Annotated in this window: 51 protein-coding genes (1 of these 51 cut by a window edge); 32 read left to right on the top strand and 19 right to left on the bottom strand. The window is 74.5% G+C overall.

What is annotated here, in order from left to right:
- Positions 1-110 carry the end of a hypothetical protein gene (locus tag ACZ60W_RS24960; protein ID WP_469757592.1) on the top strand. The gene continues 1057 nt to the left of window position 1, outside the view, so the window shows 110 of its 1167 coding nt (coding positions 1058-1167); its start codon lies off the left edge, out of view; the stop codon is at positions 108-110.
- A 17-nt stretch (positions 111-127) separates the two neighbouring features.
- Here the strand turns inward: ACZ60W_RS24960 and ACZ60W_RS24955 are convergent, their stop codons facing one another.
- The 3 genes from ACZ60W_RS24955 to ACZ60W_RS24945 are packed head-to-tail and all read right to left on the bottom strand — an operon-like array spanning position 128 to position 3059.
- A complete protein-coding gene (locus ACZ60W_RS24955; protein ID WP_469757591.1) occupies positions 128-949 on the bottom strand; it encodes an ABC transporter ATP-binding protein in 822 nt (273 codons plus the stop codon).
- Complete coding sequence (locus tag ACZ60W_RS24950; RefSeq protein ID WP_469757590.1) at positions 946-2058, bottom strand: FecCD family ABC transporter permease; 1113 nt, start codon at positions 2056-2058, stop codon at positions 946-948. Before ACZ60W_RS24950 ends, ACZ60W_RS24955 begins: the two co-directional genes overlap by 4 nt.
- Positions 2055-3059 carry a FecCD family ABC transporter permease gene (locus tag ACZ60W_RS24945; RefSeq protein WP_469757589.1) on the bottom strand — a complete coding sequence of 335 codons (1005 nt, stop codon included), beginning with the start codon at positions 3057-3059 and terminating at the stop codon, positions 2055-2057. The genes ACZ60W_RS24950 and ACZ60W_RS24945 overlap by 4 nt, the downstream gene beginning before the upstream one ends.
- Positions 3060-3160: 101 nt before the next feature.
- On the opposite strand from ACZ60W_RS24945, the gene ACZ60W_RS24940 reads away from it, so the two are divergent.
- Entirely contained in the window at positions 3161-3781 is a 621-nt protein-coding gene (locus ACZ60W_RS24940; protein WP_469757588.1) for an HAD family hydrolase, read from the top strand.
- On the opposite strand, the gene ACZ60W_RS24935 is transcribed toward ACZ60W_RS24940, so the two are convergent.
- A complete protein-coding gene (locus tag ACZ60W_RS24935) occupies positions 3769-4047 on the bottom strand; it encodes a hypothetical protein (protein WP_469757587.1) in 279 nt (92 codons plus the stop codon). The genes ACZ60W_RS24940 and ACZ60W_RS24935 overlap by 13 nt on opposite strands.
- A gap of 141 nt (positions 4048-4188) precedes the next feature.
- Here ACZ60W_RS24935 and ACZ60W_RS24930 point away from each other — a divergent pair, with 141 nt between their 5' ends.
- Complete coding sequence (locus ACZ60W_RS24930; RefSeq protein WP_033211384.1) at positions 4189-4572, top strand: cold-shock protein; 384 nt, start codon at positions 4189-4191, stop codon at positions 4570-4572.
- 11 nt (positions 4573-4583) lie between these two features.
- Here ACZ60W_RS24930 and ACZ60W_RS24925 read toward each other — a convergent pair whose 3' ends face one another.
- From ACZ60W_RS24925 to ACZ60W_RS24910, 4 genes are all read right to left on the bottom strand, one after another.
- Positions 4584-5438, bottom strand: coding sequence for a 1,4-dihydroxy-6-naphthoate synthase (locus ACZ60W_RS24925; protein ID WP_469757586.1), 855 nt, complete (start codon positions 5436-5438; stop codon positions 4584-4586).
- Positions 5435-6196, bottom strand: a complete 762-nt coding sequence (locus ACZ60W_RS24920) for a futalosine hydrolase (RefSeq protein ID WP_469757585.1) — start codon at positions 6194-6196, stop codon at positions 5435-5437. Before ACZ60W_RS24920 ends, ACZ60W_RS24925 begins: the two co-directional genes overlap by 4 nt.
- A 7-nt stretch (positions 6197-6203) precedes the next feature.
- Entirely contained in the window at positions 6204-6683 is a 480-nt protein-coding gene (locus tag ACZ60W_RS24915) for a DUF2771 domain-containing protein (protein WP_469757584.1), read from the bottom strand.
- A 75-nt stretch (positions 6684-6758) separates the two neighbouring features.
- Positions 6759-8138, bottom strand: coding sequence for an MFS transporter (locus ACZ60W_RS24910; RefSeq protein ID WP_469757583.1), 1380 nt, complete (start codon positions 8136-8138; stop codon positions 6759-6761).
- Positions 8139-8623: 485 nt separating this feature from the next.
- Here ACZ60W_RS24910 and ACZ60W_RS24905 point away from each other — a divergent pair, with 485 nt between their 5' ends.
- Positions 8624-9553: a DUF3027 domain-containing protein gene (locus tag ACZ60W_RS24905; protein WP_366304205.1), complete on the top strand. Its 930-nt coding sequence runs from the start codon at positions 8624-8626 to the stop codon at positions 9551-9553.
- A gap of 165 nt (positions 9554-9718) precedes the next feature.
- Positions 9719-12862, top strand: coding sequence for a sacsin N-terminal ATP-binding-like domain-containing protein (locus ACZ60W_RS24900; RefSeq protein WP_469757582.1), 3144 nt, complete (start codon positions 9719-9721; stop codon positions 12860-12862).
- 38 nt (positions 12863-12900) lie between these two features.
- On the opposite strand, the gene ACZ60W_RS24895 is transcribed toward ACZ60W_RS24900, so the two are convergent.
- Entirely contained in the window at positions 12901-15309 is a 2409-nt protein-coding gene (locus tag ACZ60W_RS24895) for an HAD-IC family P-type ATPase (protein ID WP_469757581.1), read from the bottom strand.
- A gap of 107 nt (positions 15310-15416) precedes the next feature.
- Positions 15417-15701 carry a DUF2530 domain-containing protein gene (locus ACZ60W_RS24890; protein ID WP_469757580.1) on the bottom strand — a complete coding sequence of 95 codons (285 nt, stop codon included), beginning with the start codon at positions 15699-15701 and terminating at the stop codon, positions 15417-15419.
- A 155-nt stretch (positions 15702-15856) separates the two neighbouring features.
- Between ACZ60W_RS24890 and ACZ60W_RS24885 the strand changes: the two genes are divergently transcribed.
- Positions 15857-17302 carry an NCS2 family permease gene (locus tag ACZ60W_RS24885; RefSeq protein WP_469757579.1) on the top strand — a complete coding sequence of 482 codons (1446 nt, stop codon included), beginning with the start codon at positions 15857-15859 and terminating at the stop codon, positions 17300-17302.
- Here ACZ60W_RS24885 and ACZ60W_RS24880 read toward each other — a convergent pair.
- The gene (locus ACZ60W_RS24880) at positions 17272-17496 is read right to left on the bottom strand and encodes a hypothetical protein (protein ID WP_366304215.1); all 225 of its coding nucleotides are present in this window, start codon (positions 17494-17496) and stop codon (positions 17272-17274) included. The genes ACZ60W_RS24885 and ACZ60W_RS24880 overlap by 31 nt on opposite strands.
- A 200-nt stretch (positions 17497-17696) precedes the next feature.
- On the opposite strand from ACZ60W_RS24880, the gene ACZ60W_RS24875 reads away from it, so the two are divergent.
- Positions 17697-18158: a MarR family winged helix-turn-helix transcriptional regulator gene (locus ACZ60W_RS24875; RefSeq protein WP_469757578.1), complete on the top strand. Its 462-nt coding sequence runs from the start codon at positions 17697-17699 to the stop codon at positions 18156-18158.
- 56 nt (positions 18159-18214) lie between these two features.
- Entirely contained in the window at positions 18215-19552 is a 1338-nt protein-coding gene (locus ACZ60W_RS24870) for an MFS transporter (protein WP_469757577.1), read from the top strand.
- A gap of 64 nt (positions 19553-19616) precedes the next feature.
- Here ACZ60W_RS24870 and ACZ60W_RS24865 read toward each other — a convergent pair whose 3' ends face one another.
- Positions 19617-20117: a GNAT family N-acetyltransferase gene (locus ACZ60W_RS24865; protein WP_469757576.1), complete on the bottom strand. Its 501-nt coding sequence runs from the start codon at positions 20115-20117 to the stop codon at positions 19617-19619.
- Positions 20118-20150: 33 nt separating this feature from the next.
- On the opposite strand from ACZ60W_RS24865, the gene thpR reads away from it, so the two are divergent.
- On the top strand, positions 20151-20735 hold the full coding sequence (gene thpR, locus ACZ60W_RS24860; protein WP_469757575.1) for an RNA 2',3'-cyclic phosphodiesterase: 585 nt from the start codon (positions 20151-20153) through the stop codon (positions 20733-20735).
- Between the two features lie 176 nt (positions 20736-20911).
- Positions 20912-21901 (top strand): aldo/keto reductase, encoded by a 990-nt coding sequence (locus ACZ60W_RS24855; RefSeq protein ID WP_469757604.1) that lies wholly within the window; start codon positions 20912-20914, stop codon positions 21899-21901.
- A gap of 42 nt (positions 21902-21943) precedes the next feature.
- On the opposite strand, the gene ACZ60W_RS24850 is transcribed toward ACZ60W_RS24855, so the two are convergent.
- Both ACZ60W_RS24850 and ACZ60W_RS24845 read right to left on the bottom strand, forming a co-directional pair.
- On the bottom strand, positions 21944-22633 hold the full coding sequence (locus ACZ60W_RS24850; protein ID WP_469757574.1) for a GDSL-type esterase/lipase family protein: 690 nt from the start codon (positions 22631-22633) through the stop codon (positions 21944-21946).
- A 79-nt stretch (positions 22634-22712) separates the two neighbouring features.
- The gene (locus ACZ60W_RS24845; RefSeq protein ID WP_469757573.1) at positions 22713-23564 is read right to left on the bottom strand and encodes an alpha/beta fold hydrolase; all 852 of its coding nucleotides are present in this window, start codon (positions 23562-23564) and stop codon (positions 22713-22715) included.
- Positions 23565-23672: 108 nt separating this feature from the next.
- Between ACZ60W_RS24845 and ACZ60W_RS24840 the strand changes: the two genes are divergently transcribed.
- Positions 23673-24662 carry a WD40 repeat domain-containing protein gene (locus ACZ60W_RS24840; protein ID WP_469757572.1) on the top strand — a complete coding sequence of 330 codons (990 nt, stop codon included), beginning with the start codon at positions 23673-23675 and terminating at the stop codon, positions 24660-24662.
- Between the two features lie 79 nt (positions 24663-24741).
- Here the strand turns inward: ACZ60W_RS24840 and serC are convergent, their stop codons facing one another.
- Complete coding sequence (gene serC / locus ACZ60W_RS24835; protein ID WP_469757571.1) at positions 24742-25860, bottom strand: phosphoserine transaminase; 1119 nt, start codon at positions 25858-25860, stop codon at positions 24742-24744.
- A 51-nt stretch (positions 25861-25911) separates the two neighbouring features.
- On the opposite strand from serC, the gene ACZ60W_RS24830 reads away from it, so the two are divergent.
- Complete coding sequence (locus ACZ60W_RS24830) at positions 25912-28833, top strand: FAD-binding and (Fe-S)-binding domain-containing protein (RefSeq protein WP_469757570.1); 2922 nt, start codon at positions 25912-25914, stop codon at positions 28831-28833.
- 996 nt (positions 28834-29829) lie between these two features.
- On the opposite strand, the gene ACZ60W_RS24825 is transcribed toward ACZ60W_RS24830, so the two are convergent.
- Entirely contained in the window at positions 29830-30687 is an 858-nt protein-coding gene (locus tag ACZ60W_RS24825; protein WP_469757569.1) for a LysR family transcriptional regulator, read from the bottom strand.
- 266 nt (positions 30688-30953) lie between these two features.
- On the opposite strand from ACZ60W_RS24825, the gene ACZ60W_RS24820 reads away from it, so the two are divergent.
- The 6 genes from ACZ60W_RS24820 (at position 30954) to ACZ60W_RS24795 (ending at position 37262) form a co-directional block, all read left to right on the top strand.
- Entirely contained in the window at positions 30954-31898 is a 945-nt protein-coding gene (locus tag ACZ60W_RS24820; RefSeq protein WP_469757603.1) for an EamA family transporter, read from the top strand.
- Positions 31895-32164: a VOC family protein gene (locus tag ACZ60W_RS24815; RefSeq protein WP_469757568.1), complete on the top strand. Its 270-nt coding sequence runs from the start codon at positions 31895-31897 to the stop codon at positions 32162-32164. Before ACZ60W_RS24820 ends, ACZ60W_RS24815 begins: the two co-directional genes overlap by 4 nt.
- A 136-nt stretch (positions 32165-32300) precedes the next feature.
- The gene (locus tag ACZ60W_RS24810; protein WP_469757567.1) at positions 32301-32483 is read left to right on the top strand and encodes a DUF1272 domain-containing protein; all 183 of its coding nucleotides are present in this window, start codon (positions 32301-32303) and stop codon (positions 32481-32483) included.
- Positions 32484-32586: 103 nt separating this feature from the next.
- Positions 32587-34353 carry an aminotransferase class I/II-fold pyridoxal phosphate-dependent enzyme gene (locus ACZ60W_RS24805; protein WP_469757566.1) on the top strand — a complete coding sequence of 589 codons (1767 nt, stop codon included), beginning with the start codon at positions 32587-32589 and terminating at the stop codon, positions 34351-34353.
- A 28-nt stretch (positions 34354-34381) separates the two neighbouring features.
- Complete coding sequence (locus tag ACZ60W_RS24800) at positions 34382-36013, top strand: class I adenylate-forming enzyme family protein (RefSeq protein ID WP_469757565.1); 1632 nt, start codon at positions 34382-34384, stop codon at positions 36011-36013.
- A 208-nt stretch (positions 36014-36221) separates the two neighbouring features.
- Complete coding sequence (locus tag ACZ60W_RS24795; RefSeq protein WP_469757564.1) at positions 36222-37262, top strand: DMT family transporter; 1041 nt, start codon at positions 36222-36224, stop codon at positions 37260-37262.
- Positions 37263-37365: 103 nt separating this feature from the next.
- Here the strand turns inward: ACZ60W_RS24795 and ACZ60W_RS24790 are convergent, their stop codons facing one another.
- Positions 37366-37968 carry a ScbR family autoregulator-binding transcription factor gene (locus tag ACZ60W_RS24790; RefSeq protein ID WP_469757563.1) on the bottom strand — a complete coding sequence of 201 codons (603 nt, stop codon included), beginning with the start codon at positions 37966-37968 and terminating at the stop codon, positions 37366-37368.
- A gap of 121 nt (positions 37969-38089) precedes the next feature.
- Between ACZ60W_RS24790 and ACZ60W_RS24785 the strand changes: the two genes are divergently transcribed.
- From ACZ60W_RS24785 to ACZ60W_RS24775, 3 genes are read left to right on the top strand one after another with little or no spacing between them, the layout of a single operon-like run.
- A complete protein-coding gene (locus ACZ60W_RS24785) occupies positions 38090-39265 on the top strand; it encodes an AfsA-related hotdog domain-containing protein (protein ID WP_469757562.1) in 1176 nt (391 codons plus the stop codon).
- A 59-nt stretch (positions 39266-39324) separates the two neighbouring features.
- Positions 39325-39681, top strand: a complete 357-nt coding sequence (locus ACZ60W_RS24780) for a LysR family transcriptional regulator (protein WP_469757561.1) — start codon at positions 39325-39327, stop codon at positions 39679-39681.
- On the top strand, positions 39678-40556 hold the full coding sequence (locus ACZ60W_RS24775; protein ID WP_469757560.1) for an HAD family hydrolase: 879 nt from the start codon (positions 39678-39680) through the stop codon (positions 40554-40556). Before ACZ60W_RS24780 ends, ACZ60W_RS24775 begins: the two co-directional genes overlap by 4 nt.
- Positions 40557-41158: 602 nt before the next feature.
- On the opposite strand, the gene ACZ60W_RS24770 is transcribed toward ACZ60W_RS24775, so the two are convergent.
- Positions 41159-41821 (bottom strand): TetR family transcriptional regulator, encoded by a 663-nt coding sequence (locus ACZ60W_RS24770; protein WP_469757559.1) that lies wholly within the window; start codon positions 41819-41821, stop codon positions 41159-41161.
- Between the two features lie 149 nt (positions 41822-41970).
- On the opposite strand from ACZ60W_RS24770, the gene ACZ60W_RS24765 reads away from it, so the two are divergent.
- From ACZ60W_RS24765 to ACZ60W_RS24720, 10 genes are all read left to right on the top strand, one after another.
- Positions 41971-43131, top strand: a complete 1161-nt coding sequence (locus ACZ60W_RS24765) for an acyl-CoA dehydrogenase family protein (protein WP_469757558.1) — start codon at positions 41971-41973, stop codon at positions 43129-43131.
- 178 nt (positions 43132-43309) lie between these two features.
- Positions 43310-44098, top strand: coding sequence for a TIGR03084 family metal-binding protein (locus ACZ60W_RS24760; protein ID WP_469757557.1), 789 nt, complete (start codon positions 43310-43312; stop codon positions 44096-44098).
- Positions 44098-45882 (top strand): acyclic terpene utilization AtuA family protein, encoded by a 1785-nt coding sequence (locus tag ACZ60W_RS24755; RefSeq protein WP_469757556.1) that lies wholly within the window; start codon positions 44098-44100, stop codon positions 45880-45882. The genes ACZ60W_RS24760 and ACZ60W_RS24755 overlap by 1 nt, the downstream gene beginning before the upstream one ends.
- Positions 45879-47477, top strand: coding sequence for an acyl-CoA carboxylase subunit beta (locus ACZ60W_RS24750; RefSeq protein WP_469757555.1), 1599 nt, complete (start codon positions 45879-45881; stop codon positions 47475-47477). Before ACZ60W_RS24755 ends, ACZ60W_RS24750 begins: the two co-directional genes overlap by 4 nt.
- An 8-nt stretch (positions 47478-47485) precedes the next feature.
- The gene (locus ACZ60W_RS24745; RefSeq protein WP_469757554.1) at positions 47486-49369 is read left to right on the top strand and encodes an acetyl/propionyl/methylcrotonyl-CoA carboxylase subunit alpha; all 1884 of its coding nucleotides are present in this window, start codon (positions 47486-47488) and stop codon (positions 49367-49369) included.
- A complete protein-coding gene (locus ACZ60W_RS24740) occupies positions 49366-50499 on the top strand; it encodes an acyl-CoA dehydrogenase family protein (RefSeq protein ID WP_469757553.1) in 1134 nt (377 codons plus the stop codon). The genes ACZ60W_RS24745 and ACZ60W_RS24740 overlap by 4 nt, the downstream gene beginning before the upstream one ends.
- Positions 50500-50644: 145 nt before the next feature.
- Positions 50645-51256, top strand: a complete 612-nt coding sequence (locus ACZ60W_RS24735) for an excalibur calcium-binding domain-containing protein (protein ID WP_469757552.1) — start codon at positions 50645-50647, stop codon at positions 51254-51256.
- Between the two features lie 125 nt (positions 51257-51381).
- Entirely contained in the window at positions 51382-52968 is a 1587-nt protein-coding gene (locus tag ACZ60W_RS24730; protein ID WP_469757551.1) for an AMP-binding protein, read from the top strand.
- On the top strand, positions 52965-53693 hold the full coding sequence (locus tag ACZ60W_RS24725; RefSeq protein ID WP_469757550.1) for an enoyl-CoA hydratase family protein: 729 nt from the start codon (positions 52965-52967) through the stop codon (positions 53691-53693). The genes ACZ60W_RS24730 and ACZ60W_RS24725 overlap by 4 nt, the downstream gene beginning before the upstream one ends.
- The gene (locus tag ACZ60W_RS24720) at positions 53681-54280 is read left to right on the top strand and encodes a TetR/AcrR family transcriptional regulator (RefSeq protein WP_469757549.1); all 600 of its coding nucleotides are present in this window, start codon (positions 53681-53683) and stop codon (positions 54278-54280) included. Before ACZ60W_RS24725 ends, ACZ60W_RS24720 begins: the two co-directional genes overlap by 13 nt.
- Before the next feature lie 21 nt (positions 54281-54301).
- Here the strand turns inward: ACZ60W_RS24720 and ACZ60W_RS24715 are convergent, their stop codons facing one another.
- Positions 54302-55336 (bottom strand): M4 family metallopeptidase, encoded by a 1035-nt coding sequence (locus ACZ60W_RS24715; protein ID WP_469757548.1) that lies wholly within the window; start codon positions 55334-55336, stop codon positions 54302-54304.
- Between the two features lie 382 nt (positions 55337-55718).
- Here ACZ60W_RS24715 and ACZ60W_RS24710 point away from each other — a divergent pair, with 382 nt between their 5' ends.
- Complete coding sequence (locus tag ACZ60W_RS24710; RefSeq protein WP_469757547.1) at positions 55719-56798, top strand: isopenicillin N synthase family dioxygenase; 1080 nt, start codon at positions 55719-55721, stop codon at positions 56796-56798.
- Positions 56799-56896: the final 98 nt, after the last annotated feature.

The raw sequence follows: 56896 nt of genomic DNA, 5'->3' as shown, positions 1-56896 counted from the left end.
CCGGCGGCGAGGCGCTGGGCGCGGCGGTCTCCGAGACCTGGCCGTGGACCCTCCGGGGCGCCGCGATCGCGTCCGCCCTGTTCCTGCTCTGGCGCGCCCGCAGGCACTGAGCCGCCGGGCGCCGCCCCTACGGGAGCGTCTTCGCCGCCGTCCCGGCCTCGGCGTGCCAGGGCGCGCCCGGGACGACCAGCGGCGAGCCGGTGACCGGGTCGGGGACCACGACGGACTCCAGGCCGAAGACGTCCCGGACGAGGCCGGCGGTCACGATCTCGCCCGGCGGCCCCTCGGCGACGACGCGCCCGCCCTTCATGGCGACGAGGTGGTCGGCGTAGCGGGCGGCCTGGTTGAGGTCGTGGAGGACGAGGACGACGGTCCGGCCGCGCAGCCGGTTGAGGCGGCGCACCAGGTCGAGCACCTCCACCTGGTGGGAGATGTCCAGGTAGGTGGTGGGCTCGTCGAGCAGCAGGAGGTCCGTCTCCTGGGCCAGCGCCATCGCGATCCAGACCCGCTGGCGCTGGCCGCCGGAGAGCTCGTCCACGCTGCGGTCGGCGAGCGCCGTCACGTCGGTGCGGGCCATGGCGTCCACGACGGCCCGCTCGTCCTCGTCGGACCACTGCCGCCACCACGCCTGGTGCGGCTGGCGGCCCCGGGAGACCAGGTCGGCGACGGTGATCGCCTCGGGGGCGACGGGCGTCTGCGGCAGCAGCCCGATGGCGCGGGCGATCCGCTTGGTGGGGAGCTTCGCCAGCTCCTCGCCGTCGAGGAGGACCGCGCCGCCGGCCGGCTTGAGGAGCCGGCCGAGCGCGCGCAGGGTGGTCGACTTGCCGCAGGCGTTGGGGCCGACGATGACGGTCACCCGGCCGTCGGGGACCGCGAGGTCGAGTCCGTCGACGACCGTGCGGTCCTCGTAGGCGAGCGTCAGCCCGCGTGCGGTCAGCCTGCTGCTCACGCCTTGCCTCCAGTGGTTCCCGAGTGTGCGGCGGTACGGCTCCGGACGATGAGCCAGATGAGGTAGGGGGCGCCGACCGCGGCCGTGAGGACGCCCACGGGCAGTTCGACGGGGGAGAGGAGCCGCCGGCCGGCGAGGTCGGCGAGGACCACGACCAGCGCGCCGGCGAGCGCGGAGCCGAGCAGCGGGATCTGCGCGGTCCGCGTCATGCGGCGGGCGATCTGCGGGGCGAGCAGGGCGACGAAGTCGACCGGCCCGGCGACGCCCGTCGCGACCGAGGCGAGGACGACGCCGACGGCGACGAGCCCGAGCCGGACCCGGCCGAGCCGTACGCCGAGCGCGGTCGCCGTGTCGTCGTCCAGGGAGACGGTCCGCTGCGCGCGGGCCGCCCACAGCACGGCGGGCACCATCAGCAGCAGCGTCCAGCGGATCGGCGCGGACTCGTCCCAGCCGCGCCCGTTCAGCGAGCCCGTCATCCAGATCTGGGCCTGCTGGGCGACGAGGTAGTCGCCCTTCGTCATGAAGAGCGTCGTCAGCGACCGAAGGGCGATCGCGAAGCCGATGCCGATGAGCACGAACCGCGTCGCGTGCAGGCCGCCGCGCCAGGCGAACGCGTACACGAGCGCGGCGGCCAGGACGCCGCCGGCGATCGAGAGGTACGGCAGGACCGTGTACGAGGTGAGGCCGAAGGTCATCGCGGCGACGGTGACCGCTCCCGCGCCCTGGCTGATGCCGATGATGTCGGGGCTGGCCAGCGGGTTGCGGGCGACGGTCTGGACGAGGGCGCCCGCGATCCCGAAGGCGGCGCCGACCGCGAGGGCGGCGACGAGCCGGGGCTCGCGCAGCTCCGCCACGACGAACGCCGACGGCGAGGGCTGCCCGAGGAGGACGTGGAGGACCTCCGAGGGGGAGACGAACCGTTCGCCGACGCAGAGGTACGCCACCGAGGCCGCGGCCAGCAGCACCAGGAGGACCGCGGCGACGGCGGCCGAGCGCCGGTGGACCAGGAAGGAGCCCCGTCCGGCGCGTACGAGTCCGTACCCGGCGGGCCGGACGCCGGACCGGACTGCCGCGGGGACGCCCGTACGGACGCCGGCGGGGGCGGTCACGCCGGCACCGCCTTGCGGCGGACGAGCGTCACCAGGAACGGCACCCCGATGAGGGCCGTCATCACCCCGGCCGGGACCTCGCCCGGCGGGAACACGACCCGGCCGGCGACATCGGCCACCAGCAGCATCACCGGCCCGATGAGCGCGGCCATCGGCAGCACCCAGCGGTGGTCGGAGCCGACCACGGCCCGCGCGATGTGCGGGACGGCGAGGCCGACGAAGGCGACGGGGCCGGCGGCGGCCACGGCGGCGCCGGTGAGCACGGTCGCGCCGAGCCCGCCGACGATCCGCACGGTGGCGACGCGCTGCCCGAGGCCCCTGGCGACGTCCTCGCCGAGCGCGAGGGCGTCGAGGCCGCGCGCGACGGAGAGCACGAGGACCGCGCCGAGCAGGAGGAACGGCCAGATCTGCCCGACCAGCTGGGCGTCGCGCCCGTCGAGCGAGCCGATCTGCCAGAACCGGAACTCGTCGAGCGCCGACGCCTTGGTGGTGAGGACGCCGGTGGTGACGGAGAGCAGCAGCGCGTTGATCGCGGCGCCGCCGAGGGCCAGCTTCACCGGGGTCGCCCCGCCGCGCCCGCCGGACGCGATCGCGTAGACGGCGACGGAGGCGACCGCGGCGCCGGCGAAGGCGAACCACACGTACCCGCCGAGGCCGTGCACCCCGAGGAAGGCGATGGCGAGCACGACGGCCACCGACGAGCCCTGGCTGATGCCGAGGATGCCGGGGTCGGCGATCGGGTTGCGGGTGATGCCCTGGAGGGCGGTCCCGGCGAGCGCCAGCGCGGCGCCGACCATCAGCCCGATGAGCGTGCGGGGCACCCGGAGCTGCCGCACGACCTCGGCGTCGGCGCTCGTCCCGCCGTGCAGGAGCGCGTCGAACACGGTGGACGGGGCGATGGCCCGGGCGCCCACGGCGAGGCTGAGGAGGACGGCGACGAGCAGGGCGACGACGGCCGCCGAGGTCGCGAGGACCCGTCTGGAGGGGAATGCGGCTGACATGCGGGACCCATCGGCGGAGTACAGGTTCGGTAAGGCTCGCCTCAGTGTAAGCAGCACGCATATGCGAACACCCGGGGCCGGACGTCCCCGAGAATGGCTCCATGACGACCACGCCACCGCAGCTCACCGTCGGCTTCGACCTCGACCTCACCCTGCTCGACACCCGTCCGGGCATCCGGGCGGCCTACGTGGCCTTCGCCGCCGAGGTCGGCGTGCCGATCGACGCCGACCTCGTCGTGAGCCGCCTCGGCCCGCCGCTGGAGCACGAGATGGCGAACTGGTTCCCCGCGGACCGGGTCACCGAGATGACCGCCCGCTACCGCGCCCTGTACCCGTCGTACGCGATCGAGCCCACCGTCCCGATGCCGGGCGCGCGGGACGCCGTCGCCGCCGTCCGCGAGGCGGGCGGCCGCACGATCGTCGTCACCGCGAAGAACGGGCCGCACGCCGAGCTGCACCTCGAGCACCTCGGCATCGAGCCCGACGCGGTCGTCGGCGGCCTCTGGGCCGAGGGCAAGGCGGAGGCGCTGCGCGCCCACGGCGCCGGGGTGTACGTCGGCGACCACGTCGGTGACGTCCGCGGCGCCGCGACCGCGGGCGCCGTCTCGGTGGCCGTCGCGACCGGCCCCTGCACCCCCGAGGAGCTCCGCGAGGCCGGCGCCGACGTGGTCCTGGCGGACCTGACGGACTTCCGCGCGTGGTGGGAGGGCTACCGGGGCTGAGCCGCCGCCGCGGAACCCTCCCGGGCCTGCCGCCGCTGGGCCGCGATCGACCGCAGAACCCCGGCGGCGGCGACGAGGAATCCGACGCCCATCAGCATCGACACCGTGTACGCGACCGTGGGGAACGGGTCCGTCCCGAGGAACAGCGGGGCCACCGTGACCAGCGTGGCCATCGCGCCGATCGCGAACAGCACGACACCGGCCCTGACGAGGCCGTCACCGGGAGCGCTGTCGTTCACCGGCTCGGCGGGGGTTTCACTACGCATCCCGCCAGGGTAGTTCCCAGGCCGGAGGAACACTCCGGCGACGTCCGGTCGGCGGTCCCCGGAGCACTAGCCTTGGTGCCGGCGGGTCGGGCGACCCGCCGTTCGCCATCCCCAGCCACGAGTACGAGGACGAGGACAGACGTGCCTACCGGCAAGGTCAAATGGTTCAACAGCGAGAAGGGCTTCGGCTTTCTCTCCCGCGACGACGGCGGCGACGTCTTCGTCCACTCGTCGGTGCTCCCTGCCGGAGTCGACGCACTGAAGCCGGGTCAGCGGGTGGAGTTCGGAGTGGTCGCCGGTCAGCGCGGCGACCAGGCGCTGTCCGTCGCGATCCTCGACCCGACCCCGTCCGTCGCCGCCGCACAGCGTCGTAAGCCCGACGAACTGGCGTCCATCGTCCAGGACCTCACGACGCTCCTGGAGAACATCACCCCGGCCCTGGAGCGCGGCCGCTACCCCGAGAAGACGCAGGGCAAGAAGATCGCCGGCCTGCTCCGGGCGGTTGCCGACCAGCTCGACGTGTAGGCCCGCGGGGCCTACGGGAACGACAGCGCGTCCGGCGCGAGGGGCGGCACGAGCCCCTCGGCCGCGGCGCGGGTCAGCAGCCCGCGGACCGCCGCGTAGCCGTGCTCGCCCAGGTCCGCGGTGAACTCGTTGACGTAGAGACCGATGTGCTGGTCGGCGACCTTGGGGTCCATCTCCTGGGCGTGCTCCAGGACGTACGGACGCGAGGCCGCCGGGTCGTCCCAGGCCATCCGCACCGAGGCGCGGGCCGCGTCGGCCAGCCGCCCCAGCGTCTCCGCCCCGAGGGACCGGCGGGCGACGATCGCGCCGAGCGGGATCGGCAGCCCGGTCGTCGACTCCCAGTGCTCGCCCATGTCGGCCAGGCAGTGCAGCCCGTACGCGCCGTAGGTGAAGCGGGCCTCGTGGATGACGAGCCCCGCGTCGACCTTCCCGTCCCGCACGGCGGGCATGATCTCGTGGAACGGCATCACGACGACCTCCCCGACCCCGCCGGGCACGGCCTCCGCCGCCCACAGCCGGAAGAGCAGGTACGCCGTCGAGCGCTCGCTCGGCACCGCGACCGTCCTCCCCGCGAGGTCCGCGCCCGTCCCGGCCTCCCGGGTGAGCACCAGAGGCCCGCACCCCCGGCCGAGGGCGCCGCCGCAGGGCAGCAGCGCGTACTCGTCGAGGATCCACGGCAGCACGGCGTACGACACCTTCAGCACGTCGTGGTCGTCGGTGCCGGCCTCCGCCCAGCCGTTGGTGACGTCGATGTCGGCGAACGTCACGTCGAGCCGCGGCGCGCCGGGCACCCGGTCGTGCGCCCAGGCGTCGAAGACGAAGGTGTCGTTCGGGCAGGGCGAGTAGGCGATCTTCAGCTTGGTCACGACGGCTCCACGAAGACGGTGCTGCTGAGCAGCTCGAAGGCGCGCCGGAGCGCGTCCAGGGCCGGTCCGATGCGCCAGGCGGCGCGGTCGCGCGGCCCGACGGCGTTCGACACGGCCCGGATCTCGATCACCGGCACGCCGTACGCCGCGGCGGCCTCGGCGACGCCGAACCCCTCCATCGCCTCGGCGGCGGCCCCGGGATGCCGGTCCGCGAGCTCGGCGGCCCGCGCGGCGGTCCCGGTGACGGTGGAGACGGTCAGGACCGGCCCCACGGCGTGCGGCAGGCCCCCGGCGGCCAGGGCGGCGGCGACGGCGTCGGCGAGCGCCTCGGGCACCGGGTGCGCGGAGCGGCCGAAGCCGAGCTCCTCGACGGTCAGATAGCCGTCGGGCGTCTGCGCCCCGAGATCGGCGGCGACGACGGACCGGGAGACGACGACGCTCCCGAGCGGCGCCACCCCGGGGAACCCGCCGGCGATCCCGGCGGAGACGACGAGGTCGTACGGGGCGCGGCCGGCGGCGCCGTCGAGCGCGGCGCGGGCCAGCGCGGTGCCCGTCGCGGCGGCGACGGCGGCGGGGCCCACCCCGCCGACGAGCACGTCGACCCGCACGCGACCGGAGTCACCGGTGTGACGGCGCAGGGCGGCGCCTCCCGGCAGCGGGAGGGGCCCGGCGTCGTCGAGGCCGCCCGGGCCGAGGCCCGCGGTGACGGAGTCCGCCTCCGCCGCCACGGCCGTGACGATCAGGATCCGGTGGACCACCGGCGGATCAGGATTCCTTCTTCAGCTGGAAGTGCCAGATGCCGGTCAGCGTCTTGCCGGTGTTCTCGACGATGGTCACCTGGGTCTGGTCGGTGGCCTCGCCGGTCTGGGTCGAGAAGAAGGCGCTGGCCGGAATCGTCCGGTACGTCTTCTTGTACGGCTCCGGCTCGGCCTGCTGGCCGCCGAGGAAGATCGTCCAGCCGCGGTCCGCGATCTCCGGGTCCACGCCGAAGCGGATCTTGTCGTCCATCGCGACGGAGATGGACTTCTCCGCCTTCTTGTTGAGGCACTGCTGGATCTGCGACTCCTTGATGGGGTCGCCGTTGTTGTAGCAGGCGGCCTCGGAATGGACCGAGTCGGTCCCGACCGTCACGGTCGCGAGCGGAGTCGGCTTGTCGCAGGCGGAGAGTACGAGGAGCCCGGCGGAGACGGCCCCGAGGGCGACGGCGGCCCGGCGGCGCGAGCCGGAGAAGAACGCAACGGTCATGAGCCGAAGGCTATCGGGCCGTCGCGTCCGCGCCACGCGGGGGTACGGCGTGCCGCCTCCCGGTACCGCCGGGCGCTACGCCACCCGTGCCTTGGTCCGGTCCTTCGGACCGGGCCGGTGACGGGCCGCGCCCAGCAGGCCGCGGACCGCGAGCGCCGCCCCCAGGGCGAGGATCCCGGCCGCCACGGACATGCCGAGGGTGGCGTTCAGGGGCAGGGCGATGCCGATCGCGCCGCCCACCACCCACGCCATCTGCAGCGCCGTCTCGGAGCGCGCGAACGCCGAGGTCCGCACCACCTCGGGCACGTCCCGCTGGATCAGCGCGTCCAGCGACAGCTTCGACAGCGCCTGGGTGAGGCCCGCGACCGCGACCAGGACGGCGACCATCACGCCGCCGAAGAACACCGCCGTGCAGATCGCCGCCGCCAGCACGATGCTGATCATCGTGGCGATGATCACCTCCGGGCCGTGGCCGCGGTCCCGCAGCAGTGAGCCGGCCGCCGTCCCGCAGGCGTTCCCCACGCCCGCCGCGACGGCCACGATCCCGAGCGACACGGCGGCGCTCTGCCCCGAGAGCGGATGCTCGCGCAGCAGGAACGCCAGGAAGAAGATCAGGAAACCCGACAGCATCCGCTGCGCCGCGTTCGCCTCCAGACCGTGCAGGACCGAGGGCCCGACCGTCCGCAGACTCGGCTTCCGCTCGCCGTGCGTCAGCAGGTGCGCCCGCCGCTCACCCTTCGCCGAGTCCACCTTCGGCGGCATCCGCAGCGCCCAGAACGTGCCCAGCAGGAACAGCGCGCACGCCCCGTAGAGCGGCCAGCCCGGCCCGATCATCTGGAGCCCCGCCCCGATGGGCGCGGCGATGCCGGTGGCGAGCAGCCCCGCCAGGGTCACCCGGGAGTTCGCCTTCACCAGGGAGAAGTTCGGTGGCAGCAGCCGCGGCACCACCGCGCTGCGGACCACGCCGTACGCCTTCGAGGCCACCAGGACCCCCAGCGCCGCCGGATACAGCTGGATGCCGCCGGTGGCCACGAGGCCCGACATCATGACCGCGAGGACGGCGCGGGTCAGCATCGCCCCCGCCATCGCCGCGCGCCGGCCGTGCGGCACCCGGTCCAGGAGCGGCCCGATCACCGGCGCCAGGAGGGTGAAGGGCGCCATCGTGACGGCCAGGTACAGCGCGACCCGGCCGCGGGCCTCGTCCGTGGGGACGGAGAAGAACACGGTGGAGGCCAGGGCGACGGTGATCATGACGTCCCCGGCGCCGTTCACGGCGTGCAGCTCGATCAGTTTCCCGAGCCCCGACTCACCCGCGCCGTGCGCGTGCGTCGCCTTCCTGATGCCCTTCGCCGTGCCCGTGAAGGGCAGGTGCAGGGCACGACCGATCGCCCGGCCCGCTCGGCGGAGCGGTCCGGCATGATCTTCGGATCGTGCGGGAGACCGTGCGGCTGCCACTCCGTCATAGTGCCCCACCGGCGCGCCGGACGAACCGTGCCACGACGGTGGACGGGCCGCGGACCGCCACGACCCGGACGTCCCGCCCGCACCCCGCGCCCCCCGAACGGGCCCTGGTCCAGGGCCCCGAGGCGCCCCCGGTCCGCTCCGCGAGCGGGCCGTCGCCGTCCCCGAACACCCGCGGACACGGCCGCGCGCGCCGCTCCGGCGTGTCCGCGATCCGGGCCACTTGGGACGGGCAGGTGGGCGGAGGCCCGCGAACGGGGTAGCGTGCGTAGCGCGTCACCGGCGGAAGCTCTCGGCCGCGCGCCTCTTCGGCATCCCGCAGAATGGATGGCGATAGGTGTGCCCGAGACACGCGAGATACGAGTCGGGTGCGCGGACGTCGATGCGGCCCCCTGGTCCGCTCCGCCCGCCGCCCGTGGCTTCGCTCCCGCCCCTCGGCCGGCGCACCCGTGAGACGGCGTAGGAGAGAAGCGAGACCTGTGAGTGCTGCGACGACGCGAAGCGGTACCCCGCGTACCCCGCGAGCCACGCGTACCCCCGACCGCCTGTGCGCCGAGGCCGTGGACCTCGCCCGGGAGGCCGCCGAGGAGGCGGCCGCGCCCGGCATCGTAGGCGCCCACGTCGAGGTCGTCGCGGAGGGCGACCGGGTCGTCACGCACTACTTCGAGTCCAAGGAGCCCGGATACCGGGGCTGGCGCTGGGCGGTGACGGTCACCCGTGCCTCCCGCGCCAAGAACGTCACGCTTGACGAAACCGTCCTGCTGCCCGGCGCCGACGCCCTCCTCGCCCCCGAGTGGGTGCCGTGGAGCGAGCGGCTCCGCCCCGGCGACATGGGCCCCGGCGACCTCCTCCCCACCGAGCAGGACGACCTGCGCCTGGAGCCCGGCTACTCCGGCGAGGACGCGCCGCCGCCGAACTCCGCGGTCTCCGAGGAGATGGCGGACCACCTCGACGCCGAGGACGCCGAGATCGTGACCCGCACCCCCTCGCGGGGCGCGATCGCCGCGGTCGCCGACGAACTCGGCATGCGCCGCGCCCGGGTCCTGTCCCGGTACGGCCTCCACGTGGCCGCGGACCGCTGGGACGAGGCCTTCGGCGCCAAGACGCCCATGGCCCAGGCCGCCCCCGCCTCCTGCGAGTCCTGCGCCTTCCTGGTGCCGATCGCCGGCTCCCTGAAGCAGGCGTTCGGCGTCTGCGCCAACGAGTTCTCCCCGGCGGACGGCCGCGTCGTCTCCCTCGCCTACGGCTGCGGGGGCCACTCCGAGGCCGCCGTCATGCCCAAGCCGCCGCGCCCCGCGCCGCCCGTCCTCGACTCCATGGCCGCGGACGCCTTCCCACTCCGCCCCGCCAAGGACTCCGGCTCCACCACCGAGCCCGACGCCGGCTCCGAGGACCTCGGCCACTCGTAGGGGGCGCCCCGCGCCGACGCCGCCCGCGCGGCTCCCCGGGACGCGCTTCCGCGCGCCCCGGGGACCGCACGTGCCCCGGCGTCCGGTGCGGGCCGGGGCACGGTACCTTCGGGCCCCGGACCCCAGCGGTCCGGCAGCGTCACCGCCCGATCACCGCCCCGCAGAGTGGAGTCAGACGTGAGCGTCAGCGTCCGGACGACGACCGACGGAACCGACCCCTTCGGCACCGCACGGCTGCGGCGGGGCGTGCTCGACGCCTGGGGCGCCTCGCCCGCCCGGTTCCGGGAGGACGCCAACGCCGAGGAGGACCTCGCGCTCGGCGGCTACCGCGACCGGCTCGTCGTCGAACTCGCGCAGAACGCCGCCGACGCCGCCCACCGCGCCGGCGTCACCGGCCGCCTCCGCCTCACCCTGCACCCCGCCGACCACGAGGGCCCCGCCGTCCTCGCCGCCGCCAACACCGGCGCCCCGCTCGACGCCGCCGGAACCGAGTCGCTGTCGACGCTCCGGGCGTCCGCCAAGCGCGAGCAGGGCCACGGCGCCGTCGGCCGCTTCGGCGTCGGCTTCGCCGCCGTCCTCGCCGTCAGCGACGAGCCCGCCGTCCTCGGCCGCCACGGCGGCGTCCGCTGGTCCCTCGCCGAGGCCCGCGAACTCGCCGCCGAAGCGGCGCGCTACAGCCCGGGCCTCGGCGACGAACTGCGCCGCCGCGACGGCCACGTCCCCCTGCTGCGGCTCCCGCTCCCCGCCGAGGGCACCGCACCCGACGGCTACGACACCGTCGTCGTCCTCCCGCTGCGCGACGCCGCCGCCCGCGACCTCGCCGAGCGGCTCCTCACCTCCGTCGACGACGCCCTCCTCCTCACCCTGCCGGGCCTCGCGGAGATCGTCGTGGAGACACCGGAGGGCGTACGGACCCTGCGCCGCTCCGAGGACGACGGCTACGTCCGCGTCGACGACACCGCCACCGGCACCCACCGCTGGCGGACCGTCTCCCACGGCGGCCCGATCGACCCCGAACTCCTCAGGGACCGCCCGGTCGAGGAGCGCCTGCGACCCCACTGGACCGTCACCTGGGCCGTCCCCGTGGACCCCGAGGGCGCCCCCCGCCACCCGCGGACGTCACCGGTCGTGCACGCCCCCACGCCCACCGACGAGCCCCTCGGCATCCCCGCGCTCCTCATCGCCTCCCTCCCGCTCGACACCGCGCGTCGCCACCCGGCGCCCGGCCCCCTCACCGACTTCCTGGTGCAGCGCGCGGCCGACGCGTACGCCGAACTGCTCGCCGACTGGCAGCCGGTGACGACCGCCACCCTCGACCTCGTGCCCGGCCCGCTCGGCAAGGGCCCCCTCGACGGCGCGCTGCGCGAGGCGATCCTCGACCGGCTGCCCCGCGTCGCCTTCCTGGCGCCCGCCGCCCCCTCCGAGGAACTGCCCGCCCTGCGTCCCATCGAGGCCGAGGTCGCCGAGGGCGCCGGCGCGGAGACCGTCGACGTCCTCGCCGAGGTGTTCCCCACCCTCCTCCCGGCCGGCCTGGAGCGGCGCCCTGAGCTGCGCACCCTCGGCGTCGGCCGCGTCCCGCTGACCGAGGCCATCGACCGGCTCGCCGGGGTGGACCGGGCCCCGACCTGGTGGTGGCGGCTCTACGACTCCCTCGCCGGCGTCGACCCCGACCGGCTGACCGGTCTGCCCGTGCCCCTCGCGGAGAGCGCCGAGGGCGTCCGGATCCGCACGACGATCGGCCCCCGCCAGGTCCTCCTCCCGCAGGACCGCACCCCCGCCGAGCTGACCCGCCTCGGCCTGAAGGTCGCCCACCCCGAGGCCGCCCACCCGCTCCTGGAGAAGCTGGGCGCCCTGCCCGCCACGCCCCGCGCGGTCCTGACGACCCCGCAGGTGCGGGCGGCGGTCGCCGCCTCCCTGGACGCGGGCGAGATCTGGGACGAGGACGCCGACACCCTGGACGCGGACGAACTCGCCGACACGGTCCTCGGCCTCGTCCGCGACGCGGAGCTCGACCCGGGCGAGGAGCCGTGGCTCGGCGCGCTCGCCCTCCCCGACGAGGACGGCGAACTCTCCCCGGCGGGCGAACTCGTCCTCCCCGGCTCCCCCTTCGCCGCGATCATGCGGGAGGACGAACTCGCCTTCGTCGACGCGGAACTCGCCGCCCGCTGGGGCGAACAGCCGCTCGCCGCCTGCGGGGTCCTGGCGACCTTCGCCCTGGTCCGCGCCACCGACCTCGTCCTCGACCCCGACGAGGTCGAGCCCCGCGACGGCGACTACCCCGAGCCCGACGACGCCGGCCTCCTCGACGCCGTCGACGTGTGGTGCGAGGACGTCCTCGACCGGCTGCCCGACACGCCCGTGCCGCCGGTGGCGACGGAGATCGTCGCCGTCCGGGACCTGGACCTCGTCGACGACGACGCCTGGCCCCGGGCGCTCTCCCTGCTCGCCCGCCCGCCGCTGCGCGACGCCCTCACCCAGCCCGTCCGCGTCCTCCTGCCCGACGGCACGACGGAGACCGTCCGCTCCTACACCGCCTGGTGGCTGCGCGACCACCCGGTCCTGGACGGCCGGCGCCCGGCGGGGCTCCGCGCCGAGGGCTCCGACCCCCTCCTCGCCGGCCTGTACGACTCCGCCGACGCGACCGGCTTCGACGACGAGCAGGTCCTCCGGGCCCTGGGCGTCCGCACCTCCGTCGCGGCCCTCCTGGACGAGCCGGGCGGCGCCGCGGAGCTCCTCACCCGGCTCTCCGACCCCTCCCGCGAGGTCAGCGCGGTCCAGCTGCACGCCCTCTACACGGCCCTCGCCGACCTCGACCCCGAGCAGGTGACCCTCCCCGACGAGCTGCGCGCGGTCGTGGACGGCGCCCTCGTCGTGGTCGACGCGGCGGACGCCCTGGTCGCGGACGCCCCCGACCTCCTGCCGCTGGCCGACGGCGTCCCGCTCCTGCCCGTCTCCCCGTCGCGCGCGGCCGACCTGGCCGAGCTGTTCCAGGTCCGGCGCCTCAGCGAGGCCGTCGAGGCCGAGGTCAGCACGGTCGGCGAGGAGCACGAGGTGCCGTCCTCGGTCCACGCCCTCCTGGGGCCCTCGACCCCCGCCTCCTACATCGAGCACGACGAGCTGCGCGCGGCGGGCGTGGAACTGGACTGGCGGCACACCCCCGACGGCGTCCTCCACGCCGCCACCCTCGAAGGGGTGGCCGCGGGTCTCGCCTGGGCGGCCGGCCAGTGGCCCCGCCGCTTCGAGGTCGCCGCCCTCCTGGAGGACCCCTCCCGCACGCCGGAACTCGCCCGCGACCGCTGGTTCGACTGACCGACCCGGCGCCTGCCCCGGCCCGGTCCCGGCCGGGTTCAGGCCGGGAAGCGGCGGTCGACCCAGCGCCAGGCGATCTCCAGCAGGAGCGCGCCGGCGGCGGCGATGGCGACCGCCGTCCAGGGCATGGTGACGCCGACGAGCTTGAGCGCGAAGAAGTGCTGGAGCCAGGGGACGACGAGGACGAGGAGGAAGGCGCCCGCCATCGAGGCGACCAGCGCGAGGCGCCACCAGGTGTAGGGGCGGGCGATGATCGCCAGGACCCACATGGAGACCAGGAAGAGCGTCAGGGTGGCGGCGCTGGTCTCCGCCTGGAGGGCGTTCGGGCCGCTGTAGTGGTGGCGGGCGAGCAGGTACGTGGTGAAGGTGGCGGCCGCCGCGATGACGCCGCCGGGGATGGCGTACCGCATGACGCGGCGGACGAAGTTCGGCCGGGCCCGTTCCTTGTTGGGGGCGAGGGCGAGGAAGAAGGCCGGGACGCCGATCGTGAGCGTGGAGAGCAGCGTGAGGTGGCGGGGGAGGAACGGGTACTCGACCTGCGAGCAGACCACCAGGACCGCCAGGAGGACGGAGTAGACCGTCTTGGTGAGGAAGAGGGTGGCCACGCGGGTGATGTTGCCGATGACGCGGCGGCCCTCGGCGACGACGGAGGGGAGCGTCGCGAAGGAGTTGTTCAGCAGGACGATCTGGGCGACGGCGCGGGTCGCCTCCGAGCCGGAGCCCATGGAGACGCCGATGTCGGCGTCCTTGAGGGCGAGAACGTCGTTGACGCCGTCGCCGGTCATGGCGACCGTGTGGCCGCGTGACTGCAGGGCGGCGACCATGTCGCGCTTCTGCTGGGGGGTGACCCGGCCGAAGACGGCGTTCTCGTCGAGGACCTTCGCCATCTCCTCCCGGTCGGTGGGGAGGGTGCGGGCGTCCACGGTGTTCGCCGCGCCGGGCATGTCGAGCTTGCCGGCGACGGCGCCGACCGAGACGGCGTTGTCCCCGGAGATGACCTTGGTGGCGACGTTCTGCTCGGCGAAGTAGGCGAGGGTGTCGCCGGCGTCGGGCCGCAGCCGCTGTTCGAGGACGACGAGCGCGGTCGGGCGGGTGCCCTCGGCGACCTGGGGGGAGTCGAGCTCGTGGGCCGTCCGGGCGAGGAGGAGGACCCGCAGGCCCTGCTGGTTGAGGTGGTCGATCTCGGCGAGCGCGGGGTCGCCGGCCCGGAGCAGGACGTCGGGGGCGCCGAGGAGCCAGGTGGAGTCCCCGCCGTCGCCCTCGCTGAACGCGGCGCCGCTGTACTTGCGGGCGGAGGAGAAGGGCAGGCTCTCGGTGCACCGCCACTCCACGGTCTCCGGGTAGGCGTCGATGATCGCCTGGAGCGAGGCGTTGGGGCGCGGGTCGGACTCGCCGAGGGCGCCGAGCACCTTGCGCACGTAGGTCTCGTCCGCGCCGTCCAGCGGCCTGAGCTCGGTGACGTCCATGCCGCCCTCGGTGAGCGTGCCCGTCTTGTCGAGGCAGACGACGTCGACGCGGGCGAGGCCCTCGATGGCGGGCAGCTCCTGCACGAGGCACTGTTTGCGGCCGAGCCGGATCACCCCGACCGCGAAGGCGACGGAGGTCAGCAGGACGAGCCCCTCGGGGATCATCGGGACGATGCCGCCGACCGTGCGGGCGACGGCGTCCTTGACGTTGTTCTCCTTGACGACCAGCTGGCTGATGACGAGCCCGATCGCGGTCGGGATCATCATCCACGTCACGTACTTCAGGATCGTGGAGATGCCGTTGCGCAGCTCCGAGTGGACCAGCGTGAAGCGGGACGCCTCCTCGGCGAGCTGGGCGGCGTACGCCTCGCGGCCGACCTTGGTGGCGGTGAAGGCGCCGCCGCCGGCGACGACGAACGAGCCGGACATCATGCGGTCGCCGGGCTTCTTCAGGACCGGGTCGGCCTCGCCGGTCAGCAGGGACTCGTCGATCTCCAGGCCGTCCGCCTCGGCGACCACGCCGTCGACGACGACCTTGTCGCCGGGGCCGAGCTCGACGAGGTCGCCGAGGACGATCTCGGAGGTGGAGAGCTCGGCGGAGACGCCGTCGCGCCGGACGGTCGGTTTCGCCTCGCCGATGACGGCGAGCCCGTCGAGGGTCTTCTTGGCGCGGAGCTCCTGGATGATGCCGATGCCGGTGTTGGCGACGATCACGAAGCCGAAGAGGCTGTCCTGGATCGGCGCCACGACCAGCATGATCACCCAGAGCACGCCGATGATCGCGTTGAACCGGGTGAAGACGTTGCCGCGGACGATGTCGGCGGTGGAGCGCGAGCTGCGCAGGGGGACGTCGTTGACCTCGCCGCGCGCGACGCGTTCGGCCACCTCGGCGGAGGTGAGTCCGGCGGGGTGGTGCACGACGGGCGGTGGGGCCGCCCGGGGCTCGCCGCCGTCGGTGTCGATCTTCGCCCGCTGAGTCATGTCTTCGACGGTACGACCGCTTCCGGCCGTCCACCTGCCGAGGAAGGCGAAGATCAGACCGGGGGAGGAGGGGAATCAGACCCTGGGCCCACTCGGCACGGCACCCCCTAGGGGACCTGAGGCGTACCCGGGTCCTGGGCGGCCAGGGCCGCCGCGTGGCGCTTGATCGCCGCGTCGCGCTTCCGGACGTACCAGATGCCGATCAGGCCGAGGCCGGCACCGGCCAGGCAGGTCCAGATCCAGGAGGTGATGCCCCGCTCGTCGAACCAGCCGTAGAAGGGGACCTGGACGAGGAAGAGGACGAACCAGAGGATCGTTCCGCCGGTGATGGTGGCGACGACGGGCCCTTCGAGGGGCTCGGGTGCCTCGTGCTTCGGTGTCCACTTCGCCATGGCCTCAGTCTAGGTGGCCCGTATTCGTGCTCATGCCTGGTCTACGCGCGGAGATGGACGCTCCCTCGTTCATGTGTTCATACTGAAACGGTTTGCCTCTGGCGGGTTTCCCTCGTATGAACCGCCAAAAAGGACTTCTTCCGAAGAGGAACCCCATGAGCACCACGGCCACCGCCACGGCCACGTCCCCCGAGAGCCCCGGAACCCCTTCCTCGGGCCTCGACCGTTACTTCAAGATCTCCGAGCGCGGCTCGACGGTCGGCCGCGAGATCCGGGGCGGCTTCGCCACCTTCTTCGCGATGGCCTACATCATCGTGCTGAACCCGATCATCCTCGGCAGCGCCAAGGACATGTACGGGCACCAGCTCGACAGCGGCCAGCTCGTCACCGCCACCGTCCTCACGGCGGCGTTCACGACGCTCCTCATGGGCGTCATCGGCAACGTGCCGATCGCCCTCGCCGCCGGCCTCGGCGTCAACACCGTCGTCGCGCTCCAGCTCGCGCCGAAGATGTCCTGGCCGGACGCGATGGGCATGGTCGTCCTCGCCGGCATCGTCGTGATGCTCCTCGTCGCGACCGGCCTGCGCGAGCGCGTCATGAACGCCGTCCCGGTCGGCCTGCGCAAGGGCATCGCGATCGGCATCGGCCTCTTCATCATGCTGATCGGCCTCGTCGACTCGGGCTTCGTCTCCCGCATCCCCGACGCCGCCCACACCACCGTCCCGCTCCAGCTGGGCGGCGACGGTCACCTCACCGGCTGGCCGGTCCTGGTCTTCATCCTGGGCACGCTCCTCACGCTCGCCCTGATCATCCGCAAGGTGCCGGGCGCGATCCTCATCTCGATCGTCGTCATGACGATCGTCGCGATGGTGATCAACGCTGTCGCGACCGTCCCGTCCTGGGGCCTCACCACCCCGGAGTGGCCGGGCAACCCGGTCGCCTCGCCGGACTTCGGCCTGGTCGGCCAGGTCAGCCTCTTCGGCGGGTTCGGGAAGGTCGGGATGCTCACCGGCGTCCTGTTCGTCTTCACCGTGCTGCTGTCCTGCTTCTTCGACGCGATGGGCACGATCCTGGGCGTCGGCGACGAGGCCAAGCTGATCGACGCGGACGGCAACTTCCCCGGCATCAACAAGGTCCTGCTCGTCGACGGCCTGGCCGTCGCCTCCGGCGGCGCGACCTCTTCCTCGGCCACCACCTGCTTCGTCGAGTCCACGGCGGGCGTCGGCGAGGGCGCGCGCACGGGCCTCGCCTCGGTCGTGACCGGCGCCCTCTTCTCGGTCGCGCTGTTCCTCACGCCGCTGGCGACGATGGTCCCCTCCCAGGCGGCCACCCCCGCGCTGCTCGCGGTCGGCTTCCTGATCCTGGCCGGTTCGGTCAAGGACATCGACTGGAGCGACTTCACCATCGCGGTGCCGGCGTTCCTGGCCATGGTGATGATGCCGTTCACGTACTCGATCACGAACGGCATCGGCATCGGCTTCATCGCGTTCAGCGTGCTGCGGCTGGCGGCCGGACGGGGCCGTGAGGTCCCGGTGGCCATGTACGTCGTGTCGGCTGTCTTCGTCTTCTACTACGCGATGCCGGCGCTCGGCCTCACGTGATCCCCGGGCGCCTCGGGCGCCCCGTAGAACTTCTCCGTCTCGTCGACGGCGGTCTTGAACCGCTCGTCGAAATCCTCGCGAATGAGCGTCCGGGCCACGTAGTCCTGGACGCTCATTCCTCTTTTCGCGGCGTGACTCCTGAGCCGGTCGAGCAGCTCACCGTCGATGCGCAGGCTGAGCACTGTCGATCCCATGCCGTTCAGGGTCGGGGCAGCCGGGGCCTCTTTGCGTCACTTTCCGGATCCGACTCACTCATTTGGGTGATACATGGATACGGAAGCGTGACCTGCGGGCGTCCCGTTGTCGCCCGTTTTGGGCTGTACGGGTGTGATCCCTGCGACGTCGGGGTGTTCCCGTTGGTATTTAGACAGAGTAATGAGTTAGGCTAACAAACATGCCTGACCTGTCCCACGGCACAGCCGACGACGCCGCGGCCGTGAACGCGCTCCGCTCCTCCGTCATGCGACTGGGCCGACGCCTCAAGCACCAGCGCGTCGACGAGTCGCTCAGCCCGACCGAGATGTCGGTCCTGGGCACTCTGAAGCTCTGCGGCTCGGCCACCCCCGGTGAGCTGGCCCGCAAGGAGCACGTCCAGCCGCCGTCGATGACCCGCATCGTGGCGCTGCTGGAGGCCAAGGGACTGGTCCGGCTGGAGCCGCACCCCGACGACCGCCGGCAGAAGGTGGTCAGCCAGACCGAGCAGGCCGAGGCCATGCTCGAGGAGTCCCGCCGCAAGCGGAACGCCTGGCTGGCCGCCCTCGCCGAAGGACTGGACGAGGACGAATGGGCCAAGCTGCGCGCGGCCGCCCCGGTCCTGGAGAAGCTCGCCCACCTGCCCCCCGCTCCACGGGGGTAGCCCGCGGACCGGGGCGGCCCCCGGACCCAGCCGACGCGCCAAGGAGGCGACGCACTTTGAGCACGGGACACGGAGCAGACTCCGCACCCGTCCATCAACCCACCCTCGACACCCGCGGGCGGGGAGGAACCTTCTCCTCGCTCGGCATCCGTAACTACCGGCTGTTCTTCACCGGTGCGATCGTCTCCAACACCGGTACGTGGATGGCCCGCATCACCCAGGACTGGCTGGTCCTGAGCCTCACCGGCTCGGCCGCCGCCGTCGGCGTCACGACGGCCCTGCAGTTCCTCCCGATGCTGCTCTTCGGCCTGTACGGCGGAGTCATCGCCGACCGCTACCCGAAGCGGCTCCTGCTCCTCTTCAGCCAGGGCGCCCTCGGCGTCTGCGGCCTCGCCCTCGCCGTCCTGACCCTCTCCGGCCAGATCCAGGTGTGGCACGTCTACCTGATCGCCTTCCTGCTCGGCATGGTGACCGTCGTCGACAACCCGGCCCGTCAGTCCTTCGTCTCCGAGATGGTCGGCCCGGACCAGCTGCGCAACGCCGTCTCCCTGAACTCGGCGAACTTCCAGTCCGCCCGGCTCGTCGGCCCCGCCGTCGCCGGTGTCCTCATCGCCGGGGTCGGCAGCGGCTGGGCCTTCCTCCTCAACGGCCTGTCCTTCCTCGCCCCGCTCGTGAGCCTGCTGCTCATGCGGCCCGGCGAGCTCCACAAGGTGGAGCGCGCCCCGCGCGGCAAGGGCCAGCTGCGGGAGGGCCTGCGGTACGTCGCCGGGCGTCCGGACCTGATCTGGCCGATCGTCCTCGTCGGCTTCATCGGCACGTTCGGGTTCAACTTCCCGATCTGGCTCACGGCCTTCTCCGGCGAGGTCTTCCACGTCGGCGCCGGGACCTACGGCCTGCTCAACACCCTGATGGCGGCCGGCTCGCTGGTCGGCGCCCTCGCCGCCGCCCGGCGCGGCTCGACGCGGCTGCGGATGCTGGTCGTCGCGGCGGCCGTCTTCGGCGCCCTGGAGATCGCGGCCGCCCTGTCGCCCGCGTTCTGGCTCTTCGCGCTGCTGCTCGTGCCCATCGGCATGATCGGCCTCACGGTCAACATCACCGCGAACTCCGCCGTCCAGATGGCGACCGACCCGGCCATGCGGGGCCGGGTGATGAGCCTCTACATGATGGTCTTCGCCGGCGGCACGCCGATCGGCGCGCCGCTCCTCGGCTGGGTCACCGACACCTACGGGGCCCGCGTCGGCTTCGCCACCGGCGGCGTCATCTCGCTGGCGGCGGCCGCGGTGATCGGGCTCGTCCTCGCCCGCGTCGGCGGCCTGAAGGTCGCGGTCGGCTGGCGGCGCGGCCACCCGCAGGTGCGCTTCGTGGCGCGCGAGCGGCTGGCCACGGCGGCGTAGCCCCTGCGGGCGGCGCCGTGGGGGCCGGGCCCGTCGTGGCCCGGCCCCGGTGCCCCCGTCGTCGTCAGACCCGCCGTTCCAGGACCTGGCCGGGCCAGTCGCCCACCTGGAAGGGGTGCGTGCGGGTGAAGCCCTGCTGCTCGTAGTAGCGGACGAGGCGGCCTTCGCCGCCCCCGAAGCAGTCCACCCGGAGGAGGGAGACCTCCTGGCGGCGGGTCTCCGCGGCCGCGTGTTCCAGGAGCGCCCGGCCCACGCCGTGGCCGTGGAAGCGGGCGTGGGTCGCGAGGAGGCGGACGTAGACCTCCGGCTCGGAGGCGGGGTCGACGTACTGCCCGGGGTGGGGCGTCAGCGTCATGGTGCCGGCCGGTGCGCCGTCGATCTCGACGATCCAGGGGTCGCCCTCGGACAGGGTCCGTTCGACCTGCTCCACCGCCTTGGGGCGGGCCGAGAACGGCTCCGTGCCCCACTGGGCGGTGATGCCCCTGGCGTTCAGCCAGACCACCGCGCTGTCGAGTATCGCGAGTATCGCGGGGAGGTCCTCGGCCCCGCCCTTCCTGATCTTCATGCCGCCGAGGCTAGCGGCTGCCAGACTTGTCCCATGAGGCTCTTCGCCGCCGTGATGCCGCCGCCGGCGCAGCTGGACGAACTCGGCCGGGTCGTCGACCGGCTGCGGGGGCTGCCGGGGGCCGAGGGGCTGCGCTGGACCGCGCGGCCCGGCTGGCACCTGACGCTGGCGTTCATGGGGGAGGTCGAGGAGGGGCTGCTGCCCGAGCTGCGGACGCGGCTCGGGCGGGCCGCGCACCGGACGCCGCCGTTCCCGCTGCGGCTCCACGGCGGCGGGCACTTCGGGCGGCGGGCCCTGTGGGCCGGGGTGGCCGGGGACCTGGACACGCTGCGGCTCCTGGCCGAGCGGGCGGACGCCGCCGCGCGCCGGGCGGGGGTGGCGATGGAGGAGCACCGCCGGTACCGGGCGCACCTGACCGTCGGCCGGGTCCGGGAGGACGGGACGTCGCTGCGGTCCCTCGTCGAGGGGCTCGGCTCCTTCGAGGGCGGGCGGTGGGACGTCGCCGAGCTCGCGCTCGTGCGCTCCCACCTGCCCGGGGGCGGGGACGCGGGGGAGCGGCCGCGGTACGAGACGGTCGGTGCCTGGCCCCTTGAAGGGGCGGAGGGGCGCTCGGGTTAACCTCGTCGGGTGGACCCGAAGACCCGTAACCGGATCATGGCCGGCGTGCTCGTACTGATGTTCGCGATCATCGCGGTGGCGTCGCTGGCCGGACGGTAACGCCGTGTAGCGCGGCCCTGCCACCCCGTGGGAACCCCCTTGCTTCGAGCGCACTCGAAGCAGTTGGCTGGGTGACCATGGAGTACACGCAGCTCGGACGCACCGGACTCAAGGTCAGCCGACTCGTCCTCGGGACGATGAACTTCGGACCGCAGACCGACGAACCCACCAGCCACGCGATCATGGACACGGCGCTGGACGCGGGTCTCAACTTCTTCGACACCGCCAACGTGTACGGGTGGGGTGAGAACAAGGGGCGGACCGAGGAGATCGTCGGCTCCTGGTTCGCCAAGGGCGACGGCCGCCGCGACCGGACCGTCCTCGCCACCAAGGTCTACGGGAACATGGGCGCCGACGGCGACGCCTGGCCCAACCACGACAAGCTCTCGGCGCTGAACATCCGCCGCGCGGTGGAGGCCAGCCTCAAGCGGCTCGGCACCGACTACATCGACGTCTACCAGTTCCACCACATCGACCGCGCCACCCCCTTCGAGGAGATCTGGCAGGCGGTCGACGTGCTGATCCAGCAGGGGAAGATCCTGTACGCGGGCTCCTCGAACTTCCCCGGCTACAAGATCGCCCAGGCCAACGAGACCGCCGCCCGGCGCGGCTCCGTCGGCCTCGTCAGCGAGCAGTGCCTCTACAACCTCTTCGAGCGGCGCGCGGAGATGGAGGTCATCCCCGCCGCCCAGGAGTACGGCCTCGGGGTCATCCCCTGGTCCCCGCTGCACGGCGGTCTGCTCGGCGGCGTCCTGAGGAAGGAGTCCGAGGGCAAGCGCCGCACCGAGGGCCGCGCGGCCGCCACCCTCGCGGACCCGGCCGCCCGCGCCCGGCTCCAGTCCTACGAGGACCTGCTCGACAAGCACGGCCTGGCGCCCGGCGAGACGGCCCTCGCCTGGCTGCTCACCCGCCCGGGCGTGACCGGTCCGATCGTCGGCCCGCGCACCCCCGACCAGCTCGCCGGCGCGCTGCGCGCGCTGGAGGTCGAGCTGACCGACGAGGTCCTGGCCGGCCTCGACGAGATCTTCCCGGGTCCCGGCCCGTCGCCGGAGGCCTTCGCCTGGTGACCCCGTGAGGACGCGCGCCGGGCCCCGGGGTCCGGCGCGCCCTCAGCGGGCCGCGTACGGGCCGCCGACCCCCCACGCCTGGTGCATCGCGTCGGCGAAGGCGGCGGCCAGCTTGTGCTCTCCGGTGGGGCCCGGGTGGGTGCCGTCGTAGGTGTCGGCCCCCAGGTCGTACGAGTCGGGGACCGTGGCCAGGAGGAGCGGCGAGGCGGCGGTGTCCAGGTCGGCGACCGCCTTGGCGAGGAGCTCGTTGAAGCGGGCGCACTCGGCGGCGAAGGGGGCGTCGTACCCGGCGCGGACGTTGGGGATGACCGGCAGGAGCACCGCCCGCACCCGCGGGTTCGCGGCGCGGGCCGCCGTGACGAAGGCCCGGACGTTCTCCTCCGTCTGGTCGCTGTTGGTGTAGAAGCCGAGGTCGATCAGGCCCAGCGAGATCAGCAGGACGTCCGCCCCGGTGGCGGTCACCGTCTCGCCGATCACCGGGGCCATGTGCAGCCAGCCCTCGCCCCAGCCGGCCAGGTGGCGCCGGGCCGCGGCGGGGAAGGCGGGGTCGGCGTACGCCTCGGCGCCCTCGGGCGCGTCGGCCGCCCCGGGGTCGTACAGCCCGGTCCGCGGACCCACGATCTCGTACCCGCCGGGGAGCGTGGCCTCCAGGTGCTGCCACATCCGGTGACGCCAGGTCCAGTCGCCGACGCGTCCGATGGTCATGCTGTCGCCGACGAACAGAAAACGCATGGTCATATCATCGCGGACCGTCTCCCGCCGCTGCGACGTGATCCGGGACACGGGTCCGGCGCCCCCGTCGCGCCGCGCCCTACGCCACGAACGCGCCGACCGTCTCCGCGAACCACTCCGCGTCGTCGTGCCACGGGAAGTGCCCGGCGCCCGGCAGGACGGCCAGCTCGGCCTTCGGGAAGAGGGCCGCGTACCCGGCGGCCGTCGGGACCGGCGTGTTCGCGTCGCCCTCCCCGGCGACGACCAGGACCGGCCGCCCGAACGCGGCGAACACCGCGCGGGTGGCCGCCGGTTCGTACGCGCCCTCGGCGCCGTACACCGCCGCGCCCTCGGCGTTGCGCCGGCGGTCGCTCTCCGCGTGCCGCTCGCGCGCCGCCTCGTCCCACGTGCCGTGGAAGAACGGCGCGACCGCCGCGAAGGCCGCCGCGGAGCCCCGCCCCGCCGCGAGTTCCTCCAGAGCCGTGTACGCCTCCGCGAACCACGGTTCCTGCGTGCGCCAGGGCTGCCGCGCCGCCGCGAGCCGCTCCTCGCCGGTCGTGTCCAGACCGGCCGCCGCCGCGCCCGGCGCGACCAGCACCAGCCGGCCCACCCGGTCGGCGTGCCGGGTCACGTACAGCGCGGCCAGGTTCGCCCCCGCCGAGTGCCCCAGCACGTCGACCGTCTCCAGCCCCAGGTGCGCGCGCAGCGCCTCCACGTCCTCGACCAGCCGGTCGCAGCGGTACGAGGCCGGGTCGTCCGGCGCCGCCGAGTCCCCGGTGCCGCGGAGATCGAGGCGGACCAGCGGCCGGCGGTCCGCCAGTCCGCCGAGGTCGCCGAGATAGGCGGAGTCCTGGAGGGGGCCGCCGGGCAGGCAGAGCAGCGGGTCCCCGGAGCCGGAGCCGGTGAGGTGATAGGCGAGAGCGGTGCCGTCGGGCGCGGTGAAGGTGGGCATGCGCGCGACCCTGGCAGGGACCTCCCGGCAGGTCAACCGGGTTTCCCGGCCCCCGGGCCCACCCCCACCGCCCGGCGTCCGCGTCCCCGCCGTGGCAGGCTGGTGACCATGCGATCTGCTCTGTGCGCCCTCGGCGCGGCGGCGGCCCTGGTGCTGCTCCCGGCCGGCCATGCCCGTGCCGAAGGGCAGGACCCCGACCGGGACTTCACGATCCAGGACGCCCGGATCAAGGAGTCCAGCGGCCTCGCCGCGAGCCGCGCCCACCCCGGGATCTACTGGACGCACAACGACCAGGACGCGCCGCTGATCTACGGCGTCGACTCCCGCACGGGGAAGACCGTCGCGACCCTGACGATGAAGGGCGTCGGCACCCCCCGCGACATGGAGGCCATCGCCGTGGGCCCTGACGGCGACCTCTACGTCGGCGACATCGGCGACAACCTCGACGGCACGTGGGACCACGTCTGGATCTACCGCTTCCCCGAGCCGAAGACCCTGAAGGACCAGACCGTCGAAGCACGGCAGTACGTGGTGAAGTACGCCGACGGGCCGCGCAACGCCGAGGCCCTGATGGTCCACCCCCGGACCGGCCGGGTCTACATCGCGAGCAAGAACGAGGACGGCGGCGGTCTCTACGCGGGCCCCGAGCGCCTCTCCCCGTCCGGCACGAACGTCTTCCGTCGCGTCGACGAGGTGCCGTGGGTGACCGACGGCGCCTTCTCCCCGGACGGCGGACGGCTCGTCCTGCGCGGCTACTTCAGCGCCAGGGAGTACGTCTGGAAGGACGGCCGCCTCGGCGACGACGGCACCTCCGTCGGCGCCCCCTTCCAGGGACAGGCCGAGTCGGTGACGTACACGCCGGACGGCTCGGCCTTCATGTTCGGCTCCGAGGGGCGCAACAGCCGGGTGGTCCGCGTGGACCGCCCGGAGGCCGACCGCCCCTCCGGCACGCCGACGAAGGCGCCGGGCGGCTCCCCGCAGTCCCCCGCGCCCCCCGCAGCCCAGGGCGAGGGCGGCGACGTCACCCTCGGCTTCCTCGTCCTCGCCGGCGCCACCGTCCTCGTCGTCGGCGCCAAGCGCCTGCTGCGCAAGGGCTGAACCGCCCGGCGCCCCCGGGCGGGACGCCGAAGGGCCCGGCATCGACGCCGCGATGCCGGGCCCTCCGTACGGCGAGAGGTCAGAGCTTCTCGATGACGAAGTCGATGCAGGCCGTCAGCGCCCGCACGTCCGCCGGGTCGACCGCCGGGAACATCGCGATGCGCAGCTGGTTGCGGCCCAGCTTGCGGTACGGCTCGGTGTCGACGATCCCGTTGGCGCGCAGGACCTTGGCGACCGCCGCCGCGTCGATCTCGTCCGCGAAGTCGATCGTGCCGATGACCTGCGAGCGCTTGGCCGCGTCCGTCACGAACGCGGAGGCGTACTTGGACTCCTCGGCCCAGCCGTAGAGCGCGTCCGAGGACTCCTTCGTCCGGGCGACCGCCCAGTCGAGACCGCCCTGGCCGTTGATCCACTTCAGCTGCTCGTTGAGCAGGAAGAGGGTCGAGAGCGCCGGGGTGTTGTACGTCTGGTTCTTCAGCGAGTTGTCGATCGCCGTCGGCAGCGAGAAGAACTCGGGGACGTGCCGGCCGGAGGCGTGCACACGGGCGGCGCGCTCCAGGGCGGCCGGCGAGAACGCCGCGAGCCACAGACCGCCCTCGGCGGCGAAGGACTTCTGCGGGGCGAAGTAGTAGACGTCCGTCTCGGTGATGTCGACGGGCAGACCGCCCGCGCCCGAGGTCGCGTCGACCAGCACGAGCGCGCCCTCGTCGGCACCGGCGACCCGCTTGATCGGGGCGGCGACACCGGTGGAGGTCTCGTTGTGGGTGTACGCGTAGACGTCGACGCCCGCCTCGGCCACCGGCTCCGGGTGCGTGCCCGGGTCGGAGGAGATCACGGTCGGCTCGGCCAGCCAGGGCGCCAGCTTGGCGGCCTTCGCGAACTTGGACGAGAACTCGCCGAAGGTGAGGTGCTGCGACTTGTTCTCGATGAGACCGTGCGTCGCGACGTCCCAGAAGGCGGTGGAGCCGCCGTTGCCCAGGATCACCTCGTAGCCCTCGGGCAGCGAGAAGAGGTCACGGATGCCGGTACGTACCTCGCCGACCAGGTTCTTGACCGGAGCCTGGCGGTGGGACGTGCCGAGGAGAGAGGTGCCGGTGGCGGCCAGGGCGTCCAGCGCCTCCGTACGCACCTTGGAGGGGCCCGCGCCGAAACGGCCGTCGGCGGGCTTGATGTCAGCGGGAATCTGGATATCAGCCACGAGGCGGAGGGTATCGGGTCGGCAAGGGGCCGGTCGCCCGATGTCCGCCGGATGAGACGAGGAGTGGGACATCCTGGCCTTGTGGGAAGACACCGGGAACACGCGTCCGCACTCGCCGACGACCTGCGCGCCGCCCTCGCCGGGGACGTCGACTTCTCCGTCACGGCGAGGGCCCTGGCGACCATGGACGCCTCCAACTACCGCCGCGTGCCGGTCGGTACGGTCGCTCCGCGCGACGCCGACGACGTCGCCGCGGCCCTGGAGGTGTGCCGGGCGCACGGCGTCACCCCGGTCGTCGCGCGCGGCGCGGGGACCTCGATCGGAGGCCAGGCGACCGGCGCCGGGGTCGTGCTCGACCTCACACGGCACATGGACGGGATCGTCTCCCTCGACCCGGCCGAGCGCACCGCCGTCGTCCGCCCCGGGCTCGTCCTCGGCCGGCTGCGGGAGGCCGCCCGGCCCTACGGGCTGACCTTCGGACCCGACCCCTCCACGCACAGCCGCTGCACCCTCGGCGGCATGATCGGCAACAACGCCTGCGGGGCGCACTCGGTCGCCTGGGGGACCACCGCGGACAACGTGCGCTCCCTCGAAGTGGTGACGTACCGGGGAGCGCGGCTGACGCTCGGCCGCGACGGGCGGGGCGCGCCGCCCGGGCTCCTCCCCCTCGTCGACCGGCACCTGTCCCTGCTCCGCACCGGATACCCGGCCGGGCTCCCGCGCCGCATCTCCGGCTACGCCCTCGACGCGCTGCTCCCCGAGCGGGGCGTCGACGTGGCCCGCTCCTTCTGCGGCAGCGAGGGCACGCTCGGCGTGGTCACCGAGGCGACCGTACGGCTGGTCCCGCTGCCCGTCGAACCCGTCCTCGTCGTCCTCGGGTACCCCGACGAGAGCGCGGCGGCGGACGCGGCGGCCGGCCTCCTGCCGCTGGGACCGCTGACCGTCGAGGGCATGGCCGCGGACCTGGTGCGGGGCGCCGCGGGCCTGCCCCGCGGCGGCGCCTGGCTCTTCGTCGAGGCCGACGGCCCGGCCGCGGCGGCCGCCCTGGTCCGCGCGGCCGACGCCCTCGACGCCGCCGTGGTGCGCGACCCCGCCGGACAGCGGGCCCTGTGGCGGATCCGCGAGGACGCCGCCGGCACCGCGACCCGCATGCCCGGCGGCGGCGAGGCATGGCCCGGCTGGGAGGACTGCGCGGTGCCGCCGGCCCGTCTCGGCGCCTACCTCCGGGACTTCCGCTCCCTGCTCGCCGAGTTCGGGCTGCGCGGCGTCCCCTACGGCCACTTCGGCGACGGCTGCGTCCACGTCCGCATCGACTTCGACCTCCGGACCGAGCGGGGCGTCGGCCGGTTCCGCCGCTTCTCGGAGGCCACGGCCGACCTCGTCGTCGCCCACGGCGGCTCCCTCTCCGGGGAGCACGGCGACGGACAGGCCCGCGCCGAACTGCTCCCCCGGATGTACGGGGAGGCACTCGTGGGCCTCTTCGGCGCGGTGAAGGACGTGTGGGACCCCGACGGGGGACTCAACCCGGGCATGCTCGTCCGGCCGCGTCCCCTGGACTCCGGACTGCGCTTCGCGGGGCTCCCCGTCGTCGCGGCGGGGGCGGCCGGCGGCCCGGGCGCGGACCTGGGAAGCGCGGCGGCACGCTGCGTCGGCGTCGCCAAGTGCCGTGTCGCCGGGCCGAGTCAGGGCTCCGACGTCATGTGTCCCTCGTTCCGGGCCACCGGGGAGGAACGCCACTCCACCCGGGGCCGCGCCCGGCTGCTGCACGAGATGGCCCTCGGCGAGGTCGTCACCGGCGGATGGCGCTCCGAGGAGGTCCGCGAGGCGCTCGACCTCTGCCTCTCCTGCAAGGGCTGCCGCAGCGACTGCCCCGTCGGCGTCGACATGGCCGCGTACAAGGCCGAGTTCCTCGACCGCCACTACGCGGGCCCCACCGGCCCCTGGCGCCGGCCCCGCTCCCACTGGACGATGGGCCGCCTCCCGGGGTGGCTCGCCCGCTTCGGGCGCGGACTCAACGCGGCCATGGCCCTGCCCTTCGCCGCCCGGATCGCCGGCGTCACCCCCGAGCGCGCCCTGCCCAGGGTGGCGGAGCAGTCCTTCACCTCCTGGTTCGCCGACCGCGCCTCCACGCGCCCGCCGGACCTCACCCTCTGGCCCGACACCTTCACCGACCACCTCGCCCCCCACGTCGGCCGCTCCGCCGTCCGCGTCCTGGAGGACGCCGGCCTCGGCGTCCGGCTCCCCCCGGGCCGCGTCTGCTGCGGCCTCACCTACGTCTCGACCGGCCAACTGGGCGCGGCCCGGAAGGTGATGCGCCGGACGCTGGACGTGCTCTACGGAGCGGACGGACCGCGGGGTGACGAGGGGGGCGGCGGCCTCGGTGCGCGCGCCGGTCTCGACGGGCGCGGGGCGCCCGGCGGGGAGCCGTCGGAGCCGCCCGTCGTCGTGCTCGAACCCTCCTGCGCGGCCACCCTCCGCACCGACCTCCCCGAACTGCTCCCCGGAGACCCGCGGGCGGCCCGGCTCGCCGCCTCCGTCGTCACCTTCGCCGAGGCCCTGGAGACCCTCGCCCCCGACTGGACGCCGCCCCGCGTCGACCGCCCGGTCGCCGGCCAGACGCACTGCCACCAGCACGCCGTGCTCGGCGACGCCGCCGACCGTCGCCTCCGTGCCCGCGCGGGCCTCACCGGCGAGCTGGTGGGCGGCTGCTGCGGCCTGGCCGGCAACTTCGGCTTCGAACCCGGCCACTACGAGGTGTCCGTCGCCTGTGCCGGGGACCGGCTGCTCCCCGCCCTCGCCGACGCCGCCCCCGACGCCGCCGTCCTCGCCGACGGCTTCTCCTGCCGCACGCAGATCGGCGACCTGACCGGCCACCGGGGCCGCCACCTCGCCGAACTGCTGGCCGAGGCCGTCGAGGAGGGCGCGAAGGAGGGCCCGGCGGACCGGCCGCCGCCGTCCGGGCGCCCTGACTAGAGTGCGGGGACGAGCACCACACCCCCTCCCGCCCGCTGTTCCTGCCGCGGCGACGCCCTCGCCGGCGAGCGGCGGATCGACATCGGGTTCGGGCTCCCTGACGCGGTCCTGGAGACGCCCGAGGAGGCCCGGCGGACGCCCGGGACCGGACGCGCTGCTCACCGTGGACGGAGGCGGCCACCACGTCCGGTGCCTGCTGCCGCTGAAGCTCTCCGGGGACACCGAACTGGTCCCGGGCACCTGGCTGGAGGTCGACGAGGAGACGCTCCGGCGGGCGGCCGCGGTCTGGTACGACGAGGCCGCCTACCCCGGTCTCGTCGTGCGCGGCCGGCTCGCCGACGCGGTCGAGCCGTGGCGAGGGGAGGCCCTCGGCCTGGAGATGACGGCGCGGATCGCGGACCCCGAGGAGCTGCCGTACCTCGTGGAGGGACACGAGCCGGCCGCCGTCCGGCTGCTCGGCGACGTCCGGGGCCGTGACCACGTCCTGGAGCGCTTCCCGACGCCGCTGCCCGTCGCGGTCCGCACCGACCTCGGCGACGGCTGGTCGGTGGAGCGCAGCGCGGGGCTCTCGGCGCGGTTCGACGACGGGGCGGACCAGTTCGCCGGACCGGACCGCAGGGTGGCCGTCGCGCTCTTCCGGGACGACCGGGCAGGCCGCGCCGCGGCGGACTTCCTCGCCGTTCTCCTGGACGGCGCCCCGGACGTACCGGAGTCCCGCCCGGCAGACCGAGCACCTGCCGGGCGGCGGCGTGCGGCACGCCTGCTGGTGCACGCCGGCCGGCTCCGGCCGCGGACGGCACGAGTTCACCGCCTACGCCGTCGAGCCGGACGGCTCCGCCGCCGGCCTCCACTGCTCGCACGCCGTCCCCGGGGCCCGCACCTGGGCGGGCCACGTGTGGCGCTCGCTGCGGCGCCACGAGGACGCCCCGGCGTCCGCGGGCTGACGCACCCCGGCGCAGGGGCGCCCCCGCCGTGGGCGGCGGGGCCCGGGCGGGCTCAGGCGTCGCCGACGATCTCGCGGGCCATCGCGACCAGGGCGCCCGTCGCCGGGTGCGGAAAGGCGTCGCGCCAGGCCAGGACCACCGGCAGCGCGGGCGCGTCGGTGAGGGGGAGGTAGACGACGCCGGGGTGGGCGTGGAGCGCCGCGGTGGAGGCGGAGGAGACGCCGATGCCGCGGCCCGCGGCGATCGAGGTGAGCCAGTCGTCGGTGTTGCCGACGGTCAGGGTCGCGGACGGCCGGCCGGCGGGCGGCCAGAGCGCGAGGGTGGTCGCGCCCGAGACGGTGTTGAGGACGACGGTCTCGCCGGTCAGGTCGCCGAGGACGAGCCGGGCGCGGGCGGTGAGCGGGCTGTCGGCGGGCAGCGCGGCGACCCGCTCCTCCGTGGCGAGCTCCTCGGTGACGAGCCCCGGCGCGTCCACCGCGCCCCGGAGCAGGGCCGCGTCGACCTCGCCGCGGGCGAGGCCGGCCGTGCGGTCGTCGATGCGCAGGAGTTCCAGCGGGGTCTCGGGGTGCTCGCGCTGCCAGCGGCGGAGCAGGGGGGTGGTGTACGGCCCGAAGGCCGACCAGGCGTGTCCGAGCCGGAGCGGGCGGTGCCGCAGCCGGGCGGGGTCGACGGCGGCCTCGAAGGCGGCGAGTGCGGCGGCGGCCCGGTCCTGGAAGGCGCGGCCCTCGGCGGTCAGCGCGAGGTGATGGGTCGAGCGGTCGACGAGCCGGGCGCCGAGGTGCTGTTCGAGGGCGGCGAGGGTGCGGGAGACGGCGGGCTGGGTGAGGTGGAGCCGGGCAGCCGCCCTGGTCAGGCTGGATTCCTCGGCGATGGCGAGGAAGCAGCGGAGGTGACGCAGCTCGATGCTCATGCGTCCGGAGCATAACCGCAGCCCAATCGGCATTTCCGGTGCCGCGCGAAGGCTTCTAGCGTGGTCGGTGGCGGGGGAGTGGAATCGGGACGACAGCCCCGAGCGGGGTGCATTATTCTGAACTTACAGTTCAGTTTCATGGACTGTGTGATCGTGTCGGGCACCAGCGCCAGGAGCAGTGGCGGGAGCAGGAGGAGGAACCGGTGGACAGTCCGGTCAAGGATGCGGCCGCCCTCGCGGCGCCGGCCGCCGCGGCCGCCCCGGCCGTGGGCCAGGCGGTGCCGGACGGCCTCGCGGCCGGAGCCGGTCCGGGCGGCACCGGGCCGCGCCGCGCCGCCGTCGGCCGGGGCCTCGCGGGCCACCGCCTCGGCCCCGTCGCGCTCGTCGTCGCGGGCGGCCTCTCCGTCCAGTTCGGCTCCGCCGTCGCCGTGCTGCTCATGCCGCGCGCCGGCGCCCTCGGGGTCGTCACCCTGCGGCTCGTCCTCGCCGCCGCGGTGCTGCTGATCGTCTGCCGCCCCAAGGTCCGCGGCTACGGCCGTGCCGACTGGGGCACCGTCCTCGCCTTCGGCGCCGCCATGGCGGGCATGAACATCCTCTTCTACCAGGCAGCCGACCGGATCCCGCTGGGCGCCGCGGTGACCCTGGAGGTCCTCGGCCCGCTGATCCTCTCGGTGGTCGCCTCGCGCCGGCTGGTGAACCTGCTGTGGGCCGGTCTCGCGCTCGGCGGCGTCGTGCTGCTCGGCGGCGGGGGCTTCGACCGCCTCGATCCGCTGGGGGCGGCCTTCGCGCTCGCCGCGGGCGCCATGTGGGCGACGTACATCGTCTTCAGCGCCCGCACCGGCCGGCGCTTCCCGCAGGCCGACGGGCTCGCGCTCGCGATGGCCTTCGGCGCGGTCCTCAGCCTGCCCTTCGGCATCGTGGAGGCCGGCGACAAGCTCCTGGTCCCGTCGACGATCGGCCTCGGCCTCTGCGTGGCCCTGATGTCCTCCGTCCTGCCCTACACCCTCGAACTCCTCGCCCTCCGACGGCTGCCCGCCCCCACCTTCGCCGTCCTGATGAGCCTCGAACCGGCCATCGCCGCCACCGCCGGCTTCCTCATCCTCAGCCAGGCCCTCTCCCCCCTCGACGCCCTGGCCATCGCCCTCGTCATCGCCGCCAGCATGGGCGCCGTCCGCACCCAGACCCGCCGCCGGGACACCCGAGGGGCGTGACCTCCCCGCCGTCCGAAGCCCCGGCCCCGCGGCCGGGGCTTCGCCGTCGGGGGCGCGGAGCCGCGTGCCCGCGGCCGCCGGAGCGCGGTGCGCGGGGCTCGCGCCCGCAGCAGTCCCACCTCGACCTCGGGGTCGCCGACCTCGACGCCGCGCAGGAACGGGTCCTCGCGTGCGGGGCGCGCCTGCTGGACGACGGGGAGGGGGAGCGGGGCCGGCGGGTCTACGCGGATCCGGCGGGTCATCCGTTCTGCCTGGTCAGGGAGTGAGGGGACGGGGCGGCGCGACCGGGCGGGGGAGGGGTGACCCGATCCGTTCGACGGTTGGCCGCCCGGCGATTGAGCGGCTGCCGTCCGGCCCGGATCATGGAGGGGTCGCCCGCCGGGCGGGGAAGGGGGGCCGGTCGTGGCTCTGGAGATGAGGGACCGGTGCGAGCGCTGCGGGACGGCGGAGCTGACGCCGGACGGGCCGGCGCGGATCTGCTCGTACGAGTGCAGCTACTGCGTGCCGTGCGCGGACGCGATGGAGGACGTCTGTCCCAACTGCGGGGGTGAACTCGTGGCGCGCCCGCGTCGGGCCGCCTCCTGAGGGGTGTGGTTTCCCCGCTGGTCGGGCGGGGGCGGGGGCCGGCGTCCATCAGTCTCCCTGATGATAGTTGATACCTTCGCGAAGGTTTTTATTTCATGGGTGCATGACCGCATCCACCAGCTCCACTCCGGAGCCGGCCCCTCGGCCGGCTCGTTCGGGGGCCTACCCGGACGGCAGGACCCCTCTCGCTGACGCCGTACTCGCAGTGGCCCGACGGGACATCGCCACGTTCCACGCGCTGCCGCTGTCGCACGGCCGGTCTATCCGCGACTCCCACATGCGGGAGACCTACGAGGCGCTGTTCGGCGTCGCGCAGCTCGCGGCCGACGTGTCCTACAGCGGCACGATGCTGGACTCCTTCTTCCGGCCGCGCGGCCCGCTGCGCGAGGCCCAGCGCCTCGCCGCCCGCAGCTTCGGCGCCGACGCGACCTTCTTCCTGTCGGCCGGCACCAGCACCGCCAACCGGGTCGCGCTCACCGCGCTGACGCAGCCCGGCTCCCGCGTGCTCGCGGACCGCTCCTGCCACCAGTCGGTGCACTTCGCCCTCAACTCGCTCGGCGTCGACGTCGCGTACGCCCCGATGCAGCGCTGCTGCGACGACTGCCCGCGGACCTACGCCGACCTGCCCCGGCTCCTGGAGATGTTCCGGGCCGCCGCCGTCGAGGGCCGGCCGTTCGACACCGTCGTCCTCTCCGCCGTCTCCTACGACGGGGTCCGCTACGACCTGCCGACCGTCCTCGCCGAACTGGCCGCCGTGCACCCCGAGGTCGCCGTCCTGGTCGACGAGGCGTGGGGAGCGGCGCACCGCTTCCACCCCCGGCTGCGCCCGCTCACCGCGCTCCACGCCGTCGAGGCGCTGCGCGCCGCCGACCCGCGCCTCGCGATGAACGTCGCCGTCACCCACTCCGCGCACAAGTCGATGTCGGCGCTGCGCCAGGGCTCGTACCTGCACCTCATCGGCGACGGGGAGGCCCAGGAGCGGACCGCGCAGGCCCTCTTCCAGCACCACACCACCTCGCCGAGCTGGCCCGTCCTCGCCAGCCTCGACCTGGCCCGGCTCCAGGCCGAGACGGAGGGCGAGACGCTCCTCGGCCGCTCGCTCGGCCTCGCCAGCACCCTGCGCGTCGAGCTCGCCACCGACCCGCGCCTCTCCGCGTACCGCCCGCTCGGGCCCGACGGTCACCTCACCGACCCCGCCCAGCTCGTCAGCGACGACCCCACCCGGGTCCTGGTCGACATCAGCGCCCTCGGCATCACCGCGGCGGACTTCCGCCGGATGCTCTTCGACGAGTACGCGCTGTACGTGGCCCGCGAGAGCGGCGACGCGGTCCTCTTCCACATCCACATCGGGGTGGACGAGGGGACCCTGCTGCGGCTGCTCGACGCGCTGCGCACCATCCAGCGCACCTACCGGAGCGCCTCCGCGGCGCTGGCCGCGGGCACCTCCGAGCACTTCATCATCGCCTACCCGCCCGGCATCCCGATCACCGTGCCCGGCGAGAAGCTCTGCGAGCGGACCCTCAGCCAGATCGACTCCCTGCGCTCCAGCGGCTGCGAGATCTACACGCTGAGGAACCCCACCGTGTCCGTCGGCGACCTGGCCGCCCACGCCGTCACCGGTCCGGTCACCGGACCGGTCGCCGGCTCCGTGACCGGTCAGGGGAGCGGCCCCGTGACCGGGTCCGTCACCGCCGAGCGGCTCGCCGGCGCCGCCGCGGCCGCCGGGGAGCGGCTCACCGCCGCCGTCACCGACCGGCGCACCACCACCGCGACCGAGCGGCTCGCCGGCACCGCCGCGGCCGTCTCCGCCGCCGGCACCACCGCGGCGACCGTCTCCGCCGCTGCCGCCACCGCCGTCGTCACCAGCTGACCGCCCGACCCCGAGGGAGAGCACTTCCATGATCAAGATCGCGGACATCCGCAAGCACGCCGCCCGCTGGCCCCAGCGCGTCGCCGTCGTCGACGGCGAGACCCGTCTGACGTGGGCGAGCTTCGCCGACAAGGTCAGCCGGGTGGCCTGCGCCGTCCAGGACCTGCTGCCCGAGACCCGGCCGGCGCGCGCGGTGTTCCTCGCCGAGAACAGCTGGGAGCTCGTGGTCTCCATGGCCGCCGTCAGCTCGCTCGGCATCCCGTGCGTCGGCCTCGACTACACGGCCGGGGCCGTCGCCACCCGTGCCGCGCTCGACCAGCTGGAACCCACGGTCGTCATCACCTCGCGCGCCCACCGGTCGCTCGTCGAGGAGTGCGGCTGGCCCGACGGCCGCGACATACTCGACGTGTTCCTGGACAGCGAACCGGTGGGCCTCCCCGACGGCCAGACCGTGGCGGTGAGCTTCACCGACCTCCTCGTGTCGGCGCCGGGCGAACCGGAGCCGGTGGAGCAGCCGTTCGAGGCGTTCTCCTTCACCTCGGGCACCAGCGGCGTCCCGAAGATGGTCGTCCGGCGGACGTCCTTCGAGGCCCGCCGCTTCGCCGACCTGGTCGACCAGTACGCCTTCGACGAGGAGGACGTCCACCTCGTCACGGTCCCGCTCTACCACGCCTCCGGGCCCGGCTGGGCGCGCATCTTCCTGACACTCGGCGGCACCGTCGTCCTCGGCCCGCACGACGACGCCGGGGAACTGATCCGGATCATCCAGGAGGAGGGCGTCTCCACCACCCTGATGGTGCCGCCCGTCCTGGCCCGGGTCGTCGCCCACCCGGACTCGGAGCACCTGCACAAGACCTCGCGGCTCCACTTCGTCCTCTCCGGCGGTCGCCACCTCAACCGATGGGTCGTCAACAACGCCTGGGACCGCCTCGGCCCGGTCCTCCACCTCTACTACGGGACCACCGAGACCGGCGTGAACGTCATGATCGGCCCCGAGGAGCTGCACGTGGCGCCCTGCCGCTCCGGCCGCCCCATGCCCGGCAACACCGTCGTCGTCCTCGACGCCGACAACAAGCCCCTCCCCAAGGGCAGCCGGGGCCGGGTCGCCATCGCCAGCTACCAGCTGATGGACAGCTACGCGACCAGCGAGCCCGACTTCATGACGCTCGACTACGGCGGCCGCACCCAGCGGTTCCTGCTCACCGGCGACAGCGGACTCGTCGACGAGGCGGGCCGGCTCGAACTCACCGGCCGCAACGACGGCGTGGCCAAGGCGGAGGCGGGCAAGCCGCTCGACGTCAACATATTCGGGCTGGAGGCGGACCTCATGGACCTGCCCTGCGTCCGGGAGACCGCCGTCCTGCGGACGAGACTCCCCGGCGCGGGCGAGGTGCTCGTCGTCCCCTTCACCCCGGTCGCCCCGGAGCGCCAGGAGAGCGGCTACCGGGCGGTCAGCGCCGCCTGCGCCCGCCGCGTCCCCTGCCTCCCGGCGTACGTCGTCCCCGTCGACGCCATCCCGTACAGCCCGACCGGCAAGGTCCGGGCCGCCCAGCTCCTGGAGTCGGTGCTGCCCCTCCTCGACATCCGGCCCACGGAGCCGGACGCGACGGTCCCCGCGGACGGCGACGCCGCCCGCGAGGCCGAGCCGGTCGGGGTCTGACCCCGCGGATCCTCCGCGGCACGTCCGCGGGACCACGGTGGTCCCGCGGAGCGGCCGGGGCCCGCCCCCCTCCCGAGGCCCCGGCCGCACCTCCCCGCAGTACCGCGCCCGCCCCCGCTCCCCGCCCGACTCCCCCCCGCCCCCTCCTCCCTTCCCTTCTCCTCCCTTTCCTCCCCTCCCGGCCGGCTCAGGCCCGACAGGAAGAGTCATGAACAGTCAGAACACGTACATGCGAGGCGTCCTCCTCTGCCTCCTAGCCACGGTGTCCTGGGGCGCGATGTTCCCCCTCATGGACTCCACCCTGAAGCACATCGACCCCTTCACCTTCACCTGCATGCGGTACGCGATCGCCGGCGCGATGTTCCTCGTCTTCCTCCGGGTCCGCGAGGGCCGGGAGGGGCTGCGGCTCAAGGGCGAACGCATCGGCCTCGCCTGGCTGTTCGGCACGGCCGGGTTCGCGGGCTTCCAGTTCCTCGTCTTCTTCGGGCAGGACCTCATCGGCGAGCGGGGCGCCCTCAACGCCTCGATCATGATGGCGACGATGCCGATGATGGGCTTCCTGGTGAACTGGGTGCTCAAGAAGGTCGTGCCCCCGAAGGTCTCGCTCGCCTTCATCGCGATGTCCTTCGTCGGCACGATCCTGGTGGTCTCCGACGGTGACATCGGCTCGCTGATCGCCTCCCCGAAGGAGGCGGGCGCCGACGCGCTGCTGCTGTTCGCCGCGCTGTGCTGGGTGGTCTACACGTCGGGCGCGAGCTTCTTCCCGACCTGGTCGCCGATCAAGTACACGGCGATCACCACGGTCCTGGGCCTCGCCAGCGCCACCGTCATCACGGCGGTCATCCTGGCCGCCGGCGGCGTCCCGGTCCCGACGGCCGGCGCCGTGGGGTCGATCCTGCCCCAGCTCGCCTACATGAGCGTCATCGCCGGCTTCGTCGGCGTCCTCGGCTGGAACTTCGGCAACCGCTACCTGGGCCCGCTCAACGGCGTCCTGTTCATGGACGTCGTGCCGATCACGGCCTTCGTCATCTCGGCCCTGACCGGTGTGGTCCCGGCGGGCGTGCAGATCGTCGGCGCCTCGCTGACGGCGGCCGCGCTGGTCCTGAACAACCTCTACCTGCGCCGCGTGGCCGCCCGGGCCGCCGCCGCTCCGGCCCCCGCCGCGACCCCGGTCGCGGGCTCGGCCCCGGGTTCCGCTTCGGGTTCCGCGCAGGCTCCGGCGCCCGTCGGATCCGGCAGCAGGTCCTGATCCTCCGTACGCGCTCGGCGTGGCCTCCCACCTCCGTGGGGGGCCACGCCGTTTTCCGGACGTCCGCCTCTCCGGGGTCTGTTCACCGTGGCCACGCGGCCGATCAGGCGCGCAGGCCGTCGAGGAGGACGCTCCGCATCTCCGCGTACCGCTCGGTGAGGTCCTTGCGCCGGCTGAGCACGTCGGAGATGTGCTGCATGCCGAAGAAGGCGGAGACCATCACGCGGGCCGCCGCGCGGGGTTCCACTCCCTCGCGCAGTTCGCCCGCGTCCCGGGCCTCCGCGATGAGCCGCGTGAGGTAGTCCTCCCAGCCCACGTAGGGCTCGGGGAGTTCGGCGTCGATGAGGGCCCGCTCGATCTGGAGCCGGGCGCCGGCCTGGACGACGATGTCCCGCGCGAACGCGGCGGTGACGGTGTCGAGCACGGCGACGAGCGTGTCGAACGGCTTCTCGTGGGTGCCCTCGGCGCCCTGGAGGATGCCGGGCCAGCGGGCGTAGTGCTCCTGGACGACCGCGACGGCGAGGGCCTCCTTGTTCGTGTAGTGGAAGTACACCGCCCCCTTGGTCATGGCCGCGCGTTCGGCCACGTCCTGCAGGGTGACCGTCGCGTAGCCGCGCTCGGCGAAGAGCTCGGCCGCCGACTGGAGGATGTGCACCTTCGTGCGCCGGGCCCGCTCCTGCTTCGGTTCGCTCCGGGGAGTCGCCATGCCTGTCCGCCTCTCTCGTTCCTATGCCTTGCAATATACATTCTCGAAGGTATATTTCTTGCTGTCGGGGGACGGACCAAATCCCCCTTCGCCACGATGATTCACCTTGAGGGGGAAAAGGATGTCCATCGGTGTGCTGCAGACCGTGGTGCCGTTCGGGTCGATCGACCCGATGGAGGCGCTCGGTCCCCTGGAATCACTGGAGTCTCTCGTACGGGAGGCCAAGGAGGGGCTCAGCTTCGACCGCACCATCTCCCGCCGGCTCGTCCACCGCGCCTCGGTGACGGAGGTCTTCCTCACCGACTCGGTCGTCGCCGGCGCGGACCGGTTCCTGGTCGGCGCCCAACTGCCCCGCAACCACGCCCTGTACCGCCCGGAGGAGAGCGGGCAGTGCGACTTCATGCTGCTCGTCGAGACCGTCCGGCAGGCCGGGATCTTCCTGAGCCACCGCTACCACGACGTGCCGCTCGGCCACCACTTCATCTTCAAGGCGCTGTCGCTGCACATCGTCGACCCGGCCGCACTCCGGGTCGGCAGCGGTCCGCTCGCGGTCGCCCTCGACGTGAGGGTGGTGACGCCGGCCGGCACGCGCAACGCACGCCGCTTCGACGCCCGTTTCGACATGGTGATCGAGGTCGCCGGCCGTGAGTGCGCCCGCGCCTCGGCCGGGGTCGTCGTCATCGACGGGGTCCGCTACGGCCGGCTGCGGCAGCGCGGGCGCCTCGCGGAGGCGGCCGGCGGAAGACCGGAGGCGGCTGGTGGCAGACCCGGTGCGGACCGCCGCACCGGAGAGGGCGTACCGGCCGGGCAGGGGGGCCGGGGCGGCCAGGGCGTTCGGACAGGGCAGACGGTACGGGCCGGTCGGGACGGCCAGGGGCCCCAGTGCGACGGTTCCGAGGTCCGGTTCGGGAAGCAGGCGGGGCCGGTGCGCGCGGAGACGGGCAGCGCCGCCGGGTCGCGGGGCGTGCTCCGCTCCGCGGCGGACTCCGGCGCGCGGACCCGCACGGACGGAACAGGGGAGTGGCGGCTGCACGTCGACCCCACCCACCCCGGCTACTTCGAGCACCCCTCGGACCACGTGCCGGGGATGCTGCTCCTGGAGTCCTTCCGGCAGGCCGCCGCGCTGGTGGCCGGCGAGGGGGGCGTACTGGCCTCCATGGAGGCCGAGTTCGCCGTCTTCGGCGAGCTGGCCGAGCCGGTGAAGGTCCACGCCGCGCGGACCGAGGGGGGCCGCATACGACTGTCGGCCACCCAGCGCGGACGGCTCCTCGCCACGGCCGGGGCCCGCTGCGCGTGACGGCGCGGCGACACGTTCAGGGCATGTACGGACGAGCGATCAGAGGAAGAGGCGGAACCATGGAACTCCAGCACTTACGGGCCTTCCGGGAAGTGGCCCGAGAACTCAGCTTCACCCGCGCCGCGCACAACCTGCACTACTCCCAGCCCGCCGTGACCGCCCAGATCAAGGGCCTGGAGGAGGACATGGGGGCCTCGCTCTTCCAGCGGCGCGGCAACCGTTCCGTGGAGCTGACGCCGGCCGGGGCGCGTCTGCGTCCGCTCGCGGAACAGATCCTCGACCTCGTCGAGACGGCGCAGTACGAGATCGCCTGCCCGGCCACCGGGCGCACGGTGGCCGGCCGGACCGGCGGCGAACGGCACCTCGGCTCCCTCACCGGAGGCGTCCGGCTCGGGGAGAGAGGGGGGCGGGCATGACCATCGCCGCCACCCGGGCCGCGTTCTTCGACGTGGACGAGACCCTGATCACCTGCAAGAGCATGGCCTGTGTCCTCGCCGCCTTCTGGGGGCGCGGGGAGTCGGCCGCGCGCCGGCTCGCCGCGGCACGCTCCTCGCTCCAGGCGCAGCTCCGCGACGGCGTGCCCCGCGAGCAGGTGAACCGGTCCTTCTTCCGCTTCCTCGCCGGCAGTCGCCTCGACGAACTGGAGGCGTGTGGGCGGGAGTGGTACGCGAAGGCCCGTGCGGGCGGCCTCGTCCACACCCCTGTGTACGACGCGCTGCGGCGGCACGCCCACGCCGGCGACCTGATCGTCCTCGTCTCGGGTGCCTTCTCCGCCTGTCTGGAGCCGCTGGCCCGCGAGGTCGGCGCGGACCTCGTCGTGTGCACCGTGCCCGAGGTGACCTCGGAGGGCGTCCTGACCGGCCGGCTGAACGGCCCGCCCATGATCGGCGAGGCCAAGGCCGAGGCGGCGCGCGGGATCATGACGGCCTTCGGCCTCGCCCCCGCGGACTGCTTCGCGTACGCCGACGACGACAGCGACCTCCCCCTCCTCCGCGCGGTCGGCCACCCCGTCCTCGTCGGCGACGGTCCGGTCTCCGCCTCGCTCGTCGAGACGGCCGGCTGGTCCTGGCTGCCCGGCCCCGCCCCCGCCCGCTCCGCCCTGCCCGCCCGGACGACGCCTTCCTTGTCGGCCGACCGACCGGAGAGCTCACGGAGCACGCAGGACACGCAGAGCGCCATGGGCGCGCAGGACACGCAGGGCGCAATGAGCACGCGGCGCGCGGTGAGTTCGCCGATGAGGGCGCCCGCGGTCAGCGGCGCCTCGCGAGCCCTCGCGTCGCAGGCGGCCTGAGGCTCCCCGCCTCCCCCCACGCTTGCTCGACCGGTCCCGGAAGCCCCGCCGCCACGGAGGCTCCGTCGGGCCGTGGACACCGCGCCCCACCGCGTTCCCCGCACGTGTCGACCGCTCGGCGCCGATTCCGGTGCCGGTCCCCGGTGTCGATCCGCGGTGTCCATCCCGGGCGCCGACCGCCGCCGTCGGTACGCCCGCTCCGCCCGCGCCCGCCGGTGCCCCGTCGACCGGTCGCGACGCCCGCCCCCGGTGACCGAACTCCCCGCCCGGAGAACCCGGCCAGGAGAACGCGATCCGCCCCCCCGCCCCCCCCCGCACAGGAGTTCGCGGCCCGGAGACCCCGGCCGGACCCGCCCCGGAACCGAAGCCCGTGACGCGGAGACCCCGTGACGCGAAGACAGACCTGTGACGCGGAGACAAGACCCCGTGACGCGGAGACAGAGCCGTGATCCGGCGATCCCGTGACCCGGAGAGCCCGGACCCGAAAGCCCTCACCCGTCCTGCCGGATCCATCCGTCGTGCCGGAGCCACCGTCCTGCCGGCTCCGCTCGCTCCTGCCGTACCGCCCGACCTGCCGGGCCCGCTCGACGTACCCGCCCGGACTACCCCGACCCGGCACCAGCCCCCGCTCCCGCCCCGGCCCCGGTCCCTGGACCCGGCGTCGGACCCGGACCCGGACCCGGCCCCGGGCCGGGACCCGGTCCGGAGAGGGAGGGCTCCAGGACGTCCCAGACCTCGGTGACGAGGGCGGCGGGGCCGGCCGGGTCGGTGGCCGGCACCACGGCGGGGGCGCCGGCGAGGAGGGCGACGGCGAGGCGGGCGAGGAGTTCGGGAGGGTGGGAGGTGGTGACGGAGCCGTCCTGCCGCCCCTTGCGGACGAGGAGGGCCACGACGCCGCAGAGGTTGGCGAGGTGGACGGGGGTGGTGCCCTCGGCGCGGGCGGCGTCCAGGACCAGACGGAGGCCGGCGGCGAAGGGGAGGTCCTCGTACACGCGGTGGGCGAGGCCGACGAGCAGGGTGCGCAGGGCCGGCAGGGCCGCGTCCGTCTCCTCCGCCTCGCGGACGGCGGCGGCGAGGGTGTCGGCCCAGGCGGACTCGAAGGAGCGGGTCAGCTCGCCGGCGAGGTCGGCCTTGGACGAGAAGTGTCCGTAGAGGGCCCCCTTGGTCAGCCCGGTGCGGGCCGTGATGTCGGCGAGGTTCGTCCCCGCGAAACCGTGCAGGGCGAACTCGGCGGCTGCCGCGCCGATCACCAGGTCATAGGTCATGCGGGCCCTGTCCTGTTGCCTCACCGGGCGACCACCTTCCGTTTGCCGTCCACCGGTCCGTCGCGTTCCGTGACGGATGCTCAGAAAATACCTTCCAGACCGAATCTTTTTCTACTCGCATCAGTACCGCCACTCAAGGAGCACGCGTCATGACCGTCGTCGAGACCGCCGTAGCCGGGGCCGCGCAGGCCGCGAACCCCGCGTCCCCGGCCGCCGGGCACCTCTACGCCGCCGCCGCGCGGCACGCCGAGGAGTCGGAGCGCGCCGGCCGGCTCCACCCCGAGGTCGTCGCGGCGATGACCGCCGCGGGCCTGACCCGGCACTTCGTGCCGCGGAGATGGGGCGGGGCGGCCGGGACCTTCGCCGCCGTCGTCGACGCGGCCGCCGGGGTGGGATCGGCCTGCGCGTCGGCGGCCTGGTGCGCCGTGCTGTTCGCCGCCCACGCCCGCCTCGCCGCGCACCTCCCGGCCGAGGGGCAGCGGGAGCTGTGGGGCGACTCGCCCGACACGCGGATCGCGGCGGCGGTCGTGCCGCCGGCGGGCCGGCTCGTCCGGGCGCCCGGCGGCTGGACCCTGACGGGGGAGTGGGCCTTCGCGAGCGGGGTCGAGCACGCCGAGTGGGTCCTGCTCGCCTCCCTGGACCACACCGACCCCGGGGCCCCCGCCTACCGGGTCCTCGCGGTGCCGCGCGAGCACGTCCTGATCCGCGAGACCTGGGACGCGGTCGGCCTGCGGGCCTCGGGCAGCCACAGCGTCTCGGTCGACGGGGTGTACGTGCCGGAGCACCGCACCTTCCTGCGGGAGACCCTGCTCACCGGGGTGCCCGACGTGGACGCGGCGCCCTGCCACCGGGTGCCGTACCAGCTGGTCGCCGCGCTCCTGTTCGCCGCTCCGGCGCTCGGCGCGGCCCGGGGCGCGCTGGAGGCGTGGACGGTCCTGGTGGGGCTGCGCCGCCTTCCCGACGGGACCCCGTTGACGGGGGACCCGGCGGTGCAGCAGACCCTGGCCCGCTGCTCGGCCGAGATCGACGCGGCGCGCCTGATGCTGGAGACGGCCGCCGCGCGCGCCGACCACCCGGCCGCCGGGCTGATGGACGCCGCACTCAACCAGCGCGACGCGGCCGTCGCCGTCGACCTCCTCGCCGGCGCCGTGGAGCGGCTGATGCGCACCGGTGGCGCCCGCGGCCTGATCGCGGGCGGCGGCCTGGAGCGCGCCTGGCGCGACATCCACGCCGTGGCCGCCCACGCCGCCCTCCAGCCGGCCCCGGCCGCCGCCGCCTACGCGGCGACCGTCTTCCCGTCCCAGCGCTGATCCCGCGCCGCGCCGCGCCGCCGGGCCGGGCGTGGCCGGGCGGGGCGGGAGCCGGCCCCGCGGGTGACGGGCGCGGCCGCTCCGGGGAAAGTAAAGCAAGCACGCTTGATTGTTTCTGGCGTCGCTGCCATGCTCCTCGCGAAGGCCCGTGAACGCCCGTCCCCGAGGGGAGCGCACCGTGTCCGACCCCGTCGTCGTCCTCGACGACCTGCGCGACGAGAGCGAAGAACTCGACGCTCTGGTCAGCGCGTTGACCGAGGAAGAGTGGGGTGCGCCGACCCCCGCGCCCGGCTGGACGATCGCCCACCAGATCGCGCACCTGGCCTGGACCGACCGCGCCGCCCTCCTCGCCGCGACCGACGAGGAGGCGTTCGCCGCCGAGACCGAGAAGGCGCTCGCCGCCCCCGACCGGTTCGTCGACGAGGGCACCCAGGAGGGCGCGAAGCTGCCGCCCGCCACGCTCCTCGCCCACTGGCGGCAGGGCCGGGAGCTCCTCCAGGACGCCCTGCGCGCGGTCGCCCCCGGCGCCCGGTTCCCCTGGTACGGGCCGCCGATGAGCGCGCCCGCGATGGCCACGGCCCGGCTGATGGAGACCTGGGCGCACGGACAGGACGTCGCCGACGCCCTCGGGGCCGTCCGGGTGCCCACCGCCCGGCTCCGGCACGTCGCCTGGATCGGCGTCCGGGCCCGCGACTACGCCTACCTGGTCCGGGGCGTCCCGGCGCCCGCCGAGCCCTTCCGGGTCGAACTCGCCGCGCCCGACGGGACGTCGTGGGCGTACGGCCCCGAGGGCGCGGCCCAGCGGGTCACCGGCCCCGCCCTCGACTTCTGCCTCCTCGTCACCCAGCGCGTCCACCGGGCCGACACCGCGCTGGTCGCGGACGGGCCCGACGCCGACCGGTGGCTGGACATCGCCCAGGCGTTCGCGGGACCCGCCGGTACCGGCCGCGCCCCCCGGGAGGCGTAGTGGTGCTCCGCATCGGCAACGCCTCCGGCTTCTACGGCGACCGCTTCGACGCGGTCCGCGAGATGCTCACCGGCGGCGAACTCGACGTGCTCACCGGCGACTACCTCGCCGAACTGACCATGCTGATCCTCGGCCGCGACCAGCTGAAGGACCCGGCGGCCGGATACGCCAGGACCTTCCTGCGGCAGATGGAGGAGGGGCTCGGCCTCGCCCACGACCGGGGCGTGCGGATCGTCGCCAACGCCGGCGGCCTGAACCCGGCCGGACTCGCCGACGCGCTCCGCGCGCTCGCCGCGAAGCTCGGCCTGCCGACCCGCGTCGCGCACGTCGAGGGCGACCGGCTCGCCCCGGCCGACGGCGCGCTGACCTCGAACGCCTACCTCGGCGGCGCCGGGATCGCCGCCTGCCTCGCCGCCGGGGCCGACGTCGTCGTCACCGGCCGGGTCACCGACGCCGCCCTCGTCACCGGACCCGCGCAGTGGCGGTTCGGCTGGGGCCCGGAGGAGTACGACGAGCTGGCGGGGGCCGTCGTCGCCGGGCACGTCCTCGAATGCGGCACCCAGGCCACCGGCGGCAACTACGCCTTCTTCGCGGAGCTCGACCCGAAGGTCCTGCGCCGCCCCGGCTTCCCCGTCGCCGAGATCCACGCCGACGGCTCGTCCGTCGTCACCAAGCACCCCGGCACCGGCGGCCTCGTCGACATCGGCACGGTCACCGCCCAGCTCCTCTACGAGACCGGCGGCGCCCGCTACGCCGGCCCCGACACGACCGCCCGCCTCGACACCGTGCGGCTCACCCAGGAGGGCCCCGACCGGGTCCGGATCGACGGCGTGCGGGGCGAGGCGCCGCCCCCGGCCCTCAAGGTCGGCCGCAGCAGGCTCGGCGGCTTCCGCAACGAGGTCGTGTTCGTCCTCACCGGCCTGGACGTCGAGGCGAAGGCGCGGCTGGTGCGCGACCAGGTCGAGGACGCGCTGACCGGCTCCCGGCCGGCGTCCGTGCGCTGGGAGCTCTCCCGCACCGACCGCCCCGACGCTCCCACCGAGGAGACCGCGAGCGCCCTGCTCCGCCTCGTCGTCCGCGACCCCGCCCCCGAGCCCGTCGGACGCGCCCTCACCGGCGCCGCCATCGAACTCGCCCTCGCCAGCTACCCCGGCTTCCACGTGACCGCCCCGCCCGGCAAGGGCGCCCCCTACGGCGTCTTCGAGGCCGCGTACGTGCCCGCCGCCGAGGTCCCGCACACCGCGGTCCTGCCCGACGGCACCCGCCGGGCCGTCCCCGCCCCGGCACGGACGCTCGACCTGGCGCCCGTGCCCGACCCCGAGCTTCCGCCGCCGCCGCCGGAAGGGCCCGTGCGGCGGGCGCCCCTCGGCCGGATCGCCGGGGCCCGCAGCGGCGACAAGGGCGGCGACGCCAACGTCGGCGTCTGGGTCCGCACCGAGGCGGAGTGGCGGTGGCTCGCCCACACCCTCACCGTCGAGCGGTTCCGCGCCCTGCTGCCGGAGACCGCGGGGACGGCCGTGACCCGGCACGTCCTGCCGAACCTCAGGGCCCTCAACTTCACCGTCGCCGGGATCCTCGGCGAGGGCGTGGCCTCCCAGGCCCGCTTCGACCCCCAGGCCAAGGCGCTCGGCGAGTGGCTCCGCTCCCGTGAACTCGACGTACCGGAGGACCTGTTGACCGCCGTACCGGAGACCCGCCCGCCCGGCGGACCCGCCGGGCCCGAGACCGGCCGGCCCGACGGCCGCGCCGCCGCACCGGAGAACCCGACGGAGGGACCCCAGTGACCGTGCTCGCCTCCGCCCTCGACACCGGCGGACCCGACTACGCGGAACACCGCGCCGCGATGCTCGACAGACTGACCGCCCTGGAGGCCGAGCACGCCAAGGCCCTCGCCGGCGGCGGCGAGAAGTACACCGCCCGGCACCGCGGCCGCGGCAAGCTGCTCGCCCGCGAGCGGATCGAGCTGCTCCTCGACCCCGACACCCCCTTCCTGGAACTGTCGCCGCTCGCCGCCTGGGGCAGCGACTACACCGTGGGCGCCTCGCTGATCACCGGGATCGGGACCGTCGAGGGCGTCGAGTGCCTGATCACCGCCAACGACCCGACCGTGCGCGGCGGCGCCTCCAACCCGTGGACGCTGAAGAAGGCCCTGCGGGCGAACGAGATCGCGTACGCCAACCGGCTCCCCGTCGTCTCCCTCGTCGAGTCCGGCGGCGCCGACCTCCCCTCCCAGAAGGAGATCTTCATCCCCGGCGGGGCGCTCTTCCGGGACCTCACCCGCCTCTCCGCCGCAGGCATCCCGACCGTCGCGGTCGTCTTCGGCAACTCGACGGCCGGCGGCGCCTACGTCCCCGGCATGTCCGACCACGCCGTGATGATCAAGGAGCGGTCGAAGGTCTTCCTCGGCGGCCCGCCGCTGGTGAAGATGGCGACGGGCGAGGAGAGCGACGACGAGTCCCTCGGCGGCGCCGCCATGCACGCCCGCACCTCGGGCCTCGCCGACCACTACGCCGTCGACGAGGCCGACGCCCTGCGCCAGGCCCGCCGGATCGTCGCCCGCCTCAACCACCGCAAGGCGCACCCCGACCCGCTGCCCGCGGCGCCGCCGAAGTACGACGAGGAGGAGCTCCTCGGGATCGTCCCCGGCGACCTCAAGACCCCGTTCGACCCGCGCGAGGTGATCGCCCGGATCGTCGACGGCTCCGACTTCGACGAGTTCAAGCCGCTGTACGGGCCGTCGCTCGTGACGGGCTGGGCGAGCCTCCACGGCCACCCCGTCGGCATCCTCGCCAACGCGCAGGGCGTCCTCTTCTCCGCCGAGTCGCAGAAGGCCGCCCAGTTCATCCAGCTGGCGAACCAGCGGGACATCCCCCTAATCTTCCTCCACAACACCACCGGCTACATGGTCGGCAGGGAGTACGAGCAGGGCGGCATCATCAAGCACGGCGCGATGATGATCAACGCGGTCTCCAACTCCCGCGTCCCCCACCTCTCCGTCCTCATGGGCGCGAGCTACGGCGCCGGCCACTACGGCATGTGCGGCCGGGCCTACGACCCGCGGTTCCTCTTCGCCTGGCCCAGCGCCAAGTCCGCGGTCATGGGCCCGCAGCAGCTCGCCGGCGTCCTGTCCATCGTCGCCCGCGCCTCCGCCGCCGCGAAGGGGCAGCCGTACGACGACGAGGCCGACGCCGGGCTCCGCGCCCTCGTCGAGGCCCAGATCGAGTCCGAGTCCCTGCCGATGTTCCTCTCCGGCCGTCTCTACGACGACGGGGTCATCGACCCCCGCGACACCCGCACGGTCCTCGGGCTGTGCCTCTCCGCGATCCACACGGCACCGGTCGAGGGCGCCCGCGGCGGCTTCGGCGTCTTCCGAATGTGAGGCCTCAGATGATTTCGACCGTACTGGTCGCGAACCGGGGCGAGATCGCCTGCCGTGTCTTCCGCACCTGCCGCGAACTGGGCGTCTCCACCGTCGCCGTGTACTCCGACGCGGACGCCGGCGCCCTGCACGTCCGGGAGGCCGACGCGGCGGTGCGGCTGCCGGGCGCCGCGCCCTCCGAGACGTACCTGCGCGGCGACCTGGTCGTGGCGGCGGCGCTCGCCGCCGGCGCGGACGCCGTCCACCCCGGCTACGGCTTCCTGTCCGAGAACGCCGCCTTCGCGCGGGCGGTGACCGACGCCGGACTGGTCTGGATCGGCCCGCCGCCCGAGGCCATCGAGGCGATGGCGTCCAAGACCCGCGCCAAGGAACTCCTCGGCATCCGGCCGCTGTCCGAGGTCACCGAGGACGACCTGCCCGTCCTGGTGAAGGCGGCGGCGGGCGGCGGCGGCCGCGGCATGCGGATCGTCCGCGCGCTCGACGCGCTGGACGAGGAGCTGAGGGCCGCGTCGGCGGAGGCCGAGAGCGCCTTCGGGGACGGCGAGGTGTTCGTCGAGCCGTACGTGGAGAACGGGCGGCACGTCGAGGTGCAACTCCTCTGCGACACCCACGGCACCGTCTGGGCGCTCGGCACCCGCGACTGCTCGCTCCAGCGCCGCCACCAGAAGGTCATCGAGGAGGCCCCGGCGCCCGGACTGCCCGCCGCCCTGGAGGCGTCCCTCCTGGACACCGCCGTCCGCGCGGCGAAGGCCGTCGGCTACACCGGCGCGGGCACCGTCGAGTTCCTCGTCGCCGACGGCCGGGCGCACTTCCTGGAGATGAACACCCGCCTCCAGGTGGAGCACCCGGTGACCGAGGAGGTGTACGGCGTCGACCTCGTCGCCCTCCAGCTCGCCGTCGCCGAGGGCCGGGCCCTGCCCCCCGAGCCCCCGGCCCCCCGGGGCCACGCGATCGAGGCCCGCCTCTACGCGGAGGACCCCGCGCGGGAGTGGGCGCCGCAGACCGGCGTCCTGCACCGCTTCGACGTCCCCGCGGAGGGCAGGGTGCGCCTCGACACCGGATACGCCTCCGGCGACGCCGTGGGCGTCCACTACGACCCGATGCTCGCCAAGGTGATCGTCCACGCCCCCACCCGGGCCGAGGCGGCCCGCAAGCTCGCCCACGTCCTGGAGCGGACCCGCGTCCACGGCCCCGTCACCAACCGCGACCTCCTCGTCGCCTCGCTGCGCCACCCGGAGTACACCGCCCCGGAGGTCCTCGACACCGGCTTCTGCGGACGGAACCTGCCCGGGCTCACCGCCGCCCCGGCCGGCGAGGCGCACGCGGCGGTCGCCGCCGCCCTCTCCGCCGCGGCCGCCGGCGCGGGCCGCTTCGGCGGCGGCTGGCGCAACCTCCGCTCGCAGGACGAGACGAGGACCTACGGGGAACACGAGGTCCGCTACCGGCCGGTCAGGGGCGGCGGCCACGAGGTCACCTCCCCGGCGGGGGTACGGGCCGTCTCCGCGTCCCCCGGCCGCGTCCGGCTCGAAGTCGACGGCGTCGTACGGGACTACGCCGTCGACTCCTACGGCGACGGCACCGTCCACGTCGGCCCGCACCGGCTCACCGTCCGCCCCCGCTTCACCGACCCGAGCGAACAGACCGCCCCCGGCTCCCTGCTCGCCCCCATGCCCGGCACCGTCGTGCGGGTGGCGGACGGCCTCGCCGTCGGCGACCGGGTCACCGCCGGACAGCCCCTGCTCTGGCTGGAGGCCATGAAGATGGAGCACCGCGTCACCGCTCCCGCCTCCGGCACGCTCACCGCGCTCCACGCCGTCCCCGGCCGCCAGGTCGAGGTCGGCGCCCTGCTCGCCGTCGTACAGACCGAGGCACTGGAGGAAGACCCCGTATGAGCACCGACATCGAGACGCAGGAACACGCCGCGCTGCGGGCCGCCGTCTCCGCCCTCGGCCGCCGCCACGGCCCCGGCTTCGACCGGGCCGCACTGTGGGCGGAGGCCGGGAAGCTCGGCTACCTGGGGGTGAACCTGCCCGAGGAGTACGGCGGCGGGGGCGGCGGCATCGCCGAACTGTCCCTCGTCCTGGAGGAGGCGGGCGCCGCCGGCGCCCCGCTCCTGATGATGGTCGTCTCGCCGGCGATCTGCGGCACCGTGATCGCCCGCTTCGGCACGCCGGAGCAGAAGCGGGCCTGGCTCCCCGGTCTCGCCGACGGCAGCCGGACGATGGCCTTCGGCATCACCGAGCCCGACGCCGGGTCCAACTCCCACCGCATCACCACCACCGCCACCCGCACCGAGGACGGCTGGGTCCTGAACGGGCGCAAGGTCTTCGTGTCGGGTGTCGACATCGCCGACGCCACCCTGATCGTCGGCCGCACCTCCGACGCCCGCACGGGCAGCCTCAAGCCGTGCCTGTTCATCGTCCCGCGCGACACCCCGGGCTTCGGCCGCCGCCACATCGAGATGGAACTCGCCGCCGACGAGAAGCAGTTCGAGCTCACCCTCGACGACGTCCACCTCCCGGCGGACGCCCTGGTCGGCGACGAGGACGCGGGCCTCCTCCAGCTCTTCGCGGGCCTCAACCCCGAGCGGATCATGACCGCCGCCTTCGCGATCGGCATGGGCCGCCACGCCCTGGAGAAGGCCGTCGCCTACGCCAGGGAGCGCCAGGTCTGGAAGGCCCCCATCGGCGCCCACCAGGCCATCGCCCACCCCCTGGCCCAGGCGCACATCGAGCTCGAACTCGCCCGCCTGATGATGCAGAAGGCCGCCCGGCTCTACGACGCCGGCGACGACATCGGCGCCGGGGAGGCCGCCAACATGGCCAAGTACGCGGCCGCCGAGGCATGCGTCCGCGCGGTCGACACCTCCGTCCACACCCTCGGCGGCAACGGCCTCACCCGCGAGTTCGGCCTCGCCCGTCTCGTCACCGCCGCCCGCGTCGCCCGCATCGCCCCCGTCAGCCGCGAGATGATCCTCAACTACGTCTCCACCCACACCCTCGGCCTCCCCAAGTCCTACTGACCGGACCACCCCCACGGAGCCCCGAGGGGCGGCCCCGTGGGGGCGTCACATCCCATCTCGGCCAATTCCACCTCCGGTTGTGAAGGACGCGTGTACGATCCCTCCATTTCGCTCACATGTGGGCGCCTGAACAGGGGAGACGTACGTGTACCAGCAGCCCAGCCCGTACCAGGGACCGCCGTCGTGGACACCGCCGCGCCGCTGGTGGCAGCATCCCGCGCTGATCATCACCCTGCTGGTGCTCTTCCCGCCGGCGGGCATAGCCCTGGCCTGGCTGAGCCGATGGACCGGCCGGACCAAGATCGTGGTCACCGTCGTGTCGGCGCTGTGGTTCCTCGCCGTCCTCGTCAGCGACGACCCGAAGGAGAACGGTGCGGACGACCCCAGACCGGCCACGACCGCCACCGCCTCCGCCACCCCGACGACCACCGCGCCGACGACGCCCCCGGCCACCACCGAGGCGCCCACACCCACCCCGGAGCCGACCACCGAGGCCCCGACGACCGAGGCCCCCGCCCCGACCACCCAGGCCCCCACCACCCGGGCCCCGGAGCCGACGCACACCACGCCGAAGCCCGTGAAGCCGAGGCCCGCCCAGACGACCCGGCCGGCGGAGACCGCCGAGCCGGAGCCCGAGGTGTACTACGCCAACTGCACCGAGGTCCGCGCCGCGGGAGCCGCCCCCATCCACCGTGGGGACCCCGGCTACAGCAGCCGTCTCGACCGCGACGGCGACGGGGTCGCCTGCGAAAGGTGAACCACCGCGCCGGAAACCATGCAGGCATGCTTGATTGATTCCGGGAGGGCTGACAGGGTCTCCCCACGTTCCGCACACGGCAGTGATCCTGGCGTCCGCCTTTCCTCGCTCCAGGGGGTCAACGCATGGTGTTCCACAGCGCGTACGAGGCCGTTCCCACCCTCTCCCTGCCCATCCACGACGCCGTGCTCGGCGGAGCCGCCGGGCACGGCGACGCACCCGCCCTCATCGACGGCACCGGCGGGGAGGGGGCGCTGACCCTCACCTACGCCCAGGTCGACGCCTTCCACCGGCGGGTGGCCGCCGGCCTGGCCGGGGCGGGGCTGCGCAAGGGCGACGTGCTCGCCCTGCACAGCCCCAACACCGTGCTCTTCCCCATCGCGTTCTACGCGGCGACCCGGGCCGGCGCGGCCGTCACCACCGTCCACCCGCTCGCCACGGCCGAGGAGTTCGCCAGGCAGCTCCGCGACTCGGCCGCCCGGTGGATCGTGACCGTCTCGCCGCTGCTCCCCGCCGCCCGCGCCGCCGCCGCACTCGCCGGCGGCGTCGAGGAGATATTCGTCTGCGACCAGGCGCCCGAGGAGGAGGACGTGCGGTCGCTGCAGTCCTTCCTCGGCGGCACCGGGCCCGTACCGGAGATCGCCGTCGACCCCGACGAGGACGTCGCGGCCCTGCCGTACTCCTCCGGCACCACCGGCGTCCCCAAGGGCGTGATGCTCACCCACACGTCCATCGCCACCAACCTGGCCCAGCTGGAACCCTTCGTCCCCATGGGCCCCGGCGACCGCATCCTCGCCGTCCTGCCGTTCTTCCACATCTACGGGCTGACGGCCCTCATGAACGCCCCGCTCCGCCGCGGCGCCACCGTCGTCGTCCTGCCCCGCTTCGAACTCGACACCTTCCTCGCCGCCATCCAGAACCACCGCATCGACGGCCTCTACGTCGCCCCGCCGATCGTCCTCGCCCTCGCCAAGCACCCCGCCGTCGCCGACTACGACCTGTCGTCCCTGCGGTACGTCGTCAGCGCCGCCGCCCCGCTCGACGCCGCCCTCGCCGAGGCGTGCTCCACCCGGCTCGGACTCCCGCCGGTCCGCCAGGCGTACGGCATGACCGAGCTCTCGCCGGGCACCCACGTCGTCCCCCTGGACGCCGAGGACGCGCCGCCCGGGACCGTCGGCCGCCTCCTGCCCTCCACCGAGATGCGCATCCTCTCCCTCGACGACCCGTCCCGGGACGCGGCCCCCGGCGAGGACGGCGAGGTCGCCATCCGCGGACCCCAGGTGATGAAGGGCTACCTCGGCCGGCCCGACGCCACCGCCGCCATGATCGACGCCGACGGCTGGGTGCACACCGGCGACGTCGGACGCGTCGACGAGAACGGCTGGCTGTTCGTCGTCGACCGCGTCAAGGAACTCATCAAGTACAAGGGCTTCCAGGTCGCCCCCGCCGAACTCGAAGCCCTCCTCCTCACCCACGACGGCATCGCCGACGCCGCCGTCATCGGCGTCACCGACGACGACGGCACCGAGATCCCCAAGGCGTTCGTCGTCCGCCAGCCCGCAGCCGCCGGACTCACCGCCGAGGAGGTCCTCGCCCACGTCGCCGCGCGGGTCGCCCCGTACAAGAAGGTCCGCGCCGTCGAGTTCGTCGACACCGTTCCCCGGGCAGCGTCCGGGAAGATCCTCCGCAGAGAGTTGAGGGACCGCGCATGACCCTGGTGACCATCGGAGAGGAGCGGGGCATCACCACCCTCGCCCTGAACTCCCCCGACACCCGCAACGCACTCTCCGCCCCCCTCGTCGCCGAACTCGCCGACGCGCTCACCGCCTGCGGCAAGGACCCCGCCGTCCGCGCCGTCGTCCTCACCCACGCCGGCACCACCTTCAGCGCCGGCGCCGACCTGAAGGCACCGCCCAGCCCGTACGCCTTCGTCGACCTGCTCCGGCAGATCGTCGAACTGCCGAAACCGGTCGTCGCCCACGTCCGCCCCGGCGGCCACGCCCGGGCCGGCGGCCTCGGTCTGCTCGGCGCGGCCGACATCGTGCTCGCCGGCGAGGGCGCCGACTTCGCCCTCACCGAGGTCCGCATCGGCGTCGCCCCCGCCGTCATCTCCCTGACCCTGCTGCCCCGGCTGGAACCGCGCGCCGCCGCCCGCCACTACCTGACCGGCGAGCGGTTCGGCGTCCCCGAGGCCGTCGCCATGGGCCTCGTCACCGCCCCCGACACCGACCTCGACACCGTCCTGGACGCCCTGCGCGCCGGCTCCCCCCAGGGACTGCGGGAGGCGAAACGACTGGTCACCGCTAGAGTCCTGGAGACCTTCGAACGCGACGCGGAGGACCTGGTGCAGAGGTCGGCCACGCTCTTCGCCTCCGCCGAGGCACGCGAAGGGATGACGGCCTTCCTCGAACGACGGGACCCCGCATGGCGGCTCTGACCGCACCCAAGCCGGACCGGAACCCCAAGCAGGACAGGAGCCGCGCCACCCGGCAGCGGCTCCTGGAAGCGGCCGTGGCCTGCCTGGCCGAGCACGGCTGGGCCGGCTCCACCGTCTCCGTCGTCGCGGAACGGGCCGGCGTCTCCCGGGGCGCCGCCCAGCACCACTTCCCGACCCGCGAGGACCTCTTCACCGCCGCCGTCGAGTACGTCGCCGAGGAACGCTCCCACGCCCTGCGCGCCCTGCCGTCCCGGGACCGCAAGGAGGCCGTCGCCGCCCTCGTCGACCTCTACACCGGCCCCCTCTTCCGGGCCGCCCTGCACCTCTGGGTGGCCGCCACCGACGAGGAGCAGCTCCGCGCCCGGGTCACCGAGCTGGAGGCCCGCGTCGGCCGCGAGTCGCACCGCATCGCGGTCGAGGTGCTCGGCGCCGACGAGTCCCTCCCCGGCGTCCGCGAGACCGTCCAGGGCCTCCTGGACATGGCCCGCGGCCTCGGCCTCGCCACCCTCCTCACGGACGACCGCGCCCGCCGGGAGCGCGTGGTGTCCCAGTGGGCGCGGCTGATCGAGGAGGCCCTCGGCGGCTGACCCGCCGCCCGGCACGGCCGGTCAGACCCCCGGGATCGCGCGCGCCCGGAAGGCGTCCCGCACCGCGTCCGCCGCCGCCGCGCCGTACATCCGCCGCGCCGTCGCGACCGTGGTGAGCGCCGCGGCGGAGAAGTCGGTGTCCGGCGCGAAGCCGAACTGGGCGTTCACGATGATCCGGTCGGCCGTCCGCGCCCCGAGCCGGCCCCGGATGTCGAACAGCGCCCGGGACCAGATCTCGCCGTCGGCGTGGACCTCGCCCTCGCGGTCCGCGTACGTCTTCGAGGAGTCGGTCCGGCGCAGACAGTGCGGGGCCGCGCTGTATCCGGTCGAGTCCCAGTCGGCCACGCACGCCTGCTCGGCCTTCATCGGCCAGCCGTAGGCCGCGACCGCGTGCGTGCCGACGGCCACCGCCAGGTAGTCGCCGAACGCCTCGCCGATCGCCCCCGCCTCCGGGGACGAGCCGAAGCCCGGCACCTGCGCCTCGTGCACCGCGTGGCCGTACTCGTGGACGATGACCTCAGCGTCCTCGGCGTCGTCCACCCCGCCCTTGCCGAAGCGGATCTCGTCCTTCTTGTCGGTGAAGAAGGAGTTGTCGGCGCCCCACTGGTTGAGCCGCACCGGCTGGACGCGGTCGTTCGCGCCCCGCAGCTCGGTGCCGAAGCCGAGGCCCTGGAGGTACTCCTGCGCCTCGTTGACCCAGAAGTACGCCATGACCTGCTCGAAGCCGTCGTCGGACCGGTCGTACCCGCCGGCGTCGGCGAGCGCCGCGGGCCGGCCCGTCTCGGAGCGGACGGCCACCCACTTCCCCGACAGGCCGCCGCCCGCGTCCAGGTTGCGCAGGGTGACCGTGGCGTACGCGGAGGCCGGCACGTCGCCCGCCGCGTCCTTGTGGTCGGCGAGGGACTGGTCGCCCGAGGACTGGACCGGGTTCACCATGAAGACCCGGGCCCGGGGCGGTGCGGCGGCCGAGGCGCCCGAGGACGGAAGCAGGGCCGCGGCGGCCGTACCGGCGACGGCGACCGCGGCGACCAGGCCACGAGAGGTGCGGCGGGTCATGGACATCCTCCTGCGTAGGGCGGCTGAGACGAGAAGCTTGGCGTGTACTCGCCACGCGTGGCGGCGATCTTCGCGTACCCCCGCCGCTTTGACCAGACCCCCGGACGACCCCCGCGCACGTGACCCGGACCACATCCCTCCGCGCCCCGCCGCAGTACTCTGTTCGCATGCCTACGCTCGTACGCCGTCGCCACGTGGACTTCGTCCGCGTCACGAGCATGAGCTGTCGCCGCTCCGCCTGACCCCACGGCACCGGGGCACCACACCCGCCCCCGCCCACCGGGTCCCCTCGTCAGAGCCCCCAGCCGACCGGCACCCGCGGCCCCCGCCCCACCCCCAGGCGGCCGCCCCGGGCACCCCGTAGACCCCGCGGACGCATCCCATGACGCACAGCTCGTACTCCCCGACCCGCACCCCCCGGGCCGCGGGCCCCTACGCCTCCCAGCTCCCCATCGTCGACCTCGCCGCCGCCGACCGCGGCCCCCAGGCCCGCAAGCTGCTCCACGCCCAGCTGCACTCGGCCGCCCACGACGTCGGCTTCTTCCAGCTCGTCGGACACGGCGTCACCGAGGCCGAGACCCGGGCCCTCACCTCCGCCATGCGCGCCTTCTTCGCGCTGCCCGAGGCCGACCGGCTCGCCCTCGACAACATCCACTCCCCGCACTTCCGCGGCTACACCCGCATCGGTGACGAGCGCACCGCGGGCGCCCGCGACTGGCGCGACCAGCTCGACATCGGCGCCGAGCGCCCCGCCCACGTCCCCGCCCCCTGGGAAGCGCCCTACTGGTGGCTCGAAGGCCCCAACCAGTGGCCCGCCGCCCTCCCCGAGCTGCGCACCGCCGCCCTGCACTGGATCGACCGCCTCAGCGGCGTCGCCGAGCGCCTCCTCCACGAACTCCTCGCCTCCATCGGCGCGCCCGTGGACTTCTACGACGACATCTTCGGCCCCCGCGCCCACCCGCACCTCAAGCTGGTGCGCTACCCCGGCAGCAGCGGCGAGGGCGACGACCAGGGCGTCGGCGCCCACAAGGACTACGGCTTCCTCACCCTGCTCCTCCAGGACCAGGTCGGCGGCCTCCAGGTCCAGCGCGAGGACGGCGAGTTCCACGACGTCCCGCCGCTGCCCGGCGCCTTCGTCGTCAACCTCGGCGAACTCCTGGAGGTCGCCACCGACGGCTACCTCGTCGCCACCAACCACCGGGTGGTCTCCCCGCCCGGGGCCACGGAGCGCTACTCCGTCCCGTTCTTCTACAACCCGCGGCTCGACGCCCGCATCGCCCCGCTCGACTTCCCGTACGCGGACCGGGCCCCGGGCGTCACCGTCGACCCGGCCAACCCGCTCTTCGCCGAATACGGCCGCAACGAGCTCAAGGGCAAGCTCCGCGCCCACCCGTCGGTGGCCGCCCGCCACCACGCGGAGCTCCTGCTCCACTCCGAGGGGCGGCCGGCCCAGCTGGTCTAGCGCACGTCGGGGGGGGGGGGGGGGGGGGGGGGGGGGGGGGGGGGGGGTGGAGGGGGGGGGGGGGGGGGGGGGGGGGGGGGGGGGGGGGGGGGGGGGGG

Source organism: Streptomyces sp. NPDC104202 (genome assembly GCF_055584185.1).
This window is presented reverse-complemented; position numbering and strand designations above follow the sequence as displayed.

Excerpts from the sequence above, each read along its gene's own strand:
- ACZ60W_RS24850 (WP_469757574.1), bottom strand. The coding sequence starts at position 22,633 with ATGCGTTTTCTGTTCGTCGGCGACAGCATGACCATCGGACGCGTCGGC.
- ACZ60W_RS24745 (WP_469757554.1), top strand. The coding sequence starts at position 47,486 with ATGATTTCGACCGTACTGGTCGCGAACCGGGGCGAGATCGCCTGCCGT.
- ACZ60W_RS24785 (WP_469757562.1), top strand. The coding sequence starts at position 38,090 with ATGTCCATCGGTGTGCTGCAGACCGTGGTGCCGTTCGGGTCGATCGAC.
- ACZ60W_RS24770 (WP_469757559.1), bottom strand. The coding sequence starts at position 41,821 with ATGACCTATGACCTGGTGATCGGCGCGGCAGCCGCCGAGTTCGCCCTG.
- ACZ60W_RS24895 (WP_469757581.1), bottom strand. The coding sequence starts at position 15,309 with ATGACTCAGCGGGCGAAGATCGACACCGACGGCGGCGAGCCCCGGGCG.
- ACZ60W_RS24940 (WP_469757588.1), top strand. The coding sequence starts at position 3,161 with ATGACGACCACGCCACCGCAGCTCACCGTCGGCTTCGACCTCGACCTC.
- ACZ60W_RS24825 (WP_469757569.1), bottom strand. The coding sequence starts at position 30,687 with ATGAGCATCGAGCTGCGTCACCTCCGCTGCTTCCTCGCCATCGCCGAG.
- ACZ60W_RS24805 (WP_469757566.1), top strand. The coding sequence starts at position 32,587 with ATGACCGCATCCACCAGCTCCACTCCGGAGCCGGCCCCTCGGCCGGCT.
- ACZ60W_RS24945 (WP_469757589.1), bottom strand. The coding sequence starts at position 3,059 with ATGTCAGCCGCATTCCCCTCCAGACGGGTCCTCGCGACCTCGGCGGCC.
- ACZ60W_RS24710 (WP_469757547.1), top strand. The coding sequence starts at position 55,719 with ATGACGCACAGCTCGTACTCCCCGACCCGCACCCCCCGGGCCGCGGGC.
- ACZ60W_RS24915 (WP_469757584.1), bottom strand. The coding sequence starts at position 6,683 with ATGACCGTTGCGTTCTTCTCCGGCTCGCGCCGCCGGGCCGCCGTCGCC.
- ACZ60W_RS24880 (WP_366304215.1), bottom strand. The coding sequence starts at position 17,496 with ATGGGATCGACAGTGCTCAGCCTGCGCATCGACGGTGAGCTGCTCGAC.
- ACZ60W_RS24730 (WP_469757551.1), top strand. The coding sequence starts at position 51,382 with ATGGTGTTCCACAGCGCGTACGAGGCCGTTCCCACCCTCTCCCTGCCC.
- thpR (WP_469757575.1), top strand. The coding sequence starts at position 20,151 with ATGAGGCTCTTCGCCGCCGTGATGCCGCCGCCGGCGCAGCTGGACGAA.
- ACZ60W_RS24845 (WP_469757573.1), bottom strand. The coding sequence starts at position 23,564 with ATGCCCACCTTCACCGCGCCCGACGGCACCGCTCTCGCCTATCACCTC.
- ACZ60W_RS24865 (WP_469757576.1), bottom strand. The coding sequence starts at position 20,117 with ATGAAGATCAGGAAGGGCGGGGCCGAGGACCTCCCCGCGATACTCGCG.
- ACZ60W_RS24790 (WP_469757563.1), bottom strand. The coding sequence starts at position 37,968 with ATGGCGACTCCCCGGAGCGAACCGAAGCAGGAGCGGGCCCGGCGCACG.
- ACZ60W_RS24765 (WP_469757558.1), top strand. The coding sequence starts at position 41,971 with ATGACCGTCGTCGAGACCGCCGTAGCCGGGGCCGCGCAGGCCGCGAAC.
- ACZ60W_RS24830 (WP_469757570.1), top strand. The coding sequence starts at position 25,912 with ATGAGACGAGGAGTGGGACATCCTGGCCTTGTGGGAAGACACCGGGAA.
- ACZ60W_RS24795 (WP_469757564.1), top strand. The coding sequence starts at position 36,222 with ATGAACAGTCAGAACACGTACATGCGAGGCGTCCTCCTCTGCCTCCTA.
- ACZ60W_RS24890 (WP_469757580.1), bottom strand. The coding sequence starts at position 15,701 with ATGGCGAAGTGGACACCGAAGCACGAGGCACCCGAGCCCCTCGAAGGG.
- ACZ60W_RS24720 (WP_469757549.1), top strand. The coding sequence starts at position 53,681 with ATGGCGGCTCTGACCGCACCCAAGCCGGACCGGAACCCCAAGCAGGAC.
- ACZ60W_RS24740 (WP_469757553.1), top strand. The coding sequence starts at position 49,366 with ATGAGCACCGACATCGAGACGCAGGAACACGCCGCGCTGCGGGCCGCC.
- ACZ60W_RS24875 (WP_469757578.1), top strand. The coding sequence starts at position 17,697 with ATGCCTGACCTGTCCCACGGCACAGCCGACGACGCCGCGGCCGTGAAC.
- ACZ60W_RS24725 (WP_469757550.1), top strand. The coding sequence starts at position 52,965 with ATGACCCTGGTGACCATCGGAGAGGAGCGGGGCATCACCACCCTCGCC.
- ACZ60W_RS24715 (WP_469757548.1), bottom strand. The coding sequence starts at position 55,336 with ATGACCCGCCGCACCTCTCGTGGCCTGGTCGCCGCGGTCGCCGTCGCC.
- ACZ60W_RS24935 (WP_469757587.1), bottom strand. The coding sequence starts at position 4,047 with ATGCGTAGTGAAACCCCCGCCGAGCCGGTGAACGACAGCGCTCCCGGT.
- ACZ60W_RS24885 (WP_469757579.1), top strand. The coding sequence starts at position 15,857 with ATGAGCACCACGGCCACCGCCACGGCCACGTCCCCCGAGAGCCCCGGA.
- ACZ60W_RS24800 (WP_469757565.1), top strand. The coding sequence starts at position 34,382 with ATGATCAAGATCGCGGACATCCGCAAGCACGCCGCCCGCTGGCCCCAG.
- ACZ60W_RS24780 (WP_469757561.1), top strand. The coding sequence starts at position 39,325 with ATGGAACTCCAGCACTTACGGGCCTTCCGGGAAGTGGCCCGAGAACTC.
- ACZ60W_RS24840 (WP_469757572.1), top strand. The coding sequence starts at position 23,673 with ATGCGATCTGCTCTGTGCGCCCTCGGCGCGGCGGCGGCCCTGGTGCTG.
- ACZ60W_RS24855 (WP_469757604.1), top strand. The coding sequence starts at position 20,912 with ATGGAGTACACGCAGCTCGGACGCACCGGACTCAAGGTCAGCCGACTC.
- ACZ60W_RS24775 (WP_469757560.1), top strand. The coding sequence starts at position 39,678 with ATGACCATCGCCGCCACCCGGGCCGCGTTCTTCGACGTGGACGAGACC.